At 54.7% G+C, this 57671-nt stretch carries 53 protein-coding genes (2 of these 53 running past the window's edge); 23 read left to right on the top strand and 30 right to left on the bottom strand.

Annotation, left to right across the window (positions count from 1 at the left end; all coding sequences use genetic code 11):
* The 3 genes from mdcA to prs form a co-directional block, all read right to left on the bottom strand.
* Positions 1-1050, bottom strand: the 5' portion of a protein-coding gene (mdcA, locus tag CWM66_RS15005; RefSeq protein WP_043956313.1) for a malonate decarboxylase subunit alpha. 606 nt of this gene lie to the left of the window's left edge; 1050 of the gene's 1656 nt are visible here — the first part of the coding sequence; it begins with the start codon at positions 1048-1050; its stop codon lies beyond the left edge, outside the window.
* A gap of 202 nt (positions 1051-1252) precedes the next feature.
* Positions 1253-2743 carry a nicotinate phosphoribosyltransferase gene (locus CWM66_RS14995; protein ID WP_107146844.1) on the bottom strand — a complete coding sequence of 497 codons (1491 nt, stop codon included), beginning with the start codon at positions 2741-2743 and terminating at the stop codon, positions 1253-1255.
* Positions 2744-2756: 13 nt separating this feature from the next.
* Positions 2757-3617 carry a ribose-phosphate diphosphokinase gene (gene prs / locus CWM66_RS14990; RefSeq protein WP_035888990.1) on the bottom strand — a complete coding sequence of 287 codons (861 nt, stop codon included), beginning with the start codon at positions 3615-3617 and terminating at the stop codon, positions 2757-2759.
* Positions 3618-3813: 196 nt separating this feature from the next.
* On the opposite strand from prs, the gene CWM66_RS14985 reads away from it, so the two are divergent.
* Positions 3814-4536: an NUDIX domain-containing protein gene (locus CWM66_RS14985; RefSeq protein ID WP_007369778.1), complete on the top strand. Its 723-nt coding sequence runs from the start codon at positions 3814-3816 to the stop codon at positions 4534-4536.
* A 39-nt stretch (positions 4537-4575) separates the two neighbouring features.
* On the opposite strand, the gene CWM66_RS14980 is transcribed toward CWM66_RS14985, so the two are convergent.
* Positions 4576-5559, bottom strand: coding sequence for a 5-bromo-4-chloroindolyl phosphate hydrolysis family protein (locus CWM66_RS14980; RefSeq protein WP_107146843.1), 984 nt, complete (start codon positions 5557-5559; stop codon positions 4576-4578).
* 15 nt (positions 5560-5574) lie between these two features.
* Complete coding sequence (locus tag CWM66_RS14975; protein ID WP_007369776.1) at positions 5575-6699, bottom strand: toxic anion resistance protein; 1125 nt, start codon at positions 6697-6699, stop codon at positions 5575-5577.
* Positions 6700-6876: 177 nt separating this feature from the next.
* Here CWM66_RS14975 and CWM66_RS14970 point away from each other — a divergent pair, with 177 nt between their 5' ends.
* The 3 genes from CWM66_RS14970 to CWM66_RS14960 are packed head-to-tail and all read left to right on the top strand — an operon-like array spanning position 6877 to position 9036.
* Positions 6877-7896, top strand: coding sequence for a hydrolase (locus CWM66_RS14970; protein WP_007369774.1), 1020 nt, complete (start codon positions 6877-6879; stop codon positions 7894-7896).
* Positions 7893-8111, top strand: a complete 219-nt coding sequence (locus tag CWM66_RS14965) for a YheU family protein (RefSeq protein WP_007369773.1) — start codon at positions 7893-7895, stop codon at positions 8109-8111. Before CWM66_RS14970 ends, CWM66_RS14965 begins: the two co-directional genes overlap by 4 nt.
* 55 nt (positions 8112-8166) lie before the next feature.
* On the top strand, positions 8167-9036 hold the full coding sequence (locus tag CWM66_RS14960) for a phosphoribulokinase (RefSeq protein ID WP_007369772.1): 870 nt from the start codon (positions 8167-8169) through the stop codon (positions 9034-9036).
* Positions 9037-9065: 29 nt separating this feature from the next.
* On the opposite strand, the gene CWM66_RS14955 is transcribed toward CWM66_RS14960, so the two are convergent.
* Positions 9066-9470, bottom strand: a complete 405-nt coding sequence (locus CWM66_RS14955; RefSeq protein ID WP_007369771.1) for an OsmC family protein — start codon at positions 9468-9470, stop codon at positions 9066-9068.
* A gap of 311 nt (positions 9471-9781) precedes the next feature.
* Between CWM66_RS14955 and crp the strand changes: the two genes are divergently transcribed.
* On the top strand, positions 9782-10414 hold the full coding sequence (gene crp, locus CWM66_RS14945; protein ID WP_000242755.1) for a cAMP-activated global transcriptional regulator CRP: 633 nt from the start codon (positions 9782-9784) through the stop codon (positions 10412-10414).
* A gap of 48 nt (positions 10415-10462) precedes the next feature.
* Positions 10463-12541, top strand: a complete 2079-nt coding sequence (locus tag CWM66_RS14940) for a YccS/YhfK family putative transporter (RefSeq protein ID WP_007369770.1) — start codon at positions 10463-10465, stop codon at positions 12539-12541.
* Here CWM66_RS14940 and CWM66_RS14935 read toward each other — a convergent pair.
* The 6 genes from CWM66_RS14935 to CWM66_RS14910 all read right to left on the bottom strand — a co-directional run bounded on the left by CWM66_RS14935 (position 12531) and on the right by CWM66_RS14910 (position 17329).
* Entirely contained in the window at positions 12531-13751 is a 1221-nt protein-coding gene (locus CWM66_RS14935; RefSeq protein ID WP_007369769.1) for an aspartate aminotransferase family protein, read from the bottom strand. The genes CWM66_RS14940 and CWM66_RS14935 overlap by 11 nt on opposite strands.
* 87 nt (positions 13752-13838) lie before the next feature.
* Entirely contained in the window at positions 13839-14402 is a 564-nt protein-coding gene (gene pabA / locus CWM66_RS14930; protein WP_007369768.1) for an aminodeoxychorismate synthase component 2, read from the bottom strand.
* 30 nt (positions 14403-14432) lie between these two features.
* On the bottom strand, positions 14433-15035 hold the full coding sequence (locus tag CWM66_RS14925; RefSeq protein ID WP_035888966.1) for a putative adenosine monophosphate-protein transferase Fic: 603 nt from the start codon (positions 15033-15035) through the stop codon (positions 14433-14435).
* A complete protein-coding gene (locus CWM66_RS14920) occupies positions 15025-15195 on the bottom strand; it encodes a YhfG family protein (protein WP_007369766.1) in 171 nt (56 codons plus the stop codon). Before CWM66_RS14920 ends, CWM66_RS14925 begins: the two co-directional genes overlap by 11 nt.
* 106 nt (positions 15196-15301) lie before the next feature.
* The gene (gene ppiA, locus CWM66_RS14915) at positions 15302-15874 is read right to left on the bottom strand and encodes a peptidylprolyl isomerase A (protein WP_007369765.1); all 573 of its coding nucleotides are present in this window, start codon (positions 15872-15874) and stop codon (positions 15302-15304) included.
* 156 nt (positions 15875-16030) lie between these two features.
* On the bottom strand, positions 16031-17329 hold the full coding sequence (locus tag CWM66_RS14910; RefSeq protein ID WP_107146842.1) for a cytosine deaminase: 1299 nt from the start codon (positions 17327-17329) through the stop codon (positions 16031-16033).
* 239 nt (positions 17330-17568) lie between these two features.
* Here CWM66_RS14910 and nirB point away from each other — a divergent pair, with 239 nt between their 5' ends.
* From nirB to cysG, 3 genes are all read left to right on the top strand, one after another.
* Entirely contained in the window at positions 17569-20112 is a 2544-nt protein-coding gene (gene nirB / locus CWM66_RS14900; protein WP_035888964.1) for a nitrite reductase large subunit NirB, read from the top strand.
* Entirely contained in the window at positions 20109-20435 is a 327-nt protein-coding gene (gene nirD, locus CWM66_RS14895; protein WP_007369761.1) for a nitrite reductase small subunit NirD, read from the top strand. Before nirB ends, nirD begins: the two co-directional genes overlap by 4 nt.
* 106 nt (positions 20436-20541) lie before the next feature.
* A complete protein-coding gene (cysG, locus tag CWM66_RS14890; protein ID WP_107146841.1) occupies positions 20542-21906 on the top strand; it encodes a siroheme synthase CysG in 1365 nt (454 codons plus the stop codon).
* Positions 21907-21950: 44 nt separating this feature from the next.
* Here cysG and trpS read toward each other — a convergent pair whose 3' ends face one another.
* The 12 genes from trpS to CWM66_RS14825 all read right to left on the bottom strand — a co-directional run bounded on the left by trpS (position 21951) and on the right by CWM66_RS14825 (position 31935).
* Positions 21951-22955 carry a tryptophan--tRNA ligase gene (gene trpS, locus CWM66_RS14885; protein WP_007369759.1) on the bottom strand — a complete coding sequence of 335 codons (1005 nt, stop codon included), beginning with the start codon at positions 22953-22955 and terminating at the stop codon, positions 21951-21953.
* Positions 22948-23706 (bottom strand): phosphoglycolate phosphatase, encoded by a 759-nt coding sequence (gene gph, locus CWM66_RS14880; RefSeq protein ID WP_035888963.1) that lies wholly within the window; start codon positions 23704-23706, stop codon positions 22948-22950. Before gph ends, trpS begins: the two co-directional genes overlap by 8 nt.
* Complete coding sequence (gene rpe, locus CWM66_RS14875; protein WP_007369757.1) at positions 23699-24376, bottom strand: ribulose-phosphate 3-epimerase; 678 nt, start codon at positions 24374-24376, stop codon at positions 23699-23701. The genes gph and rpe overlap by 8 nt, the downstream gene beginning before the upstream one ends.
* A 47-nt stretch (positions 24377-24423) precedes the next feature.
* Positions 24424-25245 carry an adenine-specific DNA-methyltransferase gene (gene dam / locus CWM66_RS14870; RefSeq protein WP_007369756.1) on the bottom strand — a complete coding sequence of 274 codons (822 nt, stop codon included), beginning with the start codon at positions 25243-25245 and terminating at the stop codon, positions 24424-24426.
* A gap of 67 nt (positions 25246-25312) precedes the next feature.
* Complete coding sequence (gene damX / locus CWM66_RS14865) at positions 25313-26593, bottom strand: cell division protein DamX (protein ID WP_007369755.1); 1281 nt, start codon at positions 26591-26593, stop codon at positions 25313-25315.
* A gap of 88 nt (positions 26594-26681) precedes the next feature.
* The gene (gene aroB, locus CWM66_RS14860) at positions 26682-27770 is read right to left on the bottom strand and encodes a 3-dehydroquinate synthase (RefSeq protein ID WP_035888962.1); all 1089 of its coding nucleotides are present in this window, start codon (positions 27768-27770) and stop codon (positions 26682-26684) included.
* Between the two features lie 55 nt (positions 27771-27825).
* Positions 27826-28347, bottom strand: a complete 522-nt coding sequence (gene aroK, locus CWM66_RS14855; RefSeq protein ID WP_002920267.1) for a shikimate kinase AroK — start codon at positions 28345-28347, stop codon at positions 27826-27828.
* Between the two features lie 286 nt (positions 28348-28633).
* On the bottom strand, positions 28634-29866 hold the full coding sequence (hofQ, locus tag CWM66_RS14845; protein ID WP_072000403.1) for a DNA uptake porin HofQ: 1233 nt from the start codon (positions 29864-29866) through the stop codon (positions 28634-28636).
* Complete coding sequence (locus CWM66_RS14840; protein ID WP_035888958.1) at positions 29778-30179, bottom strand: HofP DNA utilization family protein; 402 nt, start codon at positions 30177-30179, stop codon at positions 29778-29780. Before CWM66_RS14840 ends, hofQ begins: the two co-directional genes overlap by 89 nt.
* Positions 30169-30630 (bottom strand): hypothetical protein, encoded by a 462-nt coding sequence (locus tag CWM66_RS14835; protein WP_035888957.1) that lies wholly within the window; start codon positions 30628-30630, stop codon positions 30169-30171. Before CWM66_RS14835 ends, CWM66_RS14840 begins: the two co-directional genes overlap by 11 nt.
* Positions 30614-31150, bottom strand: coding sequence for a PilN domain-containing protein (locus tag CWM66_RS14830; protein WP_035888955.1), 537 nt, complete (start codon positions 31148-31150; stop codon positions 30614-30616). Before CWM66_RS14830 ends, CWM66_RS14835 begins: the two co-directional genes overlap by 17 nt.
* Complete coding sequence (locus CWM66_RS14825; RefSeq protein ID WP_007369749.1) at positions 31150-31935, bottom strand: hypothetical protein; 786 nt, start codon at positions 31933-31935, stop codon at positions 31150-31152. Before CWM66_RS14825 ends, CWM66_RS14830 begins: the two co-directional genes overlap by 1 nt.
* A gap of 119 nt (positions 31936-32054) precedes the next feature.
* Between CWM66_RS14825 and mrcA the strand changes: the two genes are divergently transcribed.
* On the top strand, positions 32055-34607 hold the full coding sequence (gene mrcA, locus CWM66_RS14820; protein WP_199200047.1) for a peptidoglycan glycosyltransferase/peptidoglycan DD-transpeptidase MrcA: 2553 nt from the start codon (positions 32055-32057) through the stop codon (positions 34605-34607).
* 66 nt (positions 34608-34673) lie between these two features.
* Here mrcA and nudE read toward each other — a convergent pair whose 3' ends face one another.
* Complete coding sequence (gene nudE, locus CWM66_RS14815) at positions 34674-35234, bottom strand: ADP compounds hydrolase NudE (RefSeq protein ID WP_007369747.1); 561 nt, start codon at positions 35232-35234, stop codon at positions 34674-34676.
* Positions 35235-35549: 315 nt separating this feature from the next.
* On the opposite strand from nudE, the gene CWM66_RS14810 reads away from it, so the two are divergent.
* The 5 genes from CWM66_RS14810 to pckA all read left to right on the top strand — a co-directional run bounded on the left by CWM66_RS14810 (position 35550) and on the right by pckA (position 41684).
* Entirely contained in the window at positions 35550-37682 is a 2133-nt protein-coding gene (locus tag CWM66_RS14810; RefSeq protein ID WP_007369746.1) for an intracellular growth attenuator family protein, read from the top strand.
* Between the two features lie 63 nt (positions 37683-37745).
* The gene (yrfG, locus tag CWM66_RS14805) at positions 37746-38423 is read left to right on the top strand and encodes a GMP/IMP nucleotidase (RefSeq protein ID WP_007369745.1); all 678 of its coding nucleotides are present in this window, start codon (positions 37746-37748) and stop codon (positions 38421-38423) included.
* Complete coding sequence (gene hslR / locus CWM66_RS14800) at positions 38423-38824, top strand: ribosome-associated heat shock protein Hsp15 (RefSeq protein WP_007369744.1); 402 nt, start codon at positions 38423-38425, stop codon at positions 38822-38824. The genes yrfG and hslR overlap by 1 nt, the downstream gene beginning before the upstream one ends.
* A 24-nt stretch (positions 38825-38848) precedes the next feature.
* The gene (gene hslO / locus CWM66_RS14795; protein WP_007369743.1) at positions 38849-39727 is read left to right on the top strand and encodes an Hsp33 family molecular chaperone HslO; all 879 of its coding nucleotides are present in this window, start codon (positions 38849-38851) and stop codon (positions 39725-39727) included.
* Between the two features lie 337 nt (positions 39728-40064).
* Positions 40065-41684, top strand: a complete 1620-nt coding sequence (pckA, locus tag CWM66_RS14790) for a phosphoenolpyruvate carboxykinase (ATP) (protein ID WP_107146839.1) — start codon at positions 40065-40067, stop codon at positions 41682-41684.
* Positions 41685-41732: 48 nt separating this feature from the next.
* On the opposite strand, the gene envZ is transcribed toward pckA, so the two are convergent.
* Both envZ and ompR read right to left on the bottom strand, forming a co-directional pair.
* On the bottom strand, positions 41733-43085 hold the full coding sequence (gene envZ / locus CWM66_RS14785) for a two-component system sensor histidine kinase EnvZ (protein WP_007369741.1): 1353 nt from the start codon (positions 43083-43085) through the stop codon (positions 41733-41735).
* Positions 43082-43801: a two-component system response regulator OmpR gene (gene ompR, locus CWM66_RS14780; protein WP_001157751.1), complete on the bottom strand. Its 720-nt coding sequence runs from the start codon at positions 43799-43801 to the stop codon at positions 43082-43084. Before ompR ends, envZ begins: the two co-directional genes overlap by 4 nt.
* Positions 43802-44027: 226 nt before the next feature.
* Here ompR and greB point away from each other — a divergent pair, with 226 nt between their 5' ends.
* The 5 genes from greB (at position 44028) to feoC (ending at position 50267) form a co-directional block, all read left to right on the top strand.
* The gene (gene greB, locus CWM66_RS14775) at positions 44028-44501 is read left to right on the top strand and encodes a transcription elongation factor GreB (protein ID WP_035888949.1); all 474 of its coding nucleotides are present in this window, start codon (positions 44028-44030) and stop codon (positions 44499-44501) included.
* 98 nt (positions 44502-44599) lie between these two features.
* Positions 44600-46939 (top strand): Tex family protein, encoded by a 2340-nt coding sequence (locus CWM66_RS14770; RefSeq protein ID WP_079518364.1) that lies wholly within the window; start codon positions 44600-44602, stop codon positions 46937-46939.
* Between the two features lie 498 nt (positions 46940-47437).
* Positions 47438-47665, top strand: coding sequence for a ferrous iron transporter A (gene feoA, locus CWM66_RS14765; protein WP_007369738.1), 228 nt, complete (start codon positions 47438-47440; stop codon positions 47663-47665).
* A gap of 32 nt (positions 47666-47697) precedes the next feature.
* Positions 47698-50016, top strand: a complete 2319-nt coding sequence (gene feoB / locus CWM66_RS14760) for a Fe(2+) transporter permease subunit FeoB (protein ID WP_107146838.1) — start codon at positions 47698-47700, stop codon at positions 50014-50016.
* A gap of 11 nt (positions 50017-50027) precedes the next feature.
* Positions 50028-50267 (top strand): [Fe-S]-dependent transcriptional repressor FeoC, encoded by a 240-nt coding sequence (feoC, locus tag CWM66_RS14755; RefSeq protein ID WP_007369736.1) that lies wholly within the window; start codon positions 50028-50030, stop codon positions 50265-50267.
* Positions 50268-50300: 33 nt separating this feature from the next.
* Here the strand turns inward: feoC and bioH are convergent, their stop codons facing one another.
* The gene (bioH, locus tag CWM66_RS14750; RefSeq protein WP_035888948.1) at positions 50301-51071 is read right to left on the bottom strand and encodes a pimeloyl-ACP methyl ester esterase BioH; all 771 of its coding nucleotides are present in this window, start codon (positions 51069-51071) and stop codon (positions 50301-50303) included.
* 38 nt (positions 51072-51109) lie between these two features.
* On the opposite strand from bioH, the gene gntX reads away from it, so the two are divergent.
* From gntX to gntT, 3 genes are all read left to right on the top strand, one after another.
* Positions 51110-51784, top strand: a complete 675-nt coding sequence (gene gntX, locus CWM66_RS14745) for a DNA utilization protein GntX (protein ID WP_035888946.1) — start codon at positions 51110-51112, stop codon at positions 51782-51784.
* 58 nt (positions 51785-51842) lie between these two features.
* Positions 51843-52418, top strand: coding sequence for a Fe-S biogenesis protein NfuA (gene nfuA / locus CWM66_RS14740; protein WP_007369733.1), 576 nt, complete (start codon positions 51843-51845; stop codon positions 52416-52418).
* A 457-nt stretch (positions 52419-52875) separates the two neighbouring features.
* Entirely contained in the window at positions 52876-54192 is a 1317-nt protein-coding gene (gene gntT, locus CWM66_RS14735; RefSeq protein WP_072439582.1) for a gluconate transporter, read from the top strand.
* A gap of 67 nt (positions 54193-54259) precedes the next feature.
* Here the strand turns inward: gntT and malQ are convergent, their stop codons facing one another.
* Complete coding sequence (gene malQ, locus CWM66_RS14730; protein WP_007369731.1) at positions 54260-56347, bottom strand: 4-alpha-glucanotransferase; 2088 nt, start codon at positions 56345-56347, stop codon at positions 54260-54262.
* Positions 56348-56356: 9 nt separating this feature from the next.
* Positions 56357-57671 carry the 3' portion of a maltodextrin phosphorylase gene (malP, locus tag CWM66_RS14725; protein ID WP_107146837.1) on the bottom strand. Its footprint extends 1079 nt past the window's final position, so the window shows 1315 of its 2394 coding nt (coding positions 1080-2394); the start codon falls outside the window, past its right edge; it ends in the stop codon at positions 56357-56359.

Genomic DNA, 57671 nt, shown 5'->3' with positions numbered 1-57671 from the left:
CACCGCGTACTGACCTGCTAACTGGCAGAACGCACGGTTGGAACGCATTGAACCATCAGAACCGGTGAAGAACACGTCCGGACGCGCGCGGATATACTCTTCCATCCCCAGCTCGCCGCCGAAGCAGTGCACGCTTTCCACCCAGCCGCTCTCAATCGCCGGGATCAGCGTCGGATGCGGGTTCAGCGTCCAGTGTTTACAGATTTTGCCTTTCAGGCCGAGCTGTTCGCCGTAAGTCGGCAGCAGGAGTTCAATCGCCGCCGTATTGAAACCGATACCGTGGTTCAGCGACTGCACCTGATGCTCTGCGTAGATGCCTTTAATCGCCATCATCGCCATCAGGATGTGTTCTTGTTTGATCAAACGCGGATCGCGGGTAAACAACGGTTCGATAAAGAACGGTTTGTCCGCTACCACTACGTAGTCGATCCACGAGCCAGGAATATCGACACGCGGCAGATCGCATTCGTCATCCACCAGTTCGTTAACCTGCGCAATGACAATACCGTCGCGGAACGCAGCGGCTTCCACCAGCGCCGGCGTATCTTCGGTGCTGGGGCCGGTGTAGAGGTTACCTTTACGGTCGGCTTTGTAACCGGCAATCAGTGCCACATTCGGGCACAGGTCAACATACAGGCGGGAGTAAAGTTCGATGTAAGTGTGGATGGCGCCGATTTCCAGCAGACCATCTTCCAGCAGCTGCGAAATGCGCAGACTCTGCGTACCGGAGAAAGAGAAATCGAGTTTGCGCGCGATGCCTTTTTCGAAGATATCAAGATGTTCGCTACGGCCGACGCTCGGCATAATCATATGCAGATCATGCACTTTCTGCGGATTGACTTCAGCCAGCGAGCGGGAGAGAAAATCCGCCTGCTTTTGGTTGTTCCCTTCGAGAACGACACGGTCGCCGGGGGCGATCAGTTTTTCCAGCATGGCGACAAGGTCGCCGGTCGGCAGTACCTTGCCCTGCACGGGAATGGACGCCAGGCGACGCTGTTTCTCGCTGCGCCGCGTGTTCCATACCTGTGCTGGCGTTTGCCCAGATAACATTGTTAACCTCCTGATTCAGCTCATCATTTTGACTTGCTTAACACTGAACTCAGTGTGCGCTTTGCTGAGAAAGGCATCAATTAAGGAGGCGACGAAATCATTAGCCTGGGAGTAATAATCAACGAAACAATCTGTGATGTGGATCAGTTTCGCCAGATAAGAAAAGTATTATGGCGGTACGGAACGTACCGCCAACGAAAGATTAGCGCTGGCTGGCCAGACGCTGGCGAATCTGCTCTAAATGCTCCGTTTGATAGAGTTTGCCATCAAGGAAGCGCGTTTTCAGTTCACCGCCTTTTTCCTGCTCCCAACGCTGTTCATCATACAGTTGCAGTTCCCCCTGCGCATCGCGCTCCACGCGCAGTAGTCCCCGCGCCGAACGTTTCAGACCATTATCGGTTTTCGGCTCTTTAAAAATCATGCGTCCTTCGCCGTTTACCGCTCCCCAGGTCGCTTTCATCGCGAAACCGAAGGTGTCACGGGTGTTGTACTGATAAGTAAAGGAACCGACGCCAAACACCACGTTGGAGCTGGCAAAACCTTTGGCTTCCAGACGGCGCAGGATCTCATTCGCACGCGCCAGGGTGATGGAGTCCCCATAAATCAGGCCAACATGCGGATCCAGCACTTTGTAACCTTTCTCATTAATCGTGCCGCCAAAGATTTCCCACAGCACCTCTACCGAACCTTTCTCTTCCGGGCTGCGTTCCGGATGCATGTCATTATCTGCCCCCGTCCCGCAAAGGATCTCTACCGGATCGCCGCTGTCCGGGCGGAACACCACGCGTCCCTCACGGTGGAGAATGATCTGTTTCAATTCCCTGGTGTATTCCGTCAGTACACGCCAGTAATCCCAGGTATCCGATACGATAGAAACAAATCCCTGCGGATAAATATCGGCAATCAGACGTCGGAACGTTTCGATTTCATGATCGTGTTCACCCATGCACATCACGCTGTGTTCAGTAGCGGGAATGCTGGCACCAATAAAGTACTCTTCACCGCCAGTGTAGTGATCGCGGACATACAGCAGTGACGGAATGCTGTCGGTACCTTTGAAACTCAGCAGGTGACCGGCCCCAGCCTGCGCCGTATCGTGGAGACCGGCCATGCCGCGAAAAGAGAAGTCGTGACACTGGAAATCCAGATGCGATAAATCGGTGCAGGTTTTCTCTGCCCACTGCTGACAAATTTTACGGTAGTGGTGGGCAATGGTGGCGTTGGTGGAGGCTTTCCATAATTCAGCGGAGAGCACAGTTTCCAGGTAGTTCACCAGCCAGAAAAACTCCTCACGGGTGTTGGTAATCGTCAAAACCGGGACTTTCATTGGCACTTTACTGCCTTCATCCAGCGACTTTATGTGCAGCGGCAGATACCCCAAACGATGCAGCGCGCGAATATGATCGACCGCCACGGCATCCCTGCCGAGATAATTATCCATCACCTGCTTATATTCATTGACGACGTCATCTTCCTGGCGGGTAAAAAAGTCGGCATTGAACAAATCAACCATAAACCACTTCAGAAAGCCTTGCAGGCCGAAAAACACCAGCTTGCCATCCGCAACGGGAGACTGGAAAAAGCGGTCGCTGCGCGGGGTAAAGTTGGAGTAAACCTGAGTTGTTCCCTGCGGGTATTGCACACGGTGCGAAACTTTATAACCGTCGATAGCCAGAATGGGATTGATTTTCATAATGTTGGCTCCCTTAAGCGCGGAAAATAGTGTCGATGTCGATCAGTTCAACTCGCGGGTCTGCAAGCTCAGGCGAGGTGAAGGAGGTGGTGGTGTAAATTGCGTCAATGCCATTATTCAGCAAGTGTTCGACCCCTTTGGAGAAGACGCCGTGCGTGACATACAGACTGACACTGCGAGCCCCGGCATCGCGCAGCACCTGTGCTGAGCCGATAAAGGTGCCGCCCGCATCGCAAAGGTCATCAACGATCAGCACATCTTTGCCCGCCACATCACCAGCCACCAACGCAAACCCCGTAAGATTTCCTGTTGCAACATCACGTTCTTTCGTCAGGATGGCGTAGCTTTGCGCGCCGCTGGCTTTTGCCACGTTGTGGATTTTCTTCAGCGCACCGGCGTCCGGCGCGACCAGCATCAGCTCGCTCTTGCCTATGGCGCGACGCAGCGTTTCGCTCTGCATTAGGCCACTTTCCTGCGCAATCACTACGCAGTTCTTGATGGCTGCCGCCGCAGCATCGCTGTGCGGGTCGAGGATATACACTTTGTCGAAATTCAGGGTATTGAGCTGGTCGGCAAAAACCTTCAGTGCGAAGCTGTCACCTGCCACCATATGGCGGTCCTGACGTGCCCACGGCAACCATGCCAGCTCCAGATGGCTCACTGCGATATCGGTAACATGGCGCACGGCATCCACCAGTTGTGCCAGTAACATAAAGTCGTTCATATCGCGCATGGCGGCGACACGTACCCGCATATGCAGGGCGAATGAGGGAAGTTTACCGGCCACTTTTAGCCATACAGCGCCATCGGGAAAGACGCCATGGCTAATCTCAACCTGCTCATTATCAATCACTAATTCGATTCTGCTCGCCATCATTCACCTCGCTTTAACTCATTAATGTCCCTTGGACACTTTTAATATTGTCTGTGAGACACTATTAAGGCAAGCGTTTTTTCCAATTACCACGAAATAACAAGTTAACTCGCTGAAAATTAAGCTGATAAAAGTTAGCTTGCCGCTCCAGGGCAGGCTGATAAACTTGTGACGTGTAAAAAGGAGCGAGAGAGCCATGATCAGCGAAGCAGAGTACCTGGAAGCTTATGATGCCAGCCGTTTTCCCTCGCCACTGGTGACGGTGGATAGTGTGCTGTTTACCGTGCATCAGCAGGTGCTTTGCGTGCTATTGGTAAAGCGTGCAAGCCAGCCGCAGCAAGGGCGCTGGGGATTGCCCGGTGGGTTTATCGACATGGCGCAGGATGATTCCACACGCACCACAGCGCTGCGCAAACTCACGGAAAAAACCGGCGTCTCTCCCTCCTGGCTGGAACAGCTCGATACCTTTTCCGGCCCACAGCGAGATCCACGCGGCTGGAGCCTGACTATCGCCTGGTACGCGCTGATTTCATGGGTTTCTTGTGCGCCGCATATTGCCAGTGTGAGTGATGCGAAATGGGTGCCCGTCAGCGAGCTGGATACCATTGAGCTGGCATTTGATCACCGCGATATTATTCAGGCGGCGCTGCACCGGCTGCGTCAGAAAACCATGTACTCGTTACTGCCGGTTTACTGCTTGCCGGAGACGTTTACCCAGGCGCAATTGCAGGAGGCGACCGAAATCATTCTTGGTCAGCCTATTCAGCGTAAAAGTTTGATCCGCCGCTTTGAAGCTTCTGGCATGTTTGAAGAGACGGGTCAGAGCGTGGCGACCGGCGCGCGTAAAGCGCGTTTGTGGCGACGCAAACCGGACGCCGACATTCATCTTTTTACACGGAATTTACTGGCGGATGGGTAACATACCTGCACCCACGCTATTGCGGGTGCAGGCGCGCTTTTATTTCACATAGCCGTCTGTTTTAAGAAGTTTGTCCAGCGTTCTGAGCTCTGAATCAAAATCGTCCGTGTCGTTTTCCAGTAGCGCCTGATGCTGCTGATGAAAAGCACTTCTTAAGCGGATCAACATATCCAGTTGATCTTCAGTCGTCTTTCGGCGCAACTCATCGTCTATCAACTGCTTTGAAAGGGACTGCCCCTGCGTGACGATCATTTCAACGCCCGGCAAGTAGCGCTCCAAAAATCTCCGTCCGGACACTTCATCCCGCTCGTCAGTCTTCATGCACACCACAATCTGCTGCGCCGAATGAATGATTTGAGCGAGCTCGACCAGTAGCGGCCCAGGCAAATCGCTGATTTGTTCCAGACGAGATATCCGCTGCACCAGCGCTTTATCCGAATCAGCCAGTTTTTCTTTCTCTCTTTCCGCTTCGGCAAACATTGCCAACCGGTCCTGTTGCCTGCGGGCGTTAACTTTCAGCGCCAGCTCGTACAGGAGGTATCCGGCAAATAGCAAGGCAAACAGCGTCAGGTAAACAGGATGTGCGGTGTATTCATAGATCGAGCCATACTTCAACGCGGCCGAGAACCATAAAAACAGATACCAGATGTGGATTTTACCCAGTTTGCTCCACCCGCTTCTGTAGATGTGCACCAACAGCGCCATTGTTCCTGCCCAAAATGGCAGCGCTACCGCATCGCCCACAAAAAGCCAGCAAAAGCCCGCCAGCACCCCGACACACAGCGCGATACGATCGAAGAACAACGTGCGGCAGAGCAAAATAAAACAAAACCAGTCCACCGCAGCGAAGCTCGTTTCTATCCCGCCCGCTTCACTACCCAGCCCTGTATTAGCCTGCGTGGCGTACGGAGCAAAATAAGTGGCATACATCGCTCCAATGAAAAACATAAGTAGCTGGAGAGCGACCCGATTCAAACGCTTGCTGTAAATAGTATCCAGCCGCGTTCCTGCTTTATCGAACATCGTCTTTCTCCCGCCTTACTGCTGACGCACCGCGCCGTTGGCAATAGACGCCAGGCGGCTACGCAGATCGTTTTCCATCGTGACCAACTCTTTTTCCACCTCGGCTCTGCGCTGGCGCGCGTCGGTAGCGATCTTCACGGAGTCTTCAATGGTGCTGAGCAACCGCGTCTGCACCTCACGCAGGGTTTCGATATCCACGACCGAACGCTCCACTTCGCGCGCTGTTTCCAGCGTTCCGGTTTGCAACATTTCTGCATTGCGGCGCAGTAAGTCGTTGGTCGTATCGGCAACGTCTTTTTGCAGTTTTGCCGCCTGACGCTGAGTCTGTAATGACATCGACAGCGCAATCTGGCTCTTCCAGACAGGAATAGTGGAAAGAATGCTGCTCTGGATCTTTTCCGCCAGGGACTGGCTGTTACTTTGCATCAGGCGGATTTGCGGCGCGGACTGCATCGCAATGGTGCGCGACAGCATCAAATCATGCAGACGACGCTCAAAGCGCTGAATGCCCTCCAGCAGATCCCGAAGGCGCTGTGCGTTCATCGGATCAGTTGCCGCCTGCGCCTGCAAAGCGGGTAGTTCGTTCTGTTTGATCTGCTCCAGCTTTTGCTTACCGGCAATGATATGCAACGTGATTTGCTGAAAAACGTCGCGGTTACGATCAAACAGGATCTCCAGGACCGAGATATTGCGCAGCAGATCCACCATCGCTTCGTTCAGCTTTTCGGTGATGGTATCTACCTGCTTCGCCAGCGTCTGGTATTCCAGCATAGTGCGCTCGATCCGGTTAAACAGCGATCCCAACAGCGGTAGTGAAGCGAGGAAACCCGGTTTTTGCTCAAAAGCGCTGATATCCACCTGCTTGATTTTCATCAGCAGATCGGTCAGCTGTGCGCCAATCACGCCAGCGTCTTTCGCCCGGACTTCCTGCATCAGCGATTCAGAAAACTGCGAGATGCTGTTCATGGTTTTGGCGCCAAAGGCCAGCGAGAACACCGGATCGTTAATATTAATTTCTTCAACGATATTCTGGATTTGCGTTTGCTCGGCTGGGGTTAAATTTTCACTGCCGGGTAAGTCGTTAATTGCCTGATTGAGCTGCTGTGGCGCCGCAAGGTCAAGCGAGGTATTTTCCGTCATCCAATGAGTCCTCAATGAGTGAAAAGCGGACAGCAGTAATGGAATGAAATTGCTGATTTATTAAATCGTTATAAGGCTGTCCATAGAGCGTAATACGGTACAACAGCAGCAAAGTATTAAACAGCTTAAATATTCACAAGTATAATAAGCGTCAGTTTCTTGAGATGATTTAACACGATGGCAGATATTACCCCTGCAAATCTTCTTGAAAATCAGGAAGATTCGCACAACTTTCATCCGATGCCGGGTGCGCGGAATCCGCATCTACAAACGATGCTGCCTCGCATTCTACGCCGCCGCTTACAGTTTGATCCCTGGTGGCAGCGCCTGGAGTTGCCGGACGGCGACTTCGTCGATCTCGCCTGGAGCGAAGAGCCCGGGCAAGCAAAACACAAACCGCGTCTGGTCGTGTTTCACGGCCTGGAAGGAAGCCTGCACAGTCCGTATGCGCATGGTCTTATCCATGCGGCAAAAGAGCGCGGCTGGCTGGGCGTGGTGATGCATTTTCGCGGGTGTAGCGGCATTCCCAACCGCCTGAACCGCATCTACCACTCCGGCGAAACCGAAGATGGCACCTGGTTTTTGCGCTGGCTGCCAGAAACCTTCGGCCCGGCGCCGACCGCGGCGGTAGGGTATTCGCTGGGCGGCAATATGCTTGGCTGTCTGTTGGCCAAAGCCGATGATTCTCTTCCCGTTGATGCAGCCGTGATTGTCTCTGCGCCATTGATGCTGGAAGCGTGCAGCTATCATATGGAAAAAGGGTTTTCCCGCTTCTATCAGCGTTACCTGCTGAATTTGCTGAAAGCGAACGCCGCACGCAAATTAAGAGCCTATCCCGGCTCGCTGCCGACAACGCTGCCAGCGCTGCGGAAAGTGCGGCGTATCCGTGAATTTGACGATTTGATCACCGCCAAAATCCACGGCTTTGCGGATGCGCTGGATTACTATCGCCGCTGTAGCGCCATGCCGCAGTTGCCGCTGATCCGCAAACCGACGCTGATCATTCACGCCAAAGACGATCCGTTTATGGATCACAACGTCATTCCCGACGCCGGGCATTTACCGCCAAATATTGAGTACCAACTGACAGAGCACGGCGGTCATGTCGGGTTTGTCGGCGGTACACTGCGCCGACCGGAAATGTGGCTGGAAAAGCGCATTCCGGACTGGCTTTCCACCTGGCTGAGAACATCATGATTATTCCCTGGCAAGAGATTGACGCCGACACGCTGAACAATCTGATTGAGAGCTTTGTCTTGCGCGAAGGCACCGATTATGGTGAACATGAACGTTCGCTAGAACAAAAAGTCGCTGACGTTAAACGTCAACTGCAACGCGGTGAAGCTGTACTGGTGTGGTCGGAACTGCACGAGACAGTAAATATTATGCCGCGGGGGCAGTTCCACGGTTAACCGGGTAGATGGCGGCTGACTATACTGCAAACACAGTTTTATTCAGGGAGTTGCTATGTCCGCCAAACATCCGGTCATCGCCGTTACTGGCTCCAGCGGCGCGGGAACCACCACGACCAGCGTCGCCTTCCGTAAAATCTTCGCCCAGCTCGATATGCATGCCGCAGAAGTGGAAGGTGACAGCTTCCATCGCTATACCCGTCCGGAAATGGATATGGCGATCCGCAAAGCCCGCGATCTTGGGCGGCATATCAGTTACTTTGGCCCGGATGCCAATGACTTTGGCCTGCTCGAACAAACCTTTAGCGAATATGGCCAGAGCGGAACCGGGCAAACGCGTAAATATCTGCATACCTACGATGAAGCGGTGCCGTGGAATCAGGTTCCGGGCACGTTTACGCCCTGGCAACCGCTGCCGGAACCCACCGACGTGCTGTTTTACGAAGGGCTGCACGGCGGCGTAGTAACACCGCAAAATGACGTGGCGCGGCACGTTGATTTGCTGGTTGGCGTGGTGCCGATCGTCAACCTGGAGTGGATCCAGAAACTGATTCGCGACACCAGCGAACGCGGACACTCCCGTGAAGCAGTGATGGATTCGGTGGTTCGCTCGATGGAAGATTACATCAACTTTATCACCCCGCAGTTTTCCCGTACGCACATCAACTTCCAGCGTGTGCCGACAGTCGATACTTCTAACCCTTTTGCCGCAAAAGGCATTCCGTCACTCGATGAAAGCTTTGTGGTCATTCACTTCCAGAATTTGCAGGGCATTGATTACCCGTGGCTGTTGGCGATGCTGCAAGGTTCGTTTATTTCCCATATGGATACGCTGGTGGTACCGGGCGGCAAGATGGGGCTGGCGATGGAATTGATTATGACGCCGCTGGTGCAACGGCTGATGGAAGGGAAAAAGATTAAGTAGCCCGGCAAACCGATCGCCGGGCCAGGGCATCAGGCTTCGATAACCTCGTAGGAGTGGGTGATCTTCACGGCCTTCTCCAGCATCAACGCTACGGAGCAATATTTTTCTGCCGACAGATCCACCGCGCGGGAAACCGCCGCGTCTTTCAGCGCCTTACCGGTGACGATAAAGTGCAGATTGATGTGCGTAAACAGACGCGGCGCTTCTTCACGGCGCTCGGAAGTCAGCTTCACTTCGCAGTCGGTCACGTCGTGGCGTCCTTTCTGCAGGATGGAAACGACGTCAATTGCGCTGCAACCGCCCGCAGCCATCAGCACCATCTCCATCGGACTTGGCGCTTTATCCCCGGAATTACCGTCCATCAGAATTTGGTGGCCAGATGCGGACTCACCCAGGAAGGTTAACCCTTCAACCCATTTCACTCGTGCCTGCATTTTATTCACTCCGGAGTAGTAATTTTCTCCACAGATTACGCGTACATAACAAAACTCGCAACGGAAGGCGACCTGCGTCATGCTGAAGCGAGACACCAGGAGACAGGCGTGAAAACCTATGCTAAAACAATCTGGATGCTACAGAGATAAATGGATGTTACGCATGTATGCATGACATCGTAGATTAGAGGCCGCAGATAACGCTGACGGCCTACTTCTCAGGACATGAGAAGCTTTGATTGCAACCCCGGAAGCAGGCTGAAACTACATCCCCGCTTTCGGAGCCAGCTTATAACAGAGGATAACCGCGCATGGTGCTTGGCAAACCGCAAACAGACCCGACTCTCGAATGGTTCTTGTCTCATTGCCACATTCATAAGTACCCGTCGAAGAGCACGCTGATTCACCAGGGTGAAAAAGCGGAAACGCTGTACTACATCGTTAAAGGCTCAGTGGCAGTGCTAATCAAGGATGAGGAAGGTAAAGAGATGATTCTCTCTTACCTTAATCAGGGTGATTTTATCGGTGAACTGGGCTTGTTCGAAGAAGGTCAGGAGCGCAGTGCCTGGGTACGCGCCAAGACCGCTTGTGAAGTCGCCGAGATTTCCTACAAAAAATTCCGTCAGCTTATCCAGGTGAACCCGGATATTCTGATGCGCCTCTCCGCACAGATGGCGCGTCGCCTTCAGGTGACCTCGGAGAAAGTCGGCAACCTGGCGTTCCTGGACGTAACGGGCCGTATCGCGCAGACGCTGCTGAATCTGGCAAAACAGCCGGACGCAATGACTCACCCGGACGGCATGCAGATTAAAATCACTCGCCAGGAGATTGGCCAAATCGTTGGCTGCTCCCGTGAGACTGTCGGCCGCATCCTGAAAATGCTGGAAGATCAGAACCTGATCTCCGCCCACGGTAAAACCATCGTGGTATACGGAACACGTTAATCCGTAAAACGGCGCATCGTTTACCCGGCGCGCCGTTTTTCTCTCCTCATGTGGCGCAGGCTGATTTATCACCCCGAAATCAACTACGCACTGCGACAAACGCTGGTGTTATGTCTGCCTGTGGCGATTGGCCTGCTCGTCGGGCATCTGCAACAGGGTCTGCTTTTCTCACTCGTTCCCGCTTGCTGCAATATTGCCGGTCTCGACACGCCGCATAAGCGTTTCTTTAAGCGCCTGATTATTGGCGGCAGTCTGTTTGCGGGTAGCAGCCTGGCTGTGCAATTGCTGTTGGCGGAAGATCTTCCGCTGCCGTTGATCTTTACCATGCTGACCCTGCTACTGGGCGTCACGGCCGAGATCAGCGCATTGCACGCGCGCTTACTGCCCGCCTCGCTGATTGCCGCCATCTTCACGCTCAGCCTCGCCGGGAATATGCCGGTGTGGGAACCACTGCTGATCTACGCGCTGGGCACGCTGTGGTACGGGCTGTTTAACTGGTTCTGGTTCTGGATGTGGCGGGAACAACCGCTGCGCGAATCATTAAGCCTGCTCTACCGGCAACTGGCTGATTATTGCGAGGCCAAATACAGCCTGCTGACGCAGCACGCCGATCCGGAAAAAGCCCTGCCGCCGCTGCTTGCACGCCAGCAAAAAGCGGTGGATATGATAAGCCAGTGCTATCAACAATTGCATATGCTGGCGGCCAATCAGCATAACGACTACAAACGCCTGCTGCGCGTTTTCCAGGTCGCGCTGGATTTGCAAGAGCATATTTCCGTTAGCCTGCACCAGCCGGAAGAGGTACAAAAACTGGTTGAACAAACCCATGCCGAGCAGGTGATCCGCTGGAATGCGCAGACCGTTGCCGCCCGTTTACGCGTGCTGGCGGACGATATTCTCTACCATCGGTATCCGACGCGTTTCACGATGGAGAAGCAAATTGGCGCGCTGGAAAAAATCGCCCGCCAGCACCCGGATAATCCGGTAGGCCAGTTCTGCGCCTGGCACTTTAGCCGCATCGCCCGCGTACTACGTACGCAGCGTCCTCTGTACATCCGCGATTTGATGGCAGAGAAGCAGCGTCGATTACCATTTCTCCCGGCGCTGAAAAGCTATTTGTCCCTGAAATCCGCCGCGCTGCGTAATGCGGCGCGCATCAGTGTGATGCTCAGTATTGCCGGCCTGATGGGCAGCGCCCTGCATCTGCCGAAGCCCTACTGGATCATGATGACAATTATGTTTGTTACGCAAAATGGTTATGGCGCGACACGCGTACGCATTGTCCACCGGGCGGCAGGAACCATTGCCGGGCTGGTGATCGCCGGGATCACGTTGCACTTTCATGTTCCGCTCGGCTTTACGCTGACGGCCATGTTATTGATTACGCTGGTCAGCTATCTGATTATCCGCAAAAACTACGGCTGGGCGATGGTCGGCTTTACCATTACCGCGGTGTACTCATTGCAACTGCTGACCTTAAACGGCGAAGAATTTATTGTCGCGCGGCTAATCGATACCTTAATTGGCTGCCTGATCGCCTTTGGCGGTATGGTCTGGCTGTGGCCGCAATGGCAAAGCGGTTTGCTGCGCCAGAATGCCCACGACGCGCTGGAAACAGACCAGCAGGCGATTCGCCTGATCCTCAGCGATGACCCGCAGCCCACGCCGCTCGCCTGGCAGCGTATGCGCGTCAACCAGGCACATAATGCACTTTTTAACTCGCTCAATCAGGCAATGCAGGAACCGGGCTTTAACACCCGTTATCTGGAAGATATGAAGTTGTGGGTGACGCACAGTCAATTTATTGTCGAACATATCAATGCGATGACCACGCTGGCGCGTGAGCATACGATGCTGACGCCGGAGCTGGCGCAGCGCTATTTACAGTCCTGCGAAATTGCGCTGCAACGTTGTCAGCAGCGGCTGGAGTATGACGGACCGGGAGAGTCCGGTGATGTGAATATTCTTGAAGCGCCGGAAACGTTGACCCACGGGCCAATGAGCACGCTTGAACAGCATTTACAACGGGTTATCGGGCATCTGAACACCATGCACACCATTTCGTCAGTGGCATGGCGTCAGCGCCCGCATCATGGCATCTGGCTAAGCCGACGCCTTAACCATTAACCACTTTCTCTACCGCGCTGGCAAAGCGGCGCATCCCTTCATCAATATCCTGCTCGTCAATAACCAGCGACGGCGCAAAGCGCATTACGTCCGGACCGGCGTTCAGCACCATTACGCCCGCATCTGCGGCAGCATAGAGAAAATCACGCGCGCGGCCTTTGAACGGCGCAGTCAATTCAGCGCCAATCAACAACCCCATGCCGCGAACTTCGCTGAAGAGTTGATATTTTTCGCCGATCTGCTGCAAATGCTTAACGAAAAGCTGGCGTTTAGCATTCACACCGTTGAGCACTTCTGGCGTGTTGATAATGTCAAAAGCCGTTCCCGCTACCGCGCAGGCCAGCGGGTTGCCGCCATAGGTGGAACCGTGCGAACCGGCGTGGAACACGCTGGCGATCTCATTGGTCGTCAGCATCGCGCTGATCGGGAAACCGCCCCCCAGCGCTTTCGCACTGGTCAGAATGTCCGGCGTCACGCCATAGTGCATATAAGCAAACAGATCGCCGCTACGGCCCATGCCGCATTGCACTTCATCAAATACCAGCAGCGCTTTGTGCTGATCGCACAGTTCGCGCAGCCCTTGCAAAAACTCCGGCGTTGCTGCCGTAACACCGCCTTCCCCCTGGATCGGCTCGACCACCACCGCGCAGGTATGATCATCCATGACAGCTTTCACCGCGTGCAGATCGTTGAACGGCACATGAATGATATCGGCTGGTTTCGGGCCAAAACCGTCGGAATATTTCGGTTGACCACCAACCGTGACGGTAAACAGCGAACGACCGTGGAAAGCATTGTGGAAGGCAATAATTTTGGTTTTATACGGACTATGGCGAGTGGATGCATAAAAACGCGCCAGCTTAAAGGCGGTTTCGTTCGCTTCCGTGCCGGAGTTCATAAACACCACGCGCTCGGCAAAAGTCGCGTCAATCAGTTTACGCGCCAGACGCAGAGCCGGTTCGTTGGTGAATACATTGCTGATATGCCACAGCGTTTCACCCTGCGTTTTCAACGTTTCTACCAGCGCGGGATGGCAGTGTCCTAAAGCAGTTACCGCAATTCCACCTGCAAAATCAACATACTCTTTACCCTGCTGATCCCACACACGACTGCCTTTTCCCTTCACCGGGATAAACTCGGCCGGTGCGTAAATTGGCAGAATCACTTCATCGAAGTTTGCACGCGTTACCGCGTCTTGCTGAGTTGCCATGTCTTGCCCATCCAATTTTTTGTTGCATTGATTATGAAAATATAATCACGAAATATGCATAAAAAATCACTGCGTGGCAACCAGAAATCACCGTTTGAGGAAGTTTTCCAGTAACTGGTGGCCCTGCTCGCTAAGAATACTTTCCGGGTGAAACTGTACGCCTTCCAGATCCCACTGCCGATGGCGAATCCCCATTATTTCCCCGCTTTCCGTGCGCGCAGTGACTTCAAAGCAGGCGGGTAGCGTAGGTGGATCAATCACCAAAGAATGGTAACGGGTGACGGTTAACGGATTATTAAGCCCGGTAAACACGCCGCTATTGTTATGGGTAATGGGCGATGTTTTGCCGTGCATCACTTTTGCCGCACGGACGATCGTCGCGCCAAAGGCCTGGGCAATCGCCTGATGACCAAGACAGACGCCCAGCACAGGAAGTTTGCCTGCATAATGGCGAATGACTTCCAGTGAAATACCGGCCTCATCGGGCGTACAAGGGCCTGGCGAGATAACGATTTTTTGCGGTGCCAGCGCGGCAATATCCTCAAGCGAAAGCTCATCGTTACGCCTCACCTCCACCCTTGCGCCCAGTTCGCAAAAGTATTGATACAGGTTCCAGGTGAAGGAGTCGTAATTGTCGATAAGCAGGATCATAGCGGCCTCGGTAAAATAAACCGCGCTAGTTTACTCGCTTTCGACAGCTTCGCTTACCACTTTACGGAAGATAGCGCACAGTGGATCTAAATCACCCATCGCTCCGGCCTGGTTCGCCGCGCTCCAGCGTTCAGGAGCGATACCGCGCCAGTCCAGAATATAGCCAGCGTGCAGCGCAAGCTGCTCAAAAAAGATGCGCTGTGCGATGCCATTGCCGAGGCGGAATGGATGCAGCACATTGATCTCACAGTAGTAGTGCGCAAGTCGTTCGATAAACGCATCCGCAGACAGGCCGCACAACCACTCTTCTTCTTCCAGTTGCTGCATCAGCGCGTTGCCCTCTTTTTCGATGTATTCGAAATGGCAAAAACGCGTATCGCCCTCGTAGATGTCTACTTCCCGAAACTTCCCGGCCCAGTCGAACACATCCTGATAAAGGTGATGATGAATAGCGCAAAGATGCGGAAGCCCGCGTGCCAGCGGCCCCAGTCCAAGCGTCGCTGCACGTAATGCCGTCAGCTCATAAGCAGCTTGTTCAAGGCGCTGCGCCTGGCGGATACCCAGTAAGTTGCGCATCACATTCAGGCCTGGATAGAGGTAAGGATCGCGGCCATCGCCAAATTTATCGCTCATAGTGCCTCCGGAGTTCTGCAAGTCGGATGTTGGCTTCTTCGGCGGTGAGCGTCACCAGCGCGCTGTCAACGCCTTCCAGTCGTCGGCTGGCCTGAAAGTTAACATTGCGCTGCTGCTCCCAGAGACGGGATTTTTGCCTGTCGGTGAGTTTTTTCGGCATAGCGCCTCCCTGTTGGCACATGTAGTTGCCCAAATTATAAGCAGCAATTTAACGTTACGCAGGGAAGCGAACTAAGCACGGGCGAAAAACCCGTGCGAAGGGGGTGTTACGGCAGCACTTTTGCGGAAAGGATAACAACCGGTTTTGACGGGACATTCTGGTACGGACCAACATCGTGCGTGGGCACCTGAGAAATTTTATCCGCCACATCCATCCCTTTCACAACTTTACCGAATACCGCATAGCCGAAATCACGTTGGCCGTGGTCGAGGAAAGCGTTATCCGCAACGTTGATGAAGAACTGGCTGGTCGCGCTGTCTTTATCCGCAGTGCGCGCCATTGCAATGGTACCGCGCGTGTTACGCAGACCGTTGTCAGCTTCGTTTTTGATCGGCGGGTTAGGCTGTTTCTGCTGCATCTGCTCGTTGAAACCACCGCCCTGCACCATGAACCCCGGGATCACACGATGAAACGTCGTGTTGTTGTAGAAACCGTTGTTAACGTAATCAAGGAAGTTTTTCACCGACACAGGGGCTTTCTGGTTGTTCAGCTCCAGTTCGATATTACCTGCGGAGGTGGTGAGCAGAACATGGGGGTCGCCTTTTGCCGCCAGCGCAACAGGGGAAAGAGCAGAAAGGGCAAACACAGCCACAACAGCCGCCAGAGTCGATTTAACCATAGGGTTTCCTTAACGAAGTGCAGTAAAGAAAGCGAGTGGCTTGATTCTAAAGAGCAGTCAGCCAGCAGGCCAGCCTTTTACTTAATTTTACGTATTTGGAAACATATGTAACGTCAGGTCGCTCACAACCGCAAGAATACGGCCTGACGCCGCAGGTTATCGTGTGTGATAACGGCTGAACTGCACCTCTTCACCGCCGCTGTCCATCTTCACCCAACTTTGCGCAGGCTGCGTACTGGCAATCACTCGCCCCTGGCGAATAGACCATCTCACCGGCACCTGGCAACGCACAGCATCAAATCCGCTTTCCACCGGCAAAATAATCATATTGGCCGGGTTGCCGGGGACGATACCGTACTGTGTCAGACCGAAAGTTCTGGCGCTGTTATGGGTGATTAAACGCAGCCCTTGATCAATTTGCTGATAGCCCATCAGCTGGCAGACATGCAGCCCCATATGCAGCACCTGCAACATATTGCCCGTACCAAGCGGATACCAGGGATCAAACACATCATCATGACCAAAGCAGACGTTGATGTCCGCCGCCAGCAGCTCTTTCACGCGCGTGATGCCCCGACGTTTCGGATAATCATCAAAACGCCCTTGCAGATGAATATTTACCAGTGGATTGGCGACGAAGTTAATGCCGGAAAGCTTCAGCAGGCGGAACAGCCGCGAGGTGTAAGCACCGTTATAAGAGTGCATGGCGGTGGTATGACTGGCCGTCACACCCGGGCCAATCCCCATTTTCAGCGCCAGTGCAGCCACCGTCTCAACAAAACGCGACTGTTCGTCATCGATTTCATCACAGTGAATATCCAGCGGGCGGTCGTATTTTTGCGCCAGTTCAAAGGCAATGTGCAGCGATTCCACGCCGTACTCGCGGGTAAACTCAAAATGCGGGATCGCGCCGACAACATCGGCGCCCAGACGTAACGCCTCTTCCAGCAACTCCGCACCATTGGGGTAAGAGAGAATGCCTTCCTGTGGAAACGCAACAATCTGCAAATCGATCCACGGCGCGACCTCCGCTTTCACTTCCAGCATCGCTTTCAGCGCAGTCAGGGAGGGATCGGAGACATCAACATGGGTGCGCACATGCTGCACGCCATTAGCCATTTGCCACTTCAGCGTCTGCCAGGCGCGTGCTTTCACATCCTCATGGCTAAGCAACGCCTTGCGTTCCGCCCAGCGTTCAATCCCCTCAAACAGCGTACCGGACTGGTTCCAGTTCGGCTCACCGGCAGTTTGCGTAGTATCAAGGTGGATATGCGGTTCGATAAAAGGTGGCAGCGCCAGGCCGCCGCGGGCATTCAGTACTTCGAGGCTATCGCTGTGCGTTGCGCCCATCGGCGTAATTTCGCCAAAGCGCCCTTGTTCGATGGCGATTTGCCAAAGCCCTTCGCGATCGGGTAAATGCACATTCTGAACCAACCAAAGCGGTGTTGCCGACATAGCATGCCTCCGTGTTTTCATCAGATATCTTGTATCAGAGACTCGAGCAAAAACCCGCTTTTTTTTGCACACATTTAACGCAAACCATAAAAGCCATTGATATCCACAACTTATAAAAACTAAGAAAAATCAATAAGCTACTCATTAAGTGGTAGGCGAAGATGTATTTGATGCACATCAATAAGTGGGGGGGCTGAATCGTTAAGGTAGGAGGTAATAGAAAAGAAATCGAGGCAAAAATGAGCAAAGTCAAACTCGCTATTATCGGTAACGGCATGGTCGGCCACCGTTTTATTGAGGATCTCCTCGATAAAACCGACGCCGCTCAGTTCGATATTACTGTCTTTTGTGAAGAGCCGCGTAAAGCCTACGACCGCGTCCATCTCTCTTCCTATTTTTCTCATCATACCGCCGAAGAGTTGTCGCTGGTTCGCGAAGGCTTTTACGAAAAACACGGTGTGAAAGTTCTGGTAGGCGAACGCGCCATCACTATCAATCGGCAGGAAAAAGTGATTCACTCCAGCGCCGGGCGCACGGTCTATTACGACAAGCTGATCATGGCGACCGGCTCCTATCCGTGGATCCCACCGATCAAAGGTTCCGAAACGCAGGACTGCTTCGTCTACCGCACCATTGAAGATTTAAACGCTATTGAAGCCTGCGCGCGTCGTAGCCGTCGTGGTGCCGTGGTCGGCGGCGGTCTGCTGGGCCTGGAAGCTGCTGGCGCGCTGAAAAACCTCGGCGTCGAAACGCATGTGATCGAATTCGCCCCGATGCTGATGGCCGAGCAGCTCGATCAGATGGGCGGCGAACAGCTGAAGCGTAAAATTGAAAGCATGGGCGTGCGCGTTCACACCAGCAAAAACACCAAAGAGATCGTGCAGGAAGGCAGAGAAGCGCGCAAAACCATGCGCTTTGCCGACGGCAGCGAGCTGGAAGTGGACTTTATCGTCTTCTCAACCGGTATTCGCCCGCGCGACAAGCTGGCGACTCAGTGCGGCCTGGAAGTGGCGCAACGTGGCGGTATCGTGATCAACGATAACTGCCAGACCTCCGATCCGAACATCTACGCCATCGGTGAATGCGCCAACTGGAATAACCGCGTGTATGGCCTGGTCGCGCCGGGTTATAAAATGGCGCAGGTCGCTGTAGATCATATTCTGGGTACGCAAAACGCCTTTGAAGGCGCGGATCTCAGCGCCAAACTGAAGTTGCTCGGTGTCGATGTGGGCGGTATCGGCGATGCGCATGGCCGTACGCCGGGTGCCCGCAGCTATGTTTATCTCGACGAAAGCAAAGAGGTCTACAAACGCCTGATCGTCAGCCCGGATAACAAAACCCTGCTCGGCGCGGTGCTGGTGGGCGACACCAGCGATTTCGGCAACCTGCTGCAACTGGTGCTTAACGCCATCGAACTGCCAGAAAATCCGGATGCGCTGATCCTGCCTGCACATGCCAGCAGCGGCAAACCGTCAATCGGTGTCGATAAGCTGCCGGACAGCGCGCAAATCTGCTCCTGTTTCGACGTGTCCAAAGGCGCTCTGATCGCCGCCATCAATAAAGGCTGTCATACCGTTGCTGCGCTGAAAGCTGAAACCAAAGCCGGTACCGGCTGCGGCGGTTGTATCCCGCTGGTGACGCAAGTGCTGAACGCCGAGCTGGCAAAACAGGGTATCGAGGTCACCAACAATCTGTGCGAGCACTTTGCCTACTCGCGCCAGGAGCTGTATCACCTGATCCGTGTGGAAGGGATTAAATCCTTCGACGAGCTGCTGGCGAAATACGGTAAAGGCTACGGCTGCGAAGTATGTAAACCGACCATTGGTTCGCTGCTCGCTTCCTGCTGGAACGAGTACATCCTGAAACCGCAACATACGCCATTGCAGGACACCAACGACAACTTCCTCGCCAATATCCAGAAAGACGGTACGTATTCGGTGATCCCGCGTTCCGCAGGCGGCGAAATCACACCGGAAGGGTTGATGGAAGTGGGCCGTATCGCCCGTGAGTTCAACCTGTATACCAAAATCACCGGTTCACAGCGTATCGGCCTGTTCGGCGCGCAAAAAGACGATCTGCCGGAAATCTGGCGTCAGCTTATTGACGCCGGTTTCGAAACGGGCCACGCGTACGCTAAAGCATTACGTATGGCGAAAACCTGCGTCGGCTCCACCTGGTGCCGCTACGGCGTTGGCGACAGCGTTGGCTTTGGCGTCGAACTGGAGAATCGCTACAAAGGCATCCGTACGCCGCACAAAATGAAATTCGGCGTTTCCGGTTGTACCCGCGAGTGTGCGGAAGCCCAGGGGAAAGATGTCGGTATCATTGCCACCGAAAAGGGCTGGAACTTGTATGTTTGCGGTAACGGCGGTATGAAACCACGCCATGCGGATCTGCTGGCTGCCGATCTCGACCGCGAAACCCTGCTGCACTACCTTGATCGCTTTATGATGTTTTACATCCGCACCGCTGACAAGTTGACCCGTACCGCCTCCTGGCTGGAAAGCATGGAAGGCGGCATTGAGTACCTGAAAAGCGTGATTATCGACGACAAGCTGGGCTTTGACGCGCAACTGGAAGAAGAGATGACCCGCCTGCGTGAAGCGGTAATTTGCGAATGGACAGAAACCGTGAACACACCTGCCGCCCAGACGCGCTTCAAACACTTTATCAACAGCGATCGCCGCGACCCGAATGTGCAAGTGGTGCCGGAACGCGAACAACATCGCCCGGCAACGCCCTATGAACGTATTCCGGTCGTATTAGTGGAGGAAAACGCATGAGCCAGTGGAACACTATCTGCAAAATCGATGACATTGTGCCTGCCACCGGTGTTTGCGCGCTGGTAAACGGCAAACAAGTCGCCGTTTTCCGCCCGCGCCATGACGATCAGGTTTTTGCCATCAGCAATATCGATCCCTTCTTTGAAGCCAGTGTGCTCTCTCGTGGGATTATCGCCGAACATCAGGGCGATCTGTGGGTGGCAAGCCCGCTGAAAAAACAGCGCTTCCGTCTGCGTGATGGCCTGTGTATGGAGGATGAAAGCCGTTCTGTCGCGCATTTCGACGCGCGAGTCAAAGAAGGTGAAGTCCAGATCAAAGCCTGACTCTCCAGCGGGAGCGCAACGCTCCCGCTCCTTCAAGATTCCCTTAACTTCCGCAGTTCTCTTGCTGGTATGCTACGTCGAACAACAACAATACCGAGGTAATGTCGTGGATCATTTGCCCATTTTCTGTCAATTACGCGATCGCGCATGCCTGCTGGTTGGCGGCGGCGATGTCGCCGAACGCAAAGCCCGGCTGCTGATGGACGCAGGCGCCCGGCTGACCGTTAACGCTCTCGCGTTTACGCCACAGTTTACCGTCTGGGCGGCAGAAGGCATGCTGACGCTGGCGGAAGGCGCATTCGAAGAGACGCTGCTTGATGATTGCTGGCTGGCGATCGCCGCCACGGACAACGAAGCCGTTAACCAGCAGGTCAGCACTGCGGCTGAAGCGCGCCGCATCTTCTGTAATGTGGTCGATGCTCCCACGCAGGCGAGTTTTATCATGCCGTCAATTATTGACCGCTCACCGCTAATGGTGGCCGTCTCCTCCGGCGGTACTTCGCCGGTACTGGCACGCTTGCTGCGTGAGAAGCTGGAATCGCTGCTACCGCAACATCTCGGCCATGTTGCACACTTTGCTGGCAAGCTACGCGGTCGTGTAAAGCGCCAGTTCGCCAGCGTCGGTGAACGCCGCCGTTTCTGGGAAAAACTGTTTGTTAACGATCGGCTGGCGCAATCTCTGGCGAACCAGAACACTCCAGCGGTAGAAAAAATCACCGAACAGCTGCTGGCCGAGCCGCTGGATAACCGCGGCGAAGTTGTGCTGGTGGGTGCGGGCCCTGGCGATGCCGGATTACTGACGTTGAAAGGTTTGCAGCAGATCCAGCAAGCCGATGTGGTGGTCTACGATCGTTTGGTTTCGGATGAGATCATGAACCTGGTGCGCCGCGACGCCGATCGTGTCTTTGTCGGTAAACGCGCAGGTTATCACTGTGTACCGCAGGAAGAGATCAACCAGATCCTGCTGCGAGAAGCGAAGCAGGGCAAACGCGTTGTGCGTCTGAAGGGCGGCGATCCGTTTATTTTCGGCCGCGGCGGCGAAGAGCTGGAAACCTTGTGCCATGCAGGAATTCCCTTCTCCGTTGTACCGGGGATTACCGCAGCCTCCGGCTGTTCGGCCTATTCAGGCATTCCCCTGACGCACCGCGATTATGCACAAAGCGTACGGCTGGTAACGGGGCATCTGAAAACCGGCAGCGAGCTGGACTGGGCCAACCTGGCGGCAGAAAAACAGACACTGGTGTTTTATATGGGCTTAAATCAGGCCACCACCATTCAGGCTCAATTGATTGCACACGGCATGCAGGCCGATATGCCGGTTGCGCTGGTGGAAAACGGCACCTCGGTGCAGCAGTGTGTGGTGAGCGGTGATTTATCGCAACTCGGCGAACTGGCGCAGCAGGTGGAAAGCCCGGCGCTGATTATTGTGGGTCGCGTCGTGGCGCTACGCGATAAACTGAAATGGTTTTGAAATAAATTGCCGGATGGCGGCTTCGCTCATCCGGCAATCATCAATTACGGTTTGGCGACAAAGCCAATCGCTTCGTAGACTTTTTTCAGCGTTTCAGAGGCGCGTGCACTGGCTTTCTCAGCCCCCTCTTTCATCACCTGCTGCAGGAAGGCTTCGTCATTGCGGTAGCGATGATAACGCTCCTGCAACTCGGTCAGCATACCGGAAACCGCTTCCGCCACTTCGCCTTTCAGATGTCCATACATTTTGCCTTCGAAGTGCTGTTCCAGCTCCGGAATGCTCTGGCCGGTAACGGCGGAGAGAATATCCAGCAGGTTGGAAACGCCCGCTTTGTTGGCGATATCATAACGCACAACCGGCGGCTCGTCGGAATCGGTCACCGCGCGTTTGATTTTCTTCACCACGGATTTCGGATCTTCCAGCAGGCCAATCACGTTATTACGGTTATCGTCCGACTTGGACATCTTCTTCGTGGGTTCCAGCAGCGACATCACGCGCGCACCGGATTTCGGAATGAACGGCTCCGGCACTTTAAAGATATCGCCGTAGATCGCGTTAAAACGCTGGGCGATATCGCGGCTCAGTTCCAGATGCTGCTTCTGATCTTCCCCAACCGGCACCTGATTGGTCTGGTACAGCAAAATATCTGCCGCCATCAGTACCGGATAATCAAACAGACCGGCGTTGATGTTTTCCGCATAGCGAGCGGATTTGTCTTTGAACTGCGTCATACGGCTCAGCTCACCAAAATAGGTGTAGCAGTTCAGCGCCCAGCCCAACTGGGCATGTTCAGTCACATGCGACTGAACGAAAATGGTACTTTTCTGCGGATCAATACCACAGGCCAGATACAGCGCCAGCGTATCCAGCGTCGCTTTACGCAGCGCCTGCGGGTCCTGACGCACGGTAATCGCGTGCTGGTCAACGATGCAATAGATACAGTGGTAGTCGTCCTGCATGTTTACCCACTGACGCAGCGCACCCATATAGTTGCCAATGGTTAGTTCACCTGAGGGCTGTGCGCCACTAAAGACGATGGGCTTAGTCATGTTTCATTTCCTGATGTTCAATATGCGAAAGCCCAAATGCGGGCAGTAAGTCCTTAAAGTGATCAAATACGAGATCTGGTTCGCTCAGGGTGATCGCTTCGCCGTAGTTATAACCGTAAGTCAGGCCCACAGAAACGCTGCCTGCCGCTTTCGCAGCCAGGATATCGTTACGCGAATCACCCACGAAAAGTAGCTCGTGAGGCTGAATATTGAGCTTTTTACACACCAGAAGCAACGGTTCCGGGTGCGGCTTTTTGTTCACCACATCGTCGCCGCCGACGACAAAAGAGAAGAATTGTGCGATATCAAGCGCTTCCAGCAGCGGAGCGACAAACGGCGTCGGTTTGTTGGTCACCAGCGCCAGCGGCAGACCTTGAGCGTGCAGTGCAGCCAGGGTGTCTGCCACGTCCGGGAACAGGAAACTGCCCTCTTCCACCGTATCTTCGTAATAGCGGTTAAACAGCTTACGCAGCATGCGAATCTGCTCTTCCTGCGGAACATGCTCTTCAATGTCTGGCTTGCCCTGCGCCGCACGCTGGATAGCACGTTCCTGGCGCGACCAGTTGAATGCTCGCTCCATCAGCACATCCGCGCCGTTACCAATCCAGGTCACCACGCGCGCTTCGCCGGCCTGGGGGAGTTCCAGCGCATACAACGCGCTGTCTACGGCGGCCGTCAAACCCGGCGCGCTATCCACCAGCGTACCATCCAGATCGAAAGCCACACCTTGAATCGACTGCAATTTATCCATGACTTACCTTCGCCAGTTCGCTACGCATTTCATCAATAACCTGTTTGTAATCCGGCTTATCAAAAATCGCCGACCCCGCCACGAACATATCCGCACCAGCAGCGGCAATCTCGCCGATATTGCTGGCTTTAACCCCGCCATCAACTTCCAGACGAATATCAAAACCGGAAGCATCAATGCGGCGGCGAACTTCGCGCAGTTTATCCAGCGTATGCGGAATAAAGGATTGACCACCAAAACCGGGGTTCACCGACATCAGCAGGATCACATCCAGCTTGTCCATTACATAATCCAGGTAGCTCAGCGGCGTCGCCGGGTTAAACACCAGCCCCGCTTTACAACCCTGCTCTTTGATCAGTTGCAGCGTGCGGTCAACATGCTCGGAAGCTTCAGGATGAAATGTAATGATGCTCGCACCCGCGGCGGCGAAATCCGGCACCAGACGGTCAACCGGTTTCACCATCAAATGCACGTCGATAGGTGCGGTGATGCCGTAGTTGCGCAGCGCTTTAAGCACCATAGGCCCGATAGTCAGGTTCGGTACGTAATGGTTGTCCATTACATCGAAGTGGACAACGTCGCCACCAGCGGCCAGCGCGTTGGCAGTGTCTTCACCCAGGCGAGCAAAGTCAGCCGATAAAATCGAAGGGGCAATCAAATACTGTTTCATCCGCATCTCCTTGAGAAAATAGGGCCTGGCAACGCGGCGAAAGCGAGTTAAGGTGTCGCCGGGCGATAGAGCGCCAGCAATTCATCCACCTTTTTACGTGTGCCGCCGTTACTGCTGATACTGCGGCGCACTTTCACCACATGCAATTTTGCCTGATGATACCACTCACGCGTCAACGCGGTGTCGTGGTTGGAAATCAATACTGGGATCCGGTTCTGCACCAGGTTCTCGGCAATGGTGGCCAGGTGCGCCTGCTGCTCCAGACTGAAGCTGTTTGTATGGTACGCCGTAAAGTTTGCCGTTGCAGAAAGCGGGGCATAAGGCGGATCGCAGTAGACGACTGAATTCTCGTCAGCGCGCGCCATGCTGTCGGCGTAGGATTCGCAGTAAAAAAAGGCATTCTGCGCTTTTTCCGCGAAGTGATACAACTCCGCTTCCGGAAAATAGGGTTTTTTATAGCGACCGAACGGCACATTAAATTCGCCGCGCAGATTATAACGGCACAGGCCGTTATAACCATGCCGGTTGAGGTACAAAAACAGCAACGCGCGCCGGAACGGATCCTGGCACTGGTTAAATTCCTCGCGCAACTGATAGTAAATCACCGACTGATTCGTCGCAGGCATGAACAATTCCCGCGCATACTGAACGTATTCATCAGGGCGGTCTTTGACGATGTTATAGAGGCTAATCAAATCGCTGTTGATATCAGCGAGGATATAGCGGGAGAACGAGGTGTTAAGAAACACCGAACCCGCGCCGACGAACGGCTCGATCAGGCATTCACCCTCTGGCAGATGCCTTCCGATATCGTCCAGCAGGGGGTATTTCCCCCCTGCCCATTTCAAAAAAGCGCGATTCTTTTTCATGCTGACTGATTACTTACACTCTCTCCGGCTGTGGAGAAAGCTCCGACAGCATCCTGCGCTTTAAACATTACTTCAGATCGGCCTGAACCTGATGCAGCGGCTTAGCCCACGGGTTTTTCGCCTGGACATCAGCGGGAAGCGTAGCAACTGCGCGTTTTGCATCATCTTTTGATGCATATACGCCGCTTACCAGCACATACCACGGCTGGCCGTTACGCGTAGTCTGATAAACCACGAAGTTTTTCAGATTTTCTTTCTTCGCCCACGAATTCAGGTTGCTGTAATTCGAGGAACTGCTCAGTTGCAGCGTGTAGTGGCTGCCCGGAGCCGATTTCAGCGCGCCAACATTCCCGGTTGAGACTGCGCTGCTTGCAGCGGGTGCAGTAGCCTGCGCGGCGGCTTTCGGCTGTTGTACCGGCGCAGCAGTCGCAGCAGTTGTCGTTGTCGCCGGTGCTTTCACCGGAGCGGTTACCGCAGTTTCAGTGCGTTTTGGCGGCTGGGCAACCGGTTTTGACTCGGCTTTCGCGACCGGCGCTTTAACGACCGGTTTCGGCTCAATCACCATCTGTTTACGCTCAGGACGCGTTGCCGCCGAATGACTTTCTGCCGTCTGCCGTGCGTTGCCGTTATGTACCGGTGCTACCGTTGCAGGTTCTGTTGGCAACGTGGAGCTTACCGCATTGTCAATCTGCGCCTGGCTTTGCGGCTGCGACAGCGCGGTGTTCAGATCGCCCTGAACTTCCACACGCTGCTGGCCCGCAGGCGTTGCAGGCGATTCACCCTGAGATGGTGTCGAGGAGATCGGCGGTAAGGTAACATCCTGCGGCGCAGGCGCATTGCCAGCAGGTTGCTGGACAGGCGATGTACCGGCGGCGGGCTGTGCGTTATTCGCCTGGTTAGCGGCGGCGGAGCTGTCCGCACTGCCATTGTTACCGGAGAGATCGATATTCTTCTCTGCCGGAGCATTCTGTTCATTGGCCGTGGAGGGCGCAGGGGATTTCAACGCGGAACCGATACCGATAATGAGCAATAACAGAACCAGAACGCCAATGCCCATCATCATGTACTGGCGCGAAGCAGGTTTCGCGGCAGCCGCTTTCTTACGCTTGCGCGGACGACGTTCTTCACGCTCTTCGTCCAGAGCTTCATCTTCTTCGTCGTAGCCCTCTTCTTCGCGCTCATCACGCGCCCGGCGGGTACGCGAAGGACGGCGGTCGTCGGCATCGAGATCAATATCATCGAAATTGATCTGCGGTTCATCGACACGATCGGAAGATTGACGAGAACGACCAGTACGACGATCGCTGGGATCGGTTTTCAGCTCGTCTTCTGGTTTGTATTCATCCATTTAACACCCCACACAAAGGCGTATGCCACGACATGCATAGCGCCCGAAGTTAAACGTCACGCAACAGGTGACCAGACCTTTCTAATAGTTACGCCTGCTGACAATCAGCAATAGCGCCAAGTACTACGTCGTGCGACACTCCGCCGCGAACTTCACTCTTCCCTATGGCCAACGGGAGCACTAAGCGCATTTCCCCCGCCAGCACTTTTTTATCGCGCATCATATGTGGCAGATAGGCTTCCGCCGCCATTTCATGCGGCCCCTGAACTGGCAGGCCAGCACGTTTGAGCAGCGTTTTGATACGCTGCGTGTCTGCTTTGCTGAACTGGCCCAGACGCTCAGAAGCATGTGCCGCCATCACCATGCCAGCTGCAACAGCTTCGCCGTGCAGCCAGTTACCGTAGCCCATTTCTGCTTCGATAGCATGGCCGAAGGTATGCCCCAGATTCAGTAAAGCACGTAAGCCGGTTTCCCGCTCATCGGCAGCAACAACTTCGGCTTTCAGCTCACAACAACGCCGAATACAGTATGCCATCGCCGGGCCGTCGAGACGCAAAAGCGCATCCATATTCTGTTCCAGCCAGTCAAAGAACTCACCGTCAAGAATAATGCCGTATTTGATCACTTCCGCGAGACCGGAGGAGAGTTCACGGGCGGGAAGGGTTGCGAGGCAATCAAGGTCAACAACGACAGACGCTGGCTGGTAGAATGCGCCGATCATGTTTTTGCCAAGGGGGTGGTTTACCGCCGTTTTACCGCCAACGGAGGAATCAACCTGAGACAGAAGCGTGGTTGGAACCTGAATAAAGCGTACGCCGCGCTGATAGCTGGCCGCTGCAAAACCGGTTAAATCACCGATTACGCCGCCTCCCAGCGCAACCAGCGTCGTGTCACGCCCGTGCGGTTTTTGCAACAAAGCAGTAAATACGGTATCCATCACCGCCAGGCTTTTGTATTGCTCGCCGTCGGGAAGAATCACGCTATCGACCTTCACGCCAGCCTGTTCAAGAACGTGGCGAACCTTATCAAGATAGAGCGGAGCCAGTGTTTCATTAGTGACCAGCATGACCTGATCACCAGACTTCAGGGGCGAGAAGGAAGCTGGATCGTTAAACAAACCAGCCGCGATGGTGATAGGGTAACTACGTTCCCCAAGAGTGACTGTGATCCTCTCCATGACGCGACATCCACCTTAGTTGCTTAAACCCGCAGGCCTGTGTATTAAGCCAGAATTAGTTGCTTTCCAGCATATGGATAATCTGGTTTGCGACCACTTTAGCGCTCTGGTCGTCGGTGCGAATGGTCACGTCTGCAATCTCTTCGTACAGAGGATTGCGTTCGTCAGCCAGTGCTTCCAGTACTTCACGCGGCGGCGCGTCCACTTGCAGAAGCGGGCGTTTTTTATCACGTTGAGTGCGAGCCAATTGCTTTTCGATAGTGGTTTCCAGATACACCACTACGCCACGGGCGGAGAGACGATTACGGGTTTCGCGAGATTTCACAGAACCACCGCCAGTCGCCAGAACGATGCCCTGTTTTTCCGTCAGCTCATTGATGATTTTTTCTTCGCGATCGCGGAAGCCTTCTTCACCTTCAACATCGAAGACCCAGCCCACATCAGCTCCGGTTCGTTTCTCAATCTCTTGATCAGAATCGTAAAATTCCATATTGAGTTGTTGAGCTAACTGACGCCCAATAGTGCTTTTGCCGGCACCCATAGGCCCAACCAGAAAGATATTGCGTTTCTCTGCCATTTTTTCGGTACTACTAAGACTATTCGTTGATGATAAACCCGCTTCACAGATACCCAGCGTAGCAGGACATGAACTGAAACCTCATATGCGATAGTGCGAGAGTCAGATCGAAAATTATCTCAGTACTCCGGCTTGTTTGGCAACTGAATAAACACGTTATCCTTCACGCTGCTTGCTATACGACGGAGACCACTGACGCTCAAATCGGTACTCCTTGTAAGCTAAATCATCTCTCACGTCAAACACCTGAACCAAGTTCCGAAGAAAAAGGGGGATTACGGCAGGTTTAATGTACCGCCGCCAACCTTGGGGTAATAAATACGACCAGTTCTCGCCGTTCGCTATCCTTCCCATCCTGACGAAACAGCTGACCAATGCCAGGCAGAGACCCAAGCCCCGGAATTTGGTTTTTATTCGTGGTGCGCTTTTGCGAAAAAATTCCGCCAAGCGCCAACGTGTCACCGCTTTTCACCTCCACCAGCGTTTCAATTTCCTGTTTATCAATCGCCAGGGCTTCGCCTCCGGACTGTTGCAGCACCTGACCAGGCATATTCTGACTGATACGCAGCTTCAGACGAACGCGTTTATCAGGCAGCACAGTTGGCGTCACTTCCATCCCCAGCACAGCCTCGCGAAATTCGACCGAGGTATTATTTTCGCCGTTGGCGACCTGATAAGGAATTTCGCTCCCCTGTTTGATGCTGGCAGGCTGCCGGTGTGAAGCCAGCAGACGTGGGCTGGCGATGATCTCCAACTGCTGCTTTTGCTCCAGCGCGGAAAGCTCCAGATCGAGCAAGCGGGCATTAATACTGCCGATATTGAACCCCACGCGCGTACTGGCATCGGGAACGGAGAGATCCGCAGATAGCGCGTTTATCTGCCCACGCGCTGTTTCGGCGCTCTGCGCCAGACCCCATTTCACACCCAGCTCGCGCAGGCTTTTTTCATTGATGGTCACAATATGCGCCGCCAGCTCAACCTGCTCGACCGGTAAATCCATTTGCGCCACCCATTTTTCGAGTGTTGCCAGCCCCTCTTTATTATCCCGGATCAGCAGGCGGTTAAGCCGCGAGTCCACGGTTATTGCGCCTTGCGGGCTAAGCAGTTTTCCGCCCGCTTTTGCCAGTTCTTCGGCGTCCGCATAACGCAACACGATGCTGCGCGTTTGCAGCGGGGCATTCTGTTTTTGTCGGGCCTGCCGGGCATCCTGTTCCGCCTGTTTTTGTTGCTGCCACGACGCGGAGTGAACCTGCCAGATTGTCCCCTTCTGACTGAGCGTTAATCCGGCACTTTCCACCACGGTTTGCAATGCCTGCCGCCAGGGAACATCGGTTAAATGCAGCGACAACGTGCCACTGACATCTTTCTGGATCACCAGATTTTGCTTTTCAATCGCGGCCAGCGTCTGTAGCACCTGTACAACCGGCACATCATCGACGGTCAGCGTGACGAGCTGCGTTGTCGCTGTGCTGACGTAAGGCAGGGCGAAGAGCATGAGGCCCGTTATCCATTTTTTCATTCTGAGTTCCTTCTCGTTTCCAGCGCCACTGCGCCGGGATGCAATCTTTACCCGTGGAAATTTGCAGCTCATCCACGGTGACAGAAACAACGAGCCAGCCCGTTGGCAGCAACTCGCCAGCAGCGACCCGATGCCAGCGTTCACCGGCATCACGCAATATGCCCACCGCATGCTTGCCCTGAATCATGCCGCGAAACTGCCATTGGTTCAGTTGGGTAAGCTGGCAGGTATCCGGCGGCGGCTGGAAGGGGTCGCGCATACCGCTCAGCAACAGGCATAACGCACAGGCAAAAACCACGCGTTCAACGATCATCGTCATGCTCCAGTTGCAGGGTAAAACGCAACAAATCAGCGCCCACTGCCAGCGAAAATGCCGGAACCTGCATGTCGCAACTGGCAAGGCGCGCAAAAGTTTCCGTCACCGGTTCCCAGCGAGTTTCCAGTACTAACTCCCCCCCATTTTTTCCGGGTTGCCAGCGGATGAGTTGCCTGTTGGTCTCCTGAAAATCCAGAGGACTAAAAGGCTGCGCTGCGGGTAAGGGCGCACTTTCTGTCGGCGGGAATAATGCACGTAGCGTGCGCCACTGAGCCTGTAATGCGGCCTGTTGACCGCTTTGCTGAATATTTAACTGCGCCTGTGCCGCACTAAGCGGGGAAATGGCTAACCACCACACCAAAAGCAAGCCGCAAAAAACGCTCAGCAGCCAGCATGCCGTACGTTGCCACGGCGATAATGCAAACCAGAAATCAGCGTTCAGGGACATCCCTGTTCTCCTTATTAAGCTGGTAGTGGAATTGCCAGCGCCCCTGCGCATCCCGTTCCATTGCGCCGGTTTGTTGTAACTGAAACCCCGCGATGTTGCGCAATTGCTGTTCAAGCACACCTAACGCCCGAACCGAGCTGGCAAGGCCTGATAGCGTCAACTGGTTTTGCTGCCAGCGCAGTTGCGTCAGCCAGGCATTCTGCGGAAGATTTGCGGCCAGGCTAAGCAAGCGTGGCTGCCAGGCCTGCGTATCCTGCCGCCGCTGTCTGCGAACCTGCGCCTTGCGCCACGCGTCTTGCCGTGCCAGCAAAGTTTTTTCACCCGCCTTCAGCGAGGCCAGCAGTGCGGCATCGGCTTGCTGCCAAAGAACCCGCACGTGAAGATTGGCGGCTACCGATGCTCGCCATAGCAAGCCAACACCACCTGTCAGCAGGAGGCTGGCGATAAAAACGCTCGTCCAGAGACGCACGCTGCGTCGCCGCCGGTATTGCCGCCAGGGCAGAAAATTCACGCCAGCCATCAATATCCCCTGGCGACGGCCAGCCCGAGAGCGACAGCATAGCGATCGCCTGCTGTCGGCAACGGCGGCTGACGCGAAGGTACAGCACTCCAGCAATCAAAGCCGCCGGGTAAATCACTGCACTGCACAACTTCATCAGCAGGCAACCCCAGCACGCTGGCTAACTGAACAGCGCTATCGGCGTCCTCCTGCGCACGCCGACCCCAGCTCTCTTTCGTTGCCCATAACCATTGCCGTTCGTCGCGCCACACCAGGCAACGGGCAGGAGGCGCGAGCCAGGGCAGCAAAGCCTGCAATGCACTGGCATCGGGCGTAATAGAAGAGAGATGTAGTGAGAGGGTCTGCGCCATATCGAGCAGCACCGCCACGTCTTTATTCTGCGCTGCGGTCACGCCATAGGTTTTTCCCGGCTCATCCTCCGTAAAATCAAAGCAGAGCTCGTTTTCCGCCATTTCCAGTTCGCGCGCCATAGCCTGTGATACCCAGCGATTAAGCGCCTCTTCACGCAATGCAATAGCCGGACGTGGTAGCTTTTTTTGTAGGGTTTGTACGGCGGGAAAAGCCAGTCGAACACAGTGCCGTTGTGGTAAAGATTGTCGCCAGGGACGCAGCGCGGCAAGAAGCGGCTCGGGTGTTTTAATACGCCCCTGAACAATCGTTCCGGCAGGTAAAGGAAAGTGCCACCAGCGGCGTAAAGCCTGACCGCCACGTGCGGCGGCAAGCGCCACAATAAAGATTCCATCTTGTTGAATATGCAGCCCAATTTGCCAGTGCCTGAATGCCATAAGTTACGATCTCCTTATCGTCTGCGGGGATGACGCTATATCAATGCATCAGGCTTGCCTTTATACTACCGCGCGGTTGTTTATAAACTGCCCAAATGACTCTTAATGGGAAATCTCCAGTGAAGTTCGTAAAGTATTTATTCATCCTTGCAGTCTTTTGCATTCTGCTGGGAGCAGGCTCGATTTACGGTCTGTACAAATATATTGAGCCACAGTTACCCGATGTCGCGACGCTCAAAGACGTCCGGTTACAGATTCCAATGCAGGTGTACAGCGCAGATGGCGAATTGATCGCGCAGTATGGTGAAAAGCGCCGCATCCCGCTGACCCTGAGCCAAATTCCGCCAGAACTGGTAAAAGCGTTTATCGCCACTGAAGATAGCCGTTTTTATGAGCACCACGGTGTTGACCCGGTGGGGATTTTCCGTGCCGCCAGCGTAGCGCTCTTCTCTGGCCATGCATCACAGGGAGCCAGTACCATTACGCAGCAGTTAGCGCGTAACTTCTTCCTGAGCCCGGAACGCACCATGATGCGTAAAATCAAAGAGGTGTTCCTGGCGATCCGCATTGAGCAACTGTTGAGCAAAGACGAGATCCTTGAGCTTTACCTCAACAAAATCTATCTCGGTTATCGCGCTTACGGCGTGGGCGCTGCAGCTCAGGTCTATTTTGGTAAGTCGGTCGATCAACTGACGCTAAGTGAAATGGCGGTGATTGCCGGTTTACCGAAAGCGCCATCGACTTTTAACCCGCTCTACTCGCTCGACCGGGCAACCGCACGTCGTAACGTTGTGCTGGCGCGTATGGAAAGTGAAGGCTATATCACCGAACAGCAAGCCGACCAGGCGCGCAGCGAGGCGATAGACGCTAACTACCATGCGCCGGAAATCGCCTTCTCCGCCCCTTATCTTTCCGAGATGGTGCGTCAGGATATGGTCGCCCGTTATGGCGACAAAGCCTATGAGGATGGCTACCGCGTTTACACCACCATTACGCGTAAAGTGCAGCAGGCTGCGCAGGATGCCGTACGCAATAACGTGATGGATTACGACATGCGCCACGGCTATCGCGGTCCGTCAAATGTGTTGTGGAAGATCGGTGAAGCCGCATGGAGCAGTAAAAAAATCACTGACTCGCTGAAAACGCTGCCTACGTACGGGCCGCTCTCTCCGGCGGTCGTCACCAGCGCAAATCCGCAAGAAGCCGTGGCGATGATGGCTGATGGCACGTCGGTTTCATTGCGCATGGACGGCGTCCGCTGGGCTCGCCCTTACCGCTCTGATACGCAACAAGGCGCCACACCACGTAAAGTGACGGATGTCATGCAGGCCGGGCAGCAGATTTGGGTGCGCCAGGTCGATAACGCCTGGTGGCTGGCGCAGGTGCCGGATGTGAACTCTGCGCTGGTCTCTATCAATCCGCATAATGGCGCGATACTGGCGCTGGTCGGCGGCTTTGACTTTAACCAGAGCAAGTTTAACCGTGCAACTCAGGCGCTGCGCCAGGTGGGTTCGAACATCAAGCCGTTCCTTTACACGGCGGCAATGGATAAAGGCCTGACGCTGGCAAGCATCCTCAATGATGCCCCGATTTCCCGCTGGGATGTGGGTGCAGGTTCCGACTGGCGGCCAAAGAACTCGCCGGATGAATATGCCGGTCCAATCCGTCTGCGCCAGGGGCTGGGGCAATCGAAGAACGTAGTGATGGTACGTGCGATGCGCGCGATGGGCGTCGATTATGCCGCAGAGTATTTGCAGCGTTTCGGTTTCCCGGCACAAAACATTGTGCATACCGAATCCCTGGCGCTGGGCTCAGCCTCATTTACGCCGATGCAGGTAGCAAGAGGCTATTCGGTGATGGCGAACGGCGGGTTCCTGATCGATCCGTACTACATCACGAAAATCGAAAACGATCAGGGCAATGTGCTGTTTGAAGCGCGCCCGAAAGTGGCCTGTGCCGATTGCGACATTCCGGTGATTTACGGCGAAACGCCGAAATCAAATGTGCTGGAAAACAAAGATATGGAAAACGTCGCCACGTCGCAGGAGCAGCAAAACAGCTCGGTGCCGCAACCGCAACTGGAGCAGGCAAACCAGGCGCTGGTTCAGCGCAGCGGTGGCGAAGAGTATGCGCCGCATGTGATTAGCACGCCGCTGTCGTTCCTGATTAAAAGCGCGCTGAACAGCAACATCTTTGGCGAACCCGGTTGGCAGGGAACGGGCTGGCGCGCGGGACGCGATCTCAAGCGTAACGATATCGGCGGTAAAACCGGCACCACCAACAGCTCGAAAGATGCCTGGTTCTCCGGTTATGGTCCGGGCGTTGTCACTTCCGTGTGGATCGGTTTTGACGATCATCGTCGCGATCTGGGGCGAACCACTGCTTCCGGCGCGATCAAAGATCAGATTTCCGGCTACGAAGGCGGTGCGAAAAGCGCCCAGCCAGCCTGGGATGCATACATGAAAGCGGTGCTGGACGGTGTGCCGGAAGATCCGTTAACGCCGCCGCCAGGCGTGGTCACCGTCAATATCGACCGCAGCACCGGGCAGTTGGCAAGTGGTGGCAGTAGCCGTCAGGAGTACTTCATCGAAGGAACTCAGCCGACGCAGCAAGCAGTACATGAAGTGGGCACGACCATCATTGATAACGGGGAAACGCACGAGCTGTTCTGATAGCGCGTGAACCCAGAGAAGCAAAAAGGGCGCTGCGGCGCCCTTTTTATTTATGATTTTGTGCCTTCAGAGCCGACCCTGCCCTTTTAGCCATTCACGCACTAAAAACAGCGCGCTGACATTGCGGGCTTCATTGAAATCCGGGTCTTCCAGCAAATCCATTAAGTGCTTCAGCGGCCAGCGCACCTGCGGTAGCGGCTCCGGTTCATCACCCGGCAGCGACTCCGGATAAAGGTCTTCCGCTACGATAATGTTCATCTTGCTGGAGAAATAGGAGGGGGCCATACTGAGTTTTTTCAGGAAAGTAAGCTCTTTTGCGCCAAATCCTACTTCTTCTTTTAACTCACGGTTCGCCGCTTCGTATATACTCTCACCGGGATCGATAAGCCCTTTGGAAAACCCCAGCTCGTAAGATTCGGTTCCAACGGCGTATTCGCGGATCAGAATCAGATGCTCGTCCACAATCGGTACAATCATCACTGCTTCGTGCGTAGAAGGACGCATGCGCTCGTAAACACGGCGCACACCGTTGCTGAACTCCAGATCCACGCTTTCAACGTTAAAAAGTCGTGAAGAGGCAACCGTTTCTACGTTAAGAATGGTGGGTTTTTGCAATGATTTGCTCATTATTATCGGTCTTTGCAGAGAAACTTACGTTATTGTGCGACACTACGCACTGTTTCGGCAATGTCATTCGCCGCTAATTTACATTCTTGTAACCTCTCCAAAAGCAATCCCAATTTATCACAAAAGTCAATAGGTTGATATAAAACTAAGAATTTGCTGATATTCCCGCTTGGGTGGTTTTGCTATTCTTTCTCGCAATGGTATGCGCTTAAAAATTCTCAAGTAATTTCTTGCTTACAGCGGCCAGCCACATTAAATGTTTACAGGAAGGGTGCAACTGACTACACCTGTTAGAAAAAGTAAGATGGGGAAAGCATGAGCACCATTTTGATTTTTTTCGCTGCTATGCTGGCCTGCGCATTCCTCGCTGGATGGATTTTCAGGTTCAGGTCTCAACGCCGGTACAGGTTGCCTCATTTACAGGCATTTGCCGGCGCGACAACCCGTAAACTCTTGCCAGAGGAGCGCGATGCTGTTGAGCGCTATCTGGACACGCTTTCCCGTATACAAAATACGCCAGGCCCAACGGGCGCTACGGCTGCGCCGATCTCCATCAAACTCAATGCTCAGAGCAATACCGTCCTGTTTGTCGCGCACTCGATCACGCGCTATGGCATCACCACCGATGCTCCCAACAAATGGCGCTACTATCTCGATTCCGTCGAAGTGCATCTGCCGCCCTCCTGGGAGCAATACATTACCGATGAGAACAATGTTGAGCTGATCCGCACCGATTCCATGCCGCTGATCATTTCGTTAAACGGCCATACGCTTAGCGAATATATGCAGGAAGAGCGCAGCGGAGAGCTGGAGCGTGTATCTTCCACGCGCTCCGCTATTCGCGGCGAAGAGACGGAACAGATCGAGCTGCTGAATATTCGCCGCGAAACACCGGAAGAGTATGCGTTAAGCCGCCCGGACGGTATGCGCGAAGCGTTGCTGATCTGCGCCTCTTTTTTACTCTTTTTCTTCTGCCTCGCGGCGCCGGAGGTTTTCGTTCCGTGGCTGGCGGGCGGCGCCGTGATGCTGTTCGCCGCGGGAATGTGGGGGCTGTATGCGCCGCCAGCGAAAAACACACTGCGCGAAATTCATTGTCTGCGCGGTACGCCAAAGCGCTGGGGGCTGTTCGGTGAAAACAATCAGGAGCAGATGAATAACATCTCTCTGGGGATTATCGATCTGATTTATCCCCGCCACTGGCAGCCCTTTATCACCCGCGATCTCGGTCAGCAAACGGATATCGATATTTATCTGGATCGCCACGTTGTTCGCCAGGGGCGCTTTTTGTCCCTGCATGACGAAGTGAAAAATTTCCCGTTGCAGCACTGGGTGCGCAGCGCGGTAATCGCCACCGGTTCGCTGGTGGTGGTGGCGATGCTGCTGATTTGGGTGCCGCTGGACATGCCGATCAAATTCACCGTTTCGTGGATTAAAGGCGCGCAAACTATCGAAGCCAGTAGCGTTAATCAACTTGAATCCGCCGGGTTGCGCATCGGCGATACGCTGCGGATCAGCGGTACAGGAATGTGCAACATCCACACGCAAAACTGGTCATCGCGCCAGATATCGCCATTTACGCCGTTCGACTGTTCGCAGATTATCTGGAATAACGCCCCTCCGTTGCCCTTGCCGGAATCGGATACCGTGACCAGAGCCACTGCGCTTGCGCAAGCGGTGAGCCGTCAGTTACACCCTACAGCCGAAGATGATTCACGCGTTAGCCCGGTGTTACGCTCAGCCATTCAAAAGTCGGGTATGGTCTTGCTGGATGACTTTGCCGATATCGTACTGAAAACAAAAGATTTATGCTCAGCAGAAGACGATTGTCTGAGGTTGAAAAATGCACTGGTAAACCTCGGAAACAGTAAAGACTGGGATACGCTGACCAAACGCGCCAGCGATGGCAAGCTGACCGGTGTTAACGTGCTGCTGCGCCCGGTAAGCGCCGAATCGCTGGATAATCTGGTGACCACCTCAACCGCGCCCTTTATCCTGCGCGAGACAACCCGTGCCGCACAGGCGCTGAACAGCCCGGCGCCGGGCGGGTTCCTGATTATTAGCGAAGAGGGTAACGAACTGGTGGATCAGCCGTGGCCGCCAATCGCGCTGTATGACTACCCGGCGCAAGAGCAGTGGACCGAGTTCCAACGGCTGGCGCAAATGCTGATGCAGACGCCGTTCCACGCTGAAGGGATCATTACCAATATCTATACCGACGCCAACGGTACCCGACACATTAGCCTGCACCGCATGCCGGATGCCACGGGCTTGTGGCGTTACACCGGTATAACGCTGTTACTGTTTGCCATGGTCATTTGTTGCCTCTACAACGGTGTGCTGGCGCTGCGTCGCTACCAGCGTAACCGTACACGCCTCGAAGAGATTGCGCAGTATTACGAAAGCTGCCTGAATCCGCGCCTGCTTCCTACGCAGGACAGCCTTACCTGATAACCCCCCGCAACGTGAGCTGTGTTAATCTGTCGCGCACGTTTTCCCCTGGCTGGAGTTTTAATGCACCTTGATATTGCATGGCAGGACGTTGATACCGTTCTGCTGGATATGGACGGCACTTTGCTTGATCTGGCGTTTGATAACTTTTTCTGGCAAAAACTGGTGCCAGAAACTTTCGCTGCTCAACAAGGGCTGACGCCAGAGGAAGCACAGAACGTTCTTCGCCAGGAGTATCACGCGGTGCAGCATACGCTAAACTGGTACTGTCTGGATTACTGGAGCGAACGTCTCGGGCTGGATATTTGTGCGATGACGACACAGCAAGGGCCGCGCGCAGTGCTGCGCGAAGATACGGTGCCTTTTCTGGATGCGCTGAAAAAAAGCGGTAAGCGCCGTATTCTGCTGACCAATGCGCATCCACATAATCTTGCCGTCAAGCTTGAGCACACAGGCCTGGCGTCGCACCTTGATTTATTACTTTCCACCCATACATTTGGTTATCCGAAAGAGGATCAGCGCCTGTGGCAGGCCGTAGCGGAAGAGACCGGGCTATGCGCCGAACGGACGCTGTTTATCGACGACAGCGAACCGATTCTCGATGCGGCAGCAACCTTTGGCATTCGTTACTGCCTTGGCGTGACGAACCCGGATTCCGGGCTGGCAGATAAACACTATCTGCGTCACCCGGGAACCAATGACTACCGTTATCTGATCCCCTCACTTCTCAAGGAGATGTGATGAAACAGCAGCCCGCACAAGAAGTCCGTCTGGATAAGTGGCTGTGGGTGGCGCGTTTTTATAAAACTCGCGCCCTCGCCCGCGAGATGATTGAAGGCGGCAAAGTGCATTACAACGGTCAGCGCAGCAAGCCGAGTAAAATCGTCGAGCTGAATGCCACGCTCACGTTGCGCCAGGGAAATGACGAACGTACTGTCGTCGTCAAAGGCGTTACGGATCAGCGCCGTCCGGCAACCGAAGCCGTTGAGCTGTATGAGGAAACGGCAGAAAGTATTGAGAAACGTGAAAAAATGGCGCTGGCGCGTAAGCTGAACGCGCTTACAATGCCGCACCCCGATCGCCGACCGGACAAAAAAGAGCGCCGCGATCTGCTGAAATTTAAATCTGGTGGCAGCGAGTAACGCGCACCTGCAAGAGAGATAATCATGGCCAATCAAGACCAATTACACCGCTATCTGTTTGAAAATTATGCCGTGCGCGGCGAACTGGTGACTGTTTCCAACACCTGGAAGCAGGTACTGGAAAACCATAACTATCCGCTGCCGGTAAAAACGCTGCTCGGTGAACTGTTGGTTGCGACCAGCCTGCTGACCGCAACCCTGAAATTTGCCGGCGATATTACCGTGCAGTTGCAGGGTGACGGTCCGATGAATCTTGCAGTGATCAACGGTAACAACCGCCAGCAAATGCGCGGCGTTGCCCGCGTGCAGGGCGATGTCCCGGCGGATGCCGATCTGAAAACGCTGGTGGGTAACGGCTATCTGGTGATCACCATTACGCCGGAAGAGGGCGAGCGTTATCAGGGCGTGGTTGGCCTCGAAGGCGATACGCTGGCGGCGTGCCTGGAAGATTACTTTATGCGTTCAGAACAGCTGCCGACCCGCCTGTTCATCCGCACGGGTGAAGTGGATGGCCAGCCGGCAGCCGGCGGGATGCTGTTGCAGGTGCTGCCAGCGCAGGAAACCCAGGCCAACGATTTCGAACACCTGGCGGTACTGACCGAAACGGTAAAAGCGGAAGAGCTGTTCTCCCTGGCGGCAGAAGATGTGTTATGGCGTTTGTACCATGAAGAAGAGGTCACGCTGTACGATCCACAGGACGTTGAATTTAAATGCACCTGTTCGCGCGAGCGCTGCGCTGCGGCGCTGAAAACGCTGCCGGATGAAGAAGTGGACAGCATTATTGCCGAAGAAGGTGAAATCGACATGCACTGCGATTACTGCGGCAATCACTATCTGTTTAATGCGATGGATATTGCGGAGATCCGTAATAACGCCTCCCCGGCCGACCCGCAAGTTCATTAATTCCCCCTTCCCTCATGCCGCCTTCGGGCGGCATTTTTTGCATTACACGTCACGTTTCCGCTAAAATCCTCAATGTAATTCTTACGTAATTTTCTTTCATGAAAGCGATTACAGTCACAAAGTGACGGTTAAAAATATCGGTTTATAGCCTTTTGGGGACATTTTCCCGATTATTGTCACTGTTTTTGCCACAATACATCTCGCTAAGTGACGCAAATGACAGCGTTTTGCGGAAGTCAGCTTTATCGGGATTCGAAAATCTATGAACATCGTCCGGGTAAGCGGCGATAAACAACCCTACAATTTCAGGCAGTACAATTGGCTAAGGAGTAGTGACATGCGCGTTAAGAGCTTAACCCCGCAAGATCTCAAGGCTTATGGTATCAACGATGTTCAGGAAGTCGTCTACAACCCCGATTACGATACGCTGTATCAGGAAGAGCTCCGTCCAGATCTGGAAGGATATGAGCGTGGTGTGCTGACGAATTCTGGTGCTGTCGCCGTCGACACCGGTATTTTTACCGGCCGTTCGCCAAAAGATAAGTACATTGTCCGAGATGAAACCACCCGCGACACCGTGTGGTGGGCCGATAAAGGCAAAGGCAAGAACGACAACAAACCGCTCTCGCCGGAAGTCTGGAAGCATTTAAAAGGCCTTGTGACGGAGCAACTCTCCGGCAAGCGCCTGTTTATTATCGATGCGTTTTGCGGCGCTAACCCGGACAGCCGTCTTTCAGTCAGGTTTATCACCGAGGTCGCCTGGCAGGCGCACTTCGTCAAAAACATGTTTATTCGCCCGACGGATGAGGAGCTGGCAGGCTTCAAACCCGACTTTATCGTGATGAACGGGGCGAAATGCACCAATCCGCAGTGGCAGGAACAGGGCCTCAATTCGGAGAATTTCGTTGCCTTCAATCTGACCGAACGCATCCAACTGATCGGCGGAACCTGGTACGGCGGCGAAATGAAAAAAGGGATGTTCTCGATCATGAACTACCTGCTGCCGTTGCAGGGGATCGCCTCGATGCACTGTTCTGCTAACGTTGGCGAGAAAGGCGACGTTGCGGTCTTTTTCGGCCTTTCCGGCACCGGCAAAACGACGTTGTCCACCGATCCGAAGCGCCGCCTGATTGGCGATGACGAGCACGGCTGGGATGACGACGGCGTCTTCAACTTTGAAGGCGGCTGTTATGCCAAAACCATCCGGCTCTCGGAAGAGGCTGAACCGGATATCTTCCACGCCATCCGCCGCGATGCGCTGCTGGAAAACGTCAGCGTCCGCGACGACGGCAGCATCAATTTTGATGATGCGTCGAAAACGGAAAATACCCGCGTGTCGTATCCGATTTACCATATTCATAACATCGTCAAACCCGTGTCGAAAGCCGGTCACGCCACGCGAGTGATCTTCCTGACTGCTGATGCGTTCGGCGTATTGCCGCCGGTTTCCCGCCTGACGGCCAGCCAGACGCAGTACCATTTTCTCTCTGGCTTTACCGCCAAACTGGCCGGAACAGAGCGCGGCGTGAATGAGCCGACGCCAACCTTCTCCGCCTGCTTCGGCGCAGCATTCCTGTCGCTGCACCCGACGCAGTATGCCGAAGTGCTGGTGAAACGGATGCAGGCTGCCGGTGCGCAGGCGTATCTGGTAAACACGGGCTGGAACGGGACCGGCAAACGCATCTCCATCAAAGATACGCGGGCGATTATCGACGCAATTCTGGATGGTTCGCTGGATAATGCGGAAACCTTCACCCTGCCTATGTTCAACCTGGCCGTGCCGACATCATTACATGGCGTGGATTCGCGCATTCTCGATCCACGCAATACGTACGCATCGCCGGAACAGTGGCAGGAGAAAGCGACACAGCTGGCGAAGCTGTTTATTGAGAACTTTGATAAGTATACCGATACCGCAGCCGGAGCCGCGCTGGTCAGCGCCGGACCGAAACTGTAATTCGGCTACGCAAGAGAAACAAAACCCGCCATATTCCGGCGGGTTTTTTTATGCTTCTTTGGTGGGCCCATTCAGGCGAACAACCGGGATTGGCAACCAGGCGCGAATCGACAACCCGCCACGCTCGCTGGTACCCAGCTCCAGCAGGCCGTTATGGTTGTCGATGATTCGCTGCACGATAGCCAGCCCTAAACCGGTGCCGCTGGTGCTACGCGCGCTGTCGCCGCGAACAAACGGCTGGAACAGATGTTCACGCTGTTCTGGTTTAATCCCCGGCCCGTCATCCTCAACCTGGAACCAGGCGCGATTCAGTTCAGTACCGCTGCTGACCTTGATCCAGCCGTTACCGTAGCGCGCCGCATTCACCACCATATTGGCGACTGCGCGCTTAATAGAGAGCGGATGCATGCGTACAAAAATCTCACTGTCGTTCAGACCGGTTTCGATCTCACGTTCGTAACCACTTTCGGCGGCGATGACCTCGCCCAGCACGGCATTCAGATCTGCCACTTCCATTGGCATCTCCTGGCCGGTACGCAGGTAATCGATAAACTGCTCGATGATCGCGTTACACTCTTCGATATCTTTATTAATCGATTCAGAGAGATAACCATCTTCTTCCGCCATCATCTCCGTCGCCAGACGGATACGCGTCAGCGGCGTGCGTAAATCGTGGCTCACCCCGGCCATCAGCAGCGTGCGATCGTCCGCCAATTGTTTCACCCCGGCGGCCATCTGGTTGAAAGCGCGGGTGACGGAACGGACTTCTGATGCGCCGTACTCACGCAGCGGCGGCGGAATATGCCCTCGCCCAACCTTCAGCGCCGCGTGTTCAAGGTCAACAAGCGGTCGGTTCTGAATACGAATAAAGAGCCAGGCGCCGCCTATCGCCAGCAGCATAATCGCCAGCGTGTAGCGGAACAGCGGCGAAAAATCGCCCTGATGGATTTCCGTCAGCGGCACGCGCACCCAGATATTGGGCGACAGCCAGGTTTTCAGCCACACCACCGGAGAGCTTTTGTTCACTTCAACGCGCACTTCGGTCGGGCCACCGAGCTGCTGCGCCATCTGCTGACTTAAGAATTCGTAGTGCTGCGCCCAGCGTAGGCCCGCGTCTTCCGCCGCTTCATTGGAATAGAGAGAAATACCCAGTTCACGGTAAATTTCACGACGAAACGCAGGTGGCACCACCAGTTGCGTCCCATCCTCCAGTTGCAGTTTGTCGGTCATCAGCATACGAACTTCGTAGGCGAGTACCTTATTAAATTGCTGGAGGCTGGGCAAAATGGCGAAATTCAGCACCACAAGGTATGTCGTCACCAGGCTGACGAACAGCAAGGTGACGATAAGCAACAGCGTTCGGGCAAATGAACTTCGCGGCGAGAAGCGCACGCGCATCATGCTTTAGAACCGTCCGGCACAAATACGTAGCCCAGGCCCCAAACGGTCTGAATATAGCGCGGATGCGCCGGATCCTCTTCCACCATGCGGCGCAGGCGGGAGATCTGCACGTCGATGGAACGTTCCATCGCTGAATACTCACGACCGCGCGCCAGATTCATCAGCTTGTCACGAGAGAGCGGCTCGCGCGGGTGGCTAACCAGTGCTTTCAGCACGGCAAACTCACCGCTGGTTAACGGCATCGGCTCATCTTCACGGAACATCTCGCGCGTACCGAGGTTCAGTTTGAACTTACCAAACGCAATTACTGCTTCTTCCTGCGACGGCGCGCCCGGCAGCTCATTCGCCTGACGACGCAGTACCGCGCGGATACGCGCCAGCAATTCACGTGGGTTAAACGGTTTCGGAATATAGTCGTCGGCGCCGATTTCCAGGCCAACAATACGGTCCACTTCTTCCCCTTTTGCCGTCACCATAATGATCGGCATCGGGTTGCTCTGGCTACGCAGGCGGCGGCAGATGGAGAGGCCATCTTCGCCCGGCAGCATCAGATCCAGCACCATCAGGTGGAAAGATTCACGGGTTAACAACCGATCCATTTGTTCGGCGTTAGCCACGCTACGAACCTGGAAGCCCTGCTCGGTAAGGTAACGCTCAAGTAATGCGCGCAGACGCATGTCGTCATCCACTACCAGAATCTTATAATTCTCTTGCATTGTTTATACTCCCAAAGGTTCCGAAATTTCTGTTTCCGTATTCTAAAAAAGTGCGCGTTAACGACCAGCGAAATCTGGTATAAATTCTAGTCTAAATTGTTACAAAGCATATTTAACAGCAAGTTATATGCATTCAACATCACATAAAACATGATTAATCCGCACTTTACGCAATACCGTTTGTAAAGTCTGTACATCAAAGCTGTCACAAAGAGAAGGCAGAAGTATGAAAACGCCCCTGATCACCCGCGAAGGTTATGACAAACTGAAGCAGGAACTCGATTTTCTCTGGCGTCAGGAGCGCCCGGAAGTCACGAAAAAAGTGACCTGGGCGGCAAGCCTGGGCGATCGCAGCGAAAACGCTGATTATCAGTACAACAAAAAACGCCTGCGCGAAATAGACCGCCGGGTACGTTATCTGACGAAATGTCTGGAAAACCTGAAAATCGTTGATTATTCACCGCAACAGGAAGGCAAAGTCTTCTTTGGCGCATGGGTGGAGATCGAAAACGATGATGGCGATACTCTGCGCTTTCGCATCGTCGGCTACGATGAGATCTTTGGCCGCAAGGATTACATCTCCATCGATTCACCGATGGCCCGCGCCCTGCTGAAAAAAGAAGCTGGTGATGTGGCGGTCGTACAAACACCGGGCGGCGAAGCTACCTGGTACGTTAATGAAATCGAATATGTGAAATAACCGCACAGAACAATCCAGGAACCACCCCGGCGGCTGGCATTTTACAGTGCCAGTCCGTATAACTATCCGCTGATTTTGTTCAGAAGATGATGAAAGAAATGATGAATGATTCGCTCTGCCGCATTATTGCGGGTGAACTTCAGGCACGGACCGAACAGGTGGAATCCGCCGTTCGCCTGCTTGATGAAGGGAATACCGTGCCGTTTATCGCACGCTACCGTAAAGAGGTCACCGGCGGTCTGGACGACACGCAATTGCGTCAGCTCGAAACCCGCCTTGGTTACCTGCGCGAGCTGGAAGAGCGCCGCCAGGCAATCCTGAAATCGATTGGCGAGCAGGGCAAACTCAGCGAAGAGCTGGCGAAAGCCATCAACGGTACGCTGAGCAAAACCGAACTCGAAGACCTCTATCTTCCCTACAAACCGAAGCGTCGCACGCGTGGGCAAATCGCGATTGAAGCCGGTCTCGAACCGCTGGCAGACCAACTGTGGAATGACCCGTCGCAGGATCCGGAAACGCTGGCCGCCACGTTTGTGGATGCAGATAAAGGTGTTGCCGACAGCAAAGCGGCGCTTGATGGCGCGCGTTATATCCTGATGGAGCGCTTCGCTGAGGATGCGGCCCTGCTGGCGAAAGTCCGTGACTATCTGTGGAAAAACGCCCATCTCGTGGCGACGGTGGTCAGCGGCAAAGAGGAAGAAGGCGCGAAATTCCGCGACTATTTCGATCATCACGAACCGGTTTCTACCGTTCCTTCGCACCGCGCGCTGGCCATGTTCCGTGGCCGTAATGAGGGTGTGCTGCAACTGGCGCTGAATGCCGATCCGCAGTTTGACGAGCCGCCGAAAGAGAGCCACTGCGAGCAGATTATTATCGACCATCTCGGCCTGCGCCTGAATAACGCCCCGGCAGATAGCTGGCGCCGCAGCGTCGTGAGCTGGACGTGGCGCATTAAGGTCCTGATGCACCTTGAAACTGAATTAATGGGTACTGTGCGCGAACGCGCGGAAGATGAAGCGATTAACGTCTTCGCCCGCAACCTGCACGATCTGCTGATGGCCGCACCGGCCGGGCTGCGTGCAACGATGGGGCTCGATCCGGGCCTGCGTACCGGCGTAAAAGTGGCAGTAGTCGATGCCACCGGCAAACTGGTCGCAACCGACACGATTTATCCGCACACCGGGCAGGCAGCGAAAGCGGCGGTTGCCGTGGCGGCGCTGTGCGAGAAACACAACGTCGAACTGGTGGCGATCGGTAATGGTACAGCATCGCGCGAGACCGAACGTTTCTACCTGGATGTGCAGAAACAGTTCCCGAAAGTGACCGCGCAGAAAGTGATTGTCAGCGAAGCGGGGGCGTCAGTCTACTCCGCCTCCGAACTGGCGGCGCTGGAATTCCCGGATCTCGACGTTTCTCTGCGCGGTGCGGTGTCTATCGCCCGCCGTTTACAGGATCCCCTGGCTGAGCTGGTGAAAATCGACCCGAAATCAATCGGCGTTGGCCAGTATCAGCATGACGTCAGCCAGACACAGCTGGCGCGTAAACTGGACGCCGTCGTTGAAGACTGCGTGAACGCCGTCGGCGTTGATCTGAATACCGCCTCGGTGCCGCTACTGACGCGCGTGGCCGGTTTAACCCGCATGATGGCGCAAAATATTGTCTCCTGGCGCGATGAAAACGGTCAGTTCCAGAACCGTCAGCAACTGCTAAAAGTGAGCCGCCTTGGGCCGAAAGCCTTTGAACAGTGCGCGGGCTTCCTGCGTATTAACCACGGCGACAACCCGCTGGATGCTTCCACCGTTCACCCGGAAACCTATCCGGTGGTCGAGCGAATTCTGGCGGCAACCGCACAGTCCCTGCGCGATCTGATGGGCAACAGCGCCGAGTTACGTAAGCTGAAACCGTCCGAGTTTACCGACGAGCAGTTCGGCGTGCCGACCGTCACCGACATCATCAAAGAGCTGGAGAAACCGGGCCGCGACCCGCGTCCGGAGTTCAAAACCGCGACCTTCGCCGAAGGCATCGAAACCATGAACGATCTGTTGCCAGGTATGGTGCTGGAAGGCGCAGTGACCAACGTCACCAACTTTGGCGCGTTCGTTGATATCGGCGTGCATCAGGACGGGCTGGTACATATCTCCTCGCTGGCGGATAAGTTCGTTGAAGATCCGCATACGGTGGTGAAAGCAGGCGATATCGTGAAGGTGAAAGTGCTGGAAGTCGATCTGCCGCGTAAACGTATTGCGTTGACCATGCGTCTGGACGAACAACCAGGCGACAGTAACAGCCGTCGCGGCAGTGGCAATGGCGGTAGTCGCGATGCTGGTAACCGGAGTAGCGCGCGTCCGGCAAAATCACCGCGGGATCGCAGCCCTCAACCCGGCGGCAACAGCGCAATGATGGATGCACTGGCGGCGGCGATGGGTAAAAAACGCTAATCCTCTCCCCTCTCTTGCGCCTGCGGGAGAGGGGTTATTTTTGGTGCAACACCGTCGAAAAAGCGCCTTTTTCTTAGTGCTGTTAATCATAGAGAATTATTAACCTATTATTTTTGCTGGTTATTGATATTCAAAATTATTAATCAATTTACTGACATCGTATTTATTTATCGGAATTTACATCAGCGGACATACGGCCCGCGCACCATTTCAAATATGAATAAAAGATTAAGATCCCGATATAAATAACAATTATTTATTTCCCCTTAATGTGTTACTGCGCCGCGCAAAATTCAGAACCCAACTTATTTTTGAGCTACGTCAAAACAAAATCGAATTTTTATTTCCTCTCCCGTCCTGACGCATTTTTATTATTGATGATAAAAACTATTCTCATTATCATTGTTCTCGTTGGCTGTTCTTTACTCTTCATGGGTTCACGGTGCGTCGTGATGACGTACGGCAAACATCGGCTCGCAGCAAAAATAAGTAGGCACTATGCATTTCTCTCCTGACAGTGTGTGGAAAATTACCGGCTTCTCACAGCAAATAAGCCCGGCCTGGCGGCAAAAACTCCTGTCATTAGGTATGTTGCCCGGCTCATCTTTTAATGTGGTGCGGGTGGCGCCATTAGGCGATCCCATTCATATCGAGACCCGCCGCGTTAATTTAGTGTTACGGAAAAAAGATCTCGCTTTTCTCGAACTGGAAGCGATGTCCCGTTAACCGGTCAGCTATGACATAGAGTGCTAAGTAAAATGAAAAAATTGACCATTGGTTTAATTGGTAATCCTAATTCCGGCAAGACGACATTATTCAATCAGTTAACGGGAGCGCGCCAGCGGGTGGGAAACTGGTCTGGCGTAACGGTAGAGCGCAAAGAGGGCTTTTTCACCACAACCGATCACCAGGTTACGCTGGTTGACCTGCCTGGCACCTATTCGCTGACCACCATTTCGGCGCAAACATCGCTGGATGAGCAGATTGCCTGTCACTACATTTTGAGTGGCGATGCCGATCTGCTGATCAACGTGGTGGATGCTTCGAACCTTGAACGCAATCTTTATCTGACACTCCAACTGCTGGAACTGGGCGTACCATGCATCATCGCGCTCAACATGCTGGATATCGCTGAAAAACAAAAAGTGCGCATCGATGTTGATGCCCTTTCAGCCCGCCTTGGCTGCCCGGTTATCCCGCTGGTATCCACGCGTGGTCGCGGTATTGAAGCGCTGAAGCTGGCGGTGGATCGTCATCGGACCAATGACAATATCGAACTGGTGCATTACGCCCAACCGCTTTCCCGTGAAGCCGACGCGCTGGCCGCGCAGATGCCGGAGGAGCTTCCGCAACAGCAGCGCCGCTGGATGGGCCTGCAAATACTCGAGGGTGATATCTACAGCCGCGCGAACTCGGGCATCAACAACCAGCAATTCGACGCTGCACTCTCCCGTCTGAAAGACGGGATGGACGATCCGGCGCTGCATATTGCCGATGCGCGTTACCAGTCGATTGCCGCCATCTGCGACACCGTCAGCAACACGTTAACGGCCGAGCCGAGCCAGTTTACCGCCGCCGTTGACCGCATTGTGATCAACCGCTTTTTGGGTCTGCCGATCTTTCTGTTTGTCATGTATCTGATGTTTCTGTTCGCCATCAACATTGGTGGCGCGTTCCAGCCGATCTTCGACGCCGGTTCAGTAGCGATTTTTATCCATGGCATTCAGTGGCTGGGCGCCACGCTGCACTTTCCGGAATGGCTGACAATCTTCCTTGCTCAGGGGCTCGGCGGCGGGGTGAATACCGTACTGCCGCTGGTGCCGCAGCTTGGCATGATGTACCTGTTTATGTCGTTCCTTGAAGATTCCGGCTATATGGCGCGCGCGGCCTTTGTGATGGACCGGCTGATGCAATCGCTGGGGCTGCCAGGAAAATCCTTTGTGCCGCTGATTGTTGGTTTCGGCTGCAACGTGCCGTCAGTGATGGGCGCCCGTACGCTGGATGCCCCGCGTGAACGGTTAATTACTATCATGATGGCGCCGTTTATGTCCTGCGGCGCACGTCTGGCCATTTTCGCTGTCTTCTCGGCGGCTTTTTTCGGCCAGCATGGTGCGATCACCGTCTTCTCACTCTACGTGCTGGGGATTGTAATGGCGATCCTCACCGGGCTGATGTTGAAATTTACCCTGCTGCGCGGTGAAGCCTCGCCGTTCGTGATGGAGCTTCCGGTCTATCACGTACCGCATCTGAAAAGCCTGCTGCTGCAAACCTGGCAGCGCCTGAAAGGCTTTGTGATCCGCGCGGGTAAAGTCATCATCATCGTCAGCATTTTCCTCAGCGCAATGAACAGTTTCTCGCTGGATGGCCGGACGGTACATAAAATCGATGAATCTGCGCTGGCGTCGATCAGCCGGGTATTTACACCGCTGCTGGAGCCGATTGGCGTGCATGGCGATCATTGGCAGGCCACTGTCGGCCTGGTCACTGGCGCGATGGCGAAAGAAGTGGTGGTGGGTACACTGAATACGCTCTATACCGCCGAAAATATTGAGCAAGCTGGCTTTAATCCGGCGGAATTCAGCCTGAGCGACGAGCTGATTGCCGCGCTGGTAGACACCGTGAAAAGCGTGCGCGATACCTTCAGCCTGAGCGTGCTGGCCAACCCAATCGAAGCCAGTAAAGGCGACGGTGAAATGGCGACGGGTACGATGGGCGTAATGAGCCAGAAATTCGGCAGCGCGGCCGCCGCCTATAGCTACCTGATTTTCGTCCTGCTCTACGTGCCGTGCATTACCGCGATGGGCGCAATCGCCCGCGAATCGAGCCGCGGCTGGATGGGATTCTCGGTGCTGTGGGGGCTGAATATCGCCTACTCACTGGCAACGTTGTTCTATCAAAGTGTCACCTTTAACCAGCATCCACTCTACAGCCTGACCTGCATTCTGGCGGTTCTCCTGTTTAACGTGGTGGTCATTGGCGCGCTGCGCCGGGCCAGAAGCCGGGTGGATATCAGTACGCTGGCTACACGTAAAACTGTCGCCAGTTGCTGTGACAGCCCGGCGGGCGACTGCCATTAAGGAGTGAAGCGATGGCATCATTACTTGAGATTCGCGATCTGCTGGCGCTTCGGGGAAGAATGGATGCGCAGCAGTTGAGCAGCACGCTGCGCACGCCCAGAGCGATGATTGATGCCATGCTGGGTCGTATGGAAGCGATGGGTAAAGTGATGCGTGTTCAGGAAGATGCTACCGGTTGTTTAACCGGTAGCTGTAAACAGTGTCCGGAAGGGAAAAGCGCCTGCCAGCAGGAGTGGTGGACGCTGTGCTGAAGGCCCGATAAGCAGCACACTACCGGGCTGCTTTCACAGCTTCGCTTTTAACGCCAGCAGGGTTTCGCAGAATTCAACCGGATGCGAGATAAAAGGCGCATGCGCTGCTTTTGCAAACACAATCGATTCGCTTGCAGGCCACATCTCATCCAGCACCGGCACGATTTTGCGCGGCACCAGCCCATCGAGCCGCCCGTAGAGGCGTAAAAACGGCAGCGTCAGCGATGATAATGCTTCGCGCAAATCCGCTGTCTTCAGGATCTCCAGCCCGCCGTTCAGCACCTCAGCAGAAGGCATTTCCAGCGACAACACTGCGTTTTTTAGCTGACGCGCGTCCTGCCTTGCGGTTTCCGTTCCCAGCGTTTGCAGCGCGAGAAAACGCTCGACGGTACGCTGAAAATCTTCACTCAACTGATGCTGAAAACCGGCCAGCACTTCGGGTTTAATGCCCGCCCATTCGCCCTGTGCGCTGAAGCACGGCGAGGAAGCAACCGTCACCAGCGTGCTTACACGCTCGGGTGCCTGCAACGCCACGCGGCTGGCCACCAGCCCGCCAAGGCTCCAGCCCAGCCAAATCGCCCGTTCCGGCGCCTGTGCCAGAACAATATCAACCATCTGCCCAAGCGACAAAGGGCTAAATCCCGTACTTCTGCCGTAGCCCGGCAAATCGACCAGATGCAGCGTAAAATGCGCACTCAGTTCCGGAGTTATGCAATCCCATACCTGGGCATTCAGTCCCCAGCCGTGCAACAGCACAAGATGACAATCGCCTTCACCTTTGGTTTGCCACCAGATGTCTTTCATCCGCTATCGTTCTCTTTCTTCACACAAGGAGGTGGAACATGCTAACAGTGCCGGGCTTGTGCTGGCTATGCCGAATGCCGTTAATGCTCAGCCACTGGGGAATCTGTTCGGGCTGCGCCCGCGCGATGCAAACGCAGGGAAAAGTTTGCCCTTTGTGCGGTTTACCTGCTGCCCATGAAAATGTGCCCTGCGGCCGTTGTCTGCAAAAACCGCCGCCCTGGCAACGGCTCATCGCTGTGGGTGACTACGCGCCGCCGCTCAGTACGCTGGTACAGCAGTTTAAATTTCATCCTCGCCCGGAGCTTGCCAGCGCACTGGCGCGGCTATTGCTGCTCAGGGTGGTACAGCGCGGTAAACGTCCGTTACCGGACCTGCTCCTCAGCGTTCCGCTGCATGCCCGACGCCAGTGGCGGCGCGGGTTTAATCAAAGCGATTTGCTGTGCCGACCGCTGGCGCGCTGGCTGTCGTGCCGCTATTCGCGCGTGGCGCTTAAGCGTCTGCGGGCAACGCCGGTGCAGCATCATTTAAGCGCCAGGCTGCGCAGGCAGAACCTGAAAAATGCTTTTCGCCTTGAATTGCCAATAGCCGGGCTCCATATCGTTCTGGTGGATGATGTCGTCACGACCGGCAGTACTGTTGCGGAGATCTCCCGGCTGCTTTTGCGCAGCGGCGCAGCGACTGTTCAGGTCTGGTGCCTGTGTCGAACCTTGTAGACCCTCGATGATGGGCGTATTATAACCAAGTAAAATAGTCAACTATTAGGCCATTGCTATGATCCGTATTTCCGACGCTGCCCAGGCGCACTTTTCCAAACTGCTGGCAAATCAGGAAGAAGGGACACAAATTCGCGTATTTGTGATTAACCCTGGCACGCCAAACGCTGAATGCGGCGTCTCTTATTGTCCGCCAGATGCAGTTGAAGCGACCGATACCGCGCTGAAATTTGAACAACTGGTTGCCTATGTCGATGAACTGAGCGCGCCGTATCTGGAAGATGCGGAAATTGATTTTGTAACCGATCAATTAGGTTCTCAGCTCACGCTGAAAGCGCCAAACGCTAAAATGCGTAAAGTTTCCGACGACGCGCCGCTGATGGAGCGCGTTGAGTACCTGCTGCAATCGCAAATCAACCCGCAGCTGGCTGGCCACGGCGGCCGCGTGACGCTGATGGAGATCACCGATGAAGGCTACGCCATTCTGCAATTTGGCGGCGGCTGTAACGGTTGCTCCATGGTCGACGTAACGCTGAAAGAAGGGATCGAGAAGCAACTGCTGACTGAATTCCCGGAACTGAAAGGCGTGCGCGATCTCACTGAGCACCAGCGCGGCGAGCACTCCTACTACTAAGCCTGTTCCGCAGAGCATTGCCCGGTGGCGTAACAGCGTGCCGGGCCTGTTTCACCTGCCCGTTTTCATTCCCGGCTGACCCGCCCGTTAATCTCCGGCCATTGTTGTATTCGCAAGATCTTTCCTGCGCCCGCTATCCCTTTTGTGCCTGTCATCTCAAGACGTTACCCGTATCTTTGCGCGCGTTTCCTGCCCTTTAAAGCAAACTAGTTTCCCGGCGTTAATATGACACAGGTCTCAGATCTCACATTTAGATCGGCAGGGTGATTCTCTTTTCACAGATGTTACCCGTATCATTCCAGCCAGCACCAACAAGATAAAAACATCCGACTACAATTTTTAGCAATGGATGTCCAGCCGTAATGGTGCCGCAGTTCGCCCTTCCCGGTTCGGGAGCTTTTAGCGGCTGCCAAGAAACACTGACGTTACCCATAACAAATTAAAGGCCAGGTAAATCATGCCATTAGTCATTGTCGCTATCGGTGTTGTCCTCTTACTCCTGTTAATGATCCGTTTCAAACTCAACGGATTTATCGCTCTGATTCTGGTGGCGCTCGCCGTCGGGATGATGCAGGGCATGCCACTGGATGCCGTTATCAAATCGATTAAAGCGGGCGTGGGCGGTACGTTGGGCAGTCTTGCGCTGATCATGGGCTTTGGCGCCATGCTCGGCAAACTGCTGGCAGACTGCGGCGGCGCACAGCGCATCGCCACTACGCTTATCGAAAAGTTCGGTCGTAAACATATTCAATGGGCCGTTGTGCTGACCGGTTTCACCGTCGGTTTCGCGCTGTTCTATGAAGTCGGTTTCGTGCTGTTGCTGCCGCTGGTATTTACTATCGCCGCCTCTGCACGCATTCCGCTGCTGTATGTTGGCGTACCGATGGCGGCAGCCCTCTCTGTGACGCACGGCTTCCTGCCGCCGCACCCGGGCCCGACAGCTATCGCCACCATCTTCCACGCGGATATGGGTAAAACGCTGCTGTACGGCACGCTGCTCGGTATCCCGACCGTGATCCTCGCAGGCCCGGTCTATGCGCATTTCCTGAAAAGCATTGATAAGCCGATCCCGGAAGGTCTTTACAACTCCAAAACCTTTACCGAAGAAGAGATGCCAGGTTTCGGCGTCAGCGTCTGGACTTCCCTGGTGCCGGTGATTCTGATGGCGCTGCGCGCGGTCGCGGAAATGCTGCTGCCGAAAGGCCATGCGATTCTGCCTTATGCAGAGTTCTTCGGCGACCCGGTGATGGCGACCATGATCGCGGTACTGATTGCGGTCTTCACTTTCGGTCTGAACCGCGGCCGTTCTATGGATGACATCAATGACACGCTGACTTCATCCATCAAAATCATCGCCATGATGCTGTTGATCATCGGCGGCGGCGGCGCATTCAAACAGGTGCTGGTTGATAGCGGCGTGGATAAATACATCGCTTCCATGATGCATGCCACTAACCTCTCTCCGCTGTTTATGGCCTGGTCGATTGCTGCGGTACTGCGTATTGCGCTGGGTTCCGCAACCGTTGCGGCGATTACCGCAGGCGGTATTGCCGCGCCGCTGATTGCCACCACGGGCGTCAGCCCGGAACTGATGGTGATTGCCGTTGGCTCCGGTAGCGTGATTTTCTCTCACGTTAACGATCCGGGCTTCTGGCTGTTCAAAGAGTATTTCAACCTGACCATCGGTGAGACCATGCGTTCATGGTCGGCACTGGAAACCATTATCTCGGTGTGCGGCCTGGTGGGTTGTCTGCTGCTGGGAATGGTGGTCTGATTTTCAATTGCCCGGTGGCGCTAACGCTTACAGGACAACAAAAAGCCCGGATATCCGGGCTTTTTTATTAACGTTTTCTTCCGGCTTTGCGCCGTCGGTCAAGATCTTTAATCAGCTTGTTAACCTTCTCATCGCTAAACATCGCTTCCAGCGACACCGACAGCTTACGTCGCCAGTTTTTGTACTGGTAACTGGTGCCCGGAATGTTCACCGGCCCCGGCATGTCCAGCCAGTCTTCCGGCTGCAACCCCAGTAATGCGCTGTTGCTGTCGGCAATATAGCGTTGCATACCGCGATTGAGGATCGCCGTCATCGGCATGCGCGACGCTTTATGACCAGCGCGTTTCGGCAGGCAACCGTGCTGATGCAGCGCATCCAGCAGCCCCTGCTTCGCCCGCTCGCGATCCTGATACAAACCGCGCAGTACCTCTTCGTCGGGATATAACCCCAGCGTTTTGCCGAGGGTTAAATCGCCGCTCTCCCAGTAACCGCGCAGGGTCGGAAGATCGTGCGTCGTCGCTACCGCCATCGACTGCTGCGGCCAGGCCTGCGGCGCGCGGAAGTTTTTCTGATGATCGTTTTCGAAGTAGAGCACTTTGTAGGAGTAGACGCCGCTGCTGCGCAGCTTGCCGACAATCTCTACCGGTACAGTTCCCAGATCTTCGCCAATCACCATGCACTGATGCCGCTGGCTTTCCAGCGCCAGAATGGCCAGCAGGTCATCCACCGGATACTGCACGTAAGCGCCGTGATCCGCCGTTTCGCCGTACGGGATCCACCACAGACGCAGCATCGACATAACATGGTCGATACGTAACGCGCCGCAACTGGTCATATTGGCACGCAGCAGATCGATAAATGGCGCATAGGCGCGCGCCCGCATCACGTGCGGATCCATCGGCGGCAGCCCCCAATTTTGCCCGAGCGGCCCCAGAATATCCGGCGGCGCGCCGACGGAAGCTTTCAGACAGTACAACTCGCGATCGCACCAGGTTTCTGCGCCACCTTCCGCCACACCGACCGCCAGGTCGCGGTAGAGGCCGATGGGCATCCCATTGTACTGGCTGGTTTCCCAGCACTCAGCAAACTGGGTGTAAGCCAGCCACTGCAACCAGAGATAAAAATCGACCTCGTCAGCATGCGCCTTGCAGAAGGCTTTCACCTGCGGGCTGCGGGTAGATTGATACCCTTCCGGCCATACCGGCCAGCCCCAGCGCAGCGCATCTTCTTTCATCTGATTCGCATGCAGCGCGTCAAACGCAGCCTGCCAGTAGAGGCTTTCACCCTGCTGCTCAACAAAGCGGCGGAAAGCGGCTTGCTGCGCGTCATCGTCCGCACGCTGGCGGAAACGCCGCCATGCAAGGCTCAGCGCCGCCAGCTTCAGCGCCGTCACCGACGCGTAATCCACCCACTCCGCATCACGCGCGGCGCGCAAGGTTTGTTGAGTGGTGGGAAGTTGCCACCACGCCTGCGCCTCTTCGCTGTCGCGGAAATCCGCCACTGCGTTAACGTCGATGTAGATAATATTCAGCCAGCGCCGTGATGAAGGGCTATAGGGGCTGGCGCTCTCCGGATTTGCCGGGTAGAGCGCGTGGATCGGGTTGAGGCCAATAAATGCCCCACCGCGCTGCGCCACATCGCCGAGCATCTTTTTCAGGTCGCCGAAATCCCCTATCCCCCAGTTATCATTTGAACGCAGGGTGTAGAGCTGCACACAGGCGCCCCACAACTTTTTTCCTTCCAGCAGAGCCTGAGGTTCATAGCAGCGGGCAGGCGCGATGATCAACCGGCACTGCCAGCGCTGCTTCTGCTGTTCCAGCGTCAGCATGTGATAGCCCAGCGCCAGACCGCCTGGCAACGGCAGATTTTCTCCGCCGTTTACCTGACCCTGGTACTGCTTGCCAGCTTCTGTGACCAGTTGCCACTGGAAACTCCCTTTGCCTGCCACCGGCAACGTTTTCTTTTTGCCGTGAATAAACACCTGCACGGCAGGAACCGGCGGTACGCTGAGCGCCGTTGCGTTTGCGGCGTGCATTGCCGCCAGCAAACGCTGTTTTGTCTGCGCCGTAATGGACTGCGGTTTACCGTGCGCATTGATGTAGTTTGGGCTGATCCCCGCCGCCAGTGCGGCCTGTTCCAGACGTTTACTCTCCATCGCGCTTCCTTAGCGTTTTGCCTGCCAGATGCGGGTTTGATAATCGCGGATTGAGCGGTCAGAACTAAACATACCGCAGCGCGCCGTGTTCAGGATCGCCGCACGGGTCCAGGCTTCCTGGTCGCGATAGAGCACATCCACCTGCTTTTGCGCCTCCACATAGGCCGCAAAGTCCGCCAGCACCAGATAAGGATCTCCCCCCTGTTTGCCAATGCTGTGCAGCATCTGGTCAAAAGCATGTTTATCCCCGTCGCTGTACTTCCCGCTTTCAAGCTCCTTCAGCACCGCATCCAGCAGCTTGTCTTTTTTACGCCATTTCAGCGGATCGTAGCCTTTGGCTTTTAGCGCTTTCACCTGCTCCACCGTGTGGCCGAAGATAAAGATATTCTCTTCGCCAACCTGTTCGGCAATTTCAACGTTCGCGCCGTCCAGCGTACCGACCGTCAGCGCGCCATTCAGCGCCAGCTTCATGTTGCCGGTACCGGAAGCTTCTTTGCCCGCCGTGGAGATCTGCTCAGATACATCCGCCGCCGGGATCAGCTTCTCCGCTGCCGAGACACAATAATCCGGCAGGAATACTACTTTCAGCTTGTCGCCGACCTTCGCATCGTTGTTAATCACTTCCGCCACTTTGTTGATGGCAAAGATAATGTTTTTCGCCAGGTAGTAGCCCGGCGCAGCTTTGGCGCCAAACAGGAAGACACGCGGCACGCGGTCGGCTTTCGGGTTTTCGCGAATTTCTTTGTACAGAGCGAGAATGTGCAGCAGCCCCAGATGCTGACGTTTGTATTCATGCAGACGTTTGATCTGGATATCGAATAACGCCTGCGGATTGATCTCAATACCGGTACGGGCTTTGACAAACGCCGCCAGTCGCACTTTGTTCTGCTGTTTAATCTCGCGATACTGCTTGCGGAATGCCGCGTCGTCGGCGTACTTCTCCAGATTGATCAACTGATCGAGATCGTTGGCCCACTCTTTTTTCAACGTCTTGTCGAGCAGCGCGGCCAGTAGCGGGTTGCACTGTTTGATCCAGCGACGCGGCGTGATGCCATTGGTGACGTTATGGAATTTGCCCGGCCAGAGCTGGTGATATTCCGGGAACAGATCCTTGACCACCAGATCCGAATGCAGCGCCGCCACGCCGTTAACCGCAAATCCGCCCACCACGCAAAGGTTCGCCATGCGTACTTGTTTGTGATGCACCACCGCCAGTTTTGCCCATACTGCATCGTCGCCCGGCCAGGTTTTCTCGACCAGCAGCTTAAATTTGTCGTTGATCTGTTTGATGATTTGCATGTGCCGCGGCAGTAGCGCTTTGACT

The organism is Kosakonia sp. H7A, assembly GCF_003028445.1.
Lineage (GTDB): Bacteria > Pseudomonadota > Gammaproteobacteria > Enterobacterales > Enterobacteriaceae > Kosakonia > Kosakonia radicincitans.
The sequence above is the reverse complement of the archived record's forward strand: the minus strand, read 5'-3'. Positions and strand labels throughout refer to the sequence as shown.

Excerpts from the sequence above, each read along its gene's own strand:
- CWM66_RS14995 (WP_107146844.1), bottom strand. The coding sequence starts at position 2,743 with ATGAAAATCAATCCCATTCTGGCTATCGACGGTTATAAAGTTTCGCAC.
- prs (WP_035888990.1), bottom strand. The coding sequence starts at position 3,617 with ATGGCGAGCAGAATCGAATTAGTGATTGATAATGAGCAGGTTGAGATT.
- CWM66_RS14985 (WP_007369778.1), top strand. The coding sequence starts at position 3,814 with ATGATCAGCGAAGCAGAGTACCTGGAAGCTTATGATGCCAGCCGTTTT.
- CWM66_RS14980 (WP_107146843.1), bottom strand. The coding sequence starts at position 5,559 with ATGTTCGATAAAGCAGGAACGCGGCTGGATACTATTTACAGCAAGCGT.
- CWM66_RS14975 (WP_007369776.1), bottom strand. The coding sequence starts at position 6,699 with ATGACGGAAAATACCTCGCTTGACCTTGCGGCGCCACAGCAGCTCAAT.
- CWM66_RS14970 (WP_007369774.1), top strand. The coding sequence starts at position 6,877 with ATGGCAGATATTACCCCTGCAAATCTTCTTGAAAATCAGGAAGATTCG.
- CWM66_RS14965 (WP_007369773.1), top strand. The coding sequence starts at position 7,893 with ATGATTATTCCCTGGCAAGAGATTGACGCCGACACGCTGAACAATCTG.
- CWM66_RS14960 (WP_007369772.1), top strand. The coding sequence starts at position 8,167 with ATGTCCGCCAAACATCCGGTCATCGCCGTTACTGGCTCCAGCGGCGCG.
- CWM66_RS14955 (WP_007369771.1), bottom strand. The coding sequence starts at position 9,470 with ATGCAGGCACGAGTGAAATGGGTTGAAGGGTTAACCTTCCTGGGTGAG.
- crp (WP_000242755.1), top strand. The coding sequence starts at position 9,782 with ATGGTGCTTGGCAAACCGCAAACAGACCCGACTCTCGAATGGTTCTTG.
- CWM66_RS14940 (WP_007369770.1), top strand. The coding sequence starts at position 10,463 with ATGTGGCGCAGGCTGATTTATCACCCCGAAATCAACTACGCACTGCGA.
- CWM66_RS14935 (WP_007369769.1), bottom strand. The coding sequence starts at position 13,751 with ATGGCAACTCAGCAAGACGCGGTAACGCGTGCAAACTTCGATGAAGTG.
- pabA (WP_007369768.1), bottom strand. The coding sequence starts at position 14,402 with ATGATCCTGCTTATCGACAATTACGACTCCTTCACCTGGAACCTGTAT.
- CWM66_RS14925 (WP_035888966.1), bottom strand. The coding sequence starts at position 15,035 with ATGAGCGATAAATTTGGCGATGGCCGCGATCCTTACCTCTATCCAGGC.
- CWM66_RS14920 (WP_007369766.1), bottom strand. The coding sequence starts at position 15,195 with ATGCCGAAAAAACTCACCGACAGGCAAAAATCCCGTCTCTGGGAGCAG.
- ppiA (WP_007369765.1), bottom strand. The coding sequence starts at position 15,874 with ATGGTTAAATCGACTCTGGCGGCTGTTGTGGCTGTGTTTGCCCTTTCT.
- CWM66_RS14910 (WP_107146842.1), bottom strand. The coding sequence starts at position 17,329 with ATGTCGGCAACACCGCTTTGGTTGGTTCAGAATGTGCATTTACCCGAT.
- nirB (WP_035888964.1), top strand. The coding sequence starts at position 17,569 with ATGAGCAAAGTCAAACTCGCTATTATCGGTAACGGCATGGTCGGCCAC.
- nirD (WP_007369761.1), top strand. The coding sequence starts at position 20,109 with ATGAGCCAGTGGAACACTATCTGCAAAATCGATGACATTGTGCCTGCC.
- trpS (WP_007369759.1), bottom strand. The coding sequence starts at position 22,955 with ATGACTAAGCCCATCGTCTTTAGTGGCGCACAGCCCTCAGGTGAACTA.
- gph (WP_035888963.1), bottom strand. The coding sequence starts at position 23,706 with ATGGATAAATTGCAGTCGATTCAAGGTGTGGCTTTCGATCTGGATGGT.
- rpe (WP_007369757.1), bottom strand. The coding sequence starts at position 24,376 with ATGAAACAGTATTTGATTGCCCCTTCGATTTTATCGGCTGACTTTGCT.
- dam (WP_007369756.1), bottom strand. The coding sequence starts at position 25,245 with ATGAAAAAGAATCGCGCTTTTTTGAAATGGGCAGGGGGGAAATACCCC.
- damX (WP_007369755.1), bottom strand. The coding sequence starts at position 26,593 with ATGGATGAATACAAACCAGAAGACGAGCTGAAAACCGATCCCAGCGAT.
- aroB (WP_035888962.1), bottom strand. The coding sequence starts at position 27,770 with ATGGAGAGGATCACAGTCACTCTTGGGGAACGTAGTTACCCTATCACC.
- aroK (WP_002920267.1), bottom strand. The coding sequence starts at position 28,347 with ATGGCAGAGAAACGCAATATCTTTCTGGTTGGGCCTATGGGTGCCGGC.
- hofQ (WP_072000403.1), bottom strand. The coding sequence starts at position 29,866 with ATGAAAAAATGGATAACGGGCCTCATGCTCTTCGCCCTGCCTTACGTC.
- CWM66_RS14840 (WP_035888958.1), bottom strand. The coding sequence starts at position 30,179 with ATGATCGTTGAACGCGTGGTTTTTGCCTGTGCGTTATGCCTGTTGCTG.
- CWM66_RS14835 (WP_035888957.1), bottom strand. The coding sequence starts at position 30,630 with ATGTCCCTGAACGCTGATTTCTGGTTTGCATTATCGCCGTGGCAACGT.
- CWM66_RS14830 (WP_035888955.1), bottom strand. The coding sequence starts at position 31,150 with ATGGCTGGCGTGAATTTTCTGCCCTGGCGGCAATACCGGCGGCGACGC.
- CWM66_RS14825 (WP_007369749.1), bottom strand. The coding sequence starts at position 31,935 with ATGGCATTCAGGCACTGGCAAATTGGGCTGCATATTCAACAAGATGGA.
- nudE (WP_007369747.1), bottom strand. The coding sequence starts at position 35,234 with ATGAGCAAATCATTGCAAAAACCCACCATTCTTAACGTAGAAACGGTT.
- CWM66_RS14810 (WP_007369746.1), top strand. The coding sequence starts at position 35,550 with ATGAGCACCATTTTGATTTTTTTCGCTGCTATGCTGGCCTGCGCATTC.
- yrfG (WP_007369745.1), top strand. The coding sequence starts at position 37,746 with ATGCACCTTGATATTGCATGGCAGGACGTTGATACCGTTCTGCTGGAT.
- hslR (WP_007369744.1), top strand. The coding sequence starts at position 38,423 with ATGAAACAGCAGCCCGCACAAGAAGTCCGTCTGGATAAGTGGCTGTGG.
- hslO (WP_007369743.1), top strand. The coding sequence starts at position 38,849 with ATGGCCAATCAAGACCAATTACACCGCTATCTGTTTGAAAATTATGCC.
- pckA (WP_107146839.1), top strand. The coding sequence starts at position 40,065 with ATGCGCGTTAAGAGCTTAACCCCGCAAGATCTCAAGGCTTATGGTATC.
- envZ (WP_007369741.1), bottom strand. The coding sequence starts at position 43,085 with ATGATGCGCGTGCGCTTCTCGCCGCGAAGTTCATTTGCCCGAACGCTG.
- ompR (WP_001157751.1), bottom strand. The coding sequence starts at position 43,801 with ATGCAAGAGAATTATAAGATTCTGGTAGTGGATGACGACATGCGTCTG.
- greB (WP_035888949.1), top strand. The coding sequence starts at position 44,028 with ATGAAAACGCCCCTGATCACCCGCGAAGGTTATGACAAACTGAAGCAG.
- CWM66_RS14770 (WP_079518364.1), top strand. The coding sequence starts at position 44,600 with ATGATGAATGATTCGCTCTGCCGCATTATTGCGGGTGAACTTCAGGCA.
- feoA (WP_007369738.1), top strand. The coding sequence starts at position 47,438 with ATGCATTTCTCTCCTGACAGTGTGTGGAAAATTACCGGCTTCTCACAG.
- feoB (WP_107146838.1), top strand. The coding sequence starts at position 47,698 with ATGAAAAAATTGACCATTGGTTTAATTGGTAATCCTAATTCCGGCAAG.
- feoC (WP_007369736.1), top strand. The coding sequence starts at position 50,028 with ATGGCATCATTACTTGAGATTCGCGATCTGCTGGCGCTTCGGGGAAGA.
- bioH (WP_035888948.1), bottom strand. The coding sequence starts at position 51,071 with ATGAAAGACATCTGGTGGCAAACCAAAGGTGAAGGCGATTGTCATCTT.
- gntX (WP_035888946.1), top strand. The coding sequence starts at position 51,110 with ATGCTAACAGTGCCGGGCTTGTGCTGGCTATGCCGAATGCCGTTAATG.
- nfuA (WP_007369733.1), top strand. The coding sequence starts at position 51,843 with ATGATCCGTATTTCCGACGCTGCCCAGGCGCACTTTTCCAAACTGCTG.
- gntT (WP_072439582.1), top strand. The coding sequence starts at position 52,876 with ATGCCATTAGTCATTGTCGCTATCGGTGTTGTCCTCTTACTCCTGTTA.
- malQ (WP_007369731.1), bottom strand. The coding sequence starts at position 56,347 with ATGGAGAGTAAACGTCTGGAACAGGCCGCACTGGCGGCGGGGATCAGC.